Genomic DNA, 56,705 nt, shown 5'->3' on the forward strand with positions numbered 1-56,705 from the left:
ACGACATGGGGGTGCCGGCCGACCACGGCGGCGAGCGCGTCGGCGTCCGCGAGGCCCATCGCGTCCATGCCCGGTACGCCGACCGCGACCGGCGGATGGTGCAGGCACACGACGGCGGGCGCGTCGGTACGCCCGCCGAGCACCCCGTCGAGCCAGGCGAGCTGCTCGTCGCCGAGCCGGCCGCCGGTGCTGCCCGGGGTGAGCGAGTCGAGCACCACGAGCGTCGCGTCCGGCAGGTCGACGTGGTAGTGCGCCGAGAAGCCGCCGGCCAGGTAGGGGGTGCCGCCGAACGTGTCGAGCAGCGACTCGCGGTCGTCGTGGTTGCCGGTGGCCAGATGCACCGGCAGCGGGAACGCGCCGACGATCTCGCGCAGGGCGAGGTATTCGTCCGGCCGCCCGTTGGCGGTCAGGTCGCCGGTGATCACCACGCAGTCGGGCCGGGGACGCAGCGCGAGCACCGTGCCGAGCGCCCGGTGCAGCCCGGACGCCGGGTCGGCCGCGAGCGGGCCGGTGGTCACGTGCGGGTCGCTGAGCTGGGCGATGAGCATCGGCCGCCTCCTCGGGGTGCCCGGGCCCTCACGCTATCGCCACGCGCCCTTCCCGCGCAGGCCCGATCCCGCCCACAGGCTGCGTCCACAGCCTGTGGATAGCACATGTGTACGAAGGTCGGTGACGGTCGCGCTGAGTACGCTTGATCGCGACCTACCCCCTCCGAGCAGGAACGACGTGAATCACGAGCGAGTACTCCGCGACGTCACGGTGCGCCTCCCCACGGCGTCCACCGTCCCGGAGGCGTGCCAGTGGACGGTCGCCGCGCTCGCCCGGCACACCCCGGCGACCGCCGCCGTCCTGCTCCGGGTCCACGACCGTCTGCGCTGCGTCGCCGCCACCGGCGCGTGGCAGGTCTTCTCGCACGTCCCGGCGACCGCCGACGCGCCCGCCCGCCACCGACCCGAACCCTCGGTGGTGCGGCGGGTGTACGCCTCCGGGGTGACCGCCGTCGTGCCCGACGTGAGCGCCGACCCCGACTACCTGCCGGTCCGGCCGGACGTCACCGCCGAACTCTGCGTTCCGGTACGTGACCCGGACGGCCGGCCCATCGGCGTGCTCGACCTGCAGTGGTGCGAGCCCGTCCCGCTCGCGGCGTGGCGGGAGACCGCCGAACTGGTGGCCGACCGCCTCGGCGGGCGGATCGCCGCGCTCGGCGGGTCACCGGCCGAGAGCCGCAGCGAGAAGCTGCTCCGGCACGCCGCCGCGTTCACCGCCGCCCCGACCGACTGGGACCTGATGACCGCCGCGCTCGCCGCGGCCCGGGACGTGTCGGCGCTCTCCGCCGCCGTGCTGGTCCTCACCGGGCGGAGCGGCCCACGCCTCGGCGCGCCCACCGACACCCCCGGCGAGTTGGAGGCACGCATCCGCGCCGAGCTGGCCGAGGCCGGCCCGGCCGCGCTGGACCGCATGATCGACCGGGCCCACCGGTACGGCTCGGCGTACACGCTGGGCGAGGCGGGGCACCCGCCCACCGAGGAGTACCTGCCGCTGACCCGGGCGGGCGCGCGCACACTGGTGGCGGTGCCGGTCGGCACGCCGGCTGCCGGCGGCGTGCTGCTGGTCGCCGACGAGCAGCGCCTGCGCCCCGACCCGACCACTGTCAACCTGATCGAACTGCTCGCCGGGCAGGCGTGGACCTGCCTGGACCGGCTGCGTACGCTGGCCCGGCTGCGCGAGCAGGCCAGCTCCGACCCGCTCACCGGGCTACGGCACACCGGCCCGTTCGGGCAGCGGATCGCCACCGCCACGCCGGGGCGTACCGCCCTGCTGGCGATCGACGTGGACGGGTTCAAGGACGTCAACGACACGTACGGCCACCAGGCCGGCGACCGGCTGCTGGTGGGGCTGGCCCGGGCACTGGAGGGCGCGCTGCGCCAGGGCGACGAGCTGTACCGGACCGGCGGGGACGAGTTCGTGGCGGTGATCGAGGTGAGCCGCCCGGAGGAGGCGGTCCGGATCGCCGAGCGGCTCACCGAGGCGGCCCGCCGTACCGGCCGGACGATCAGCGTCGGCATCGCGCTGCCGCGGCCCGGCGAGTCCCCCGAGCGCACCCTGCACCGAGCAGACCAGGCCCTCTACGCGGTCAAGCGCCACGGCCGAGACGGAGTCCACCTCTCCGCCGCCTGACCCACCTTCTCCCCCGCGATCCCGCGATCTTGCACTTGCGGCCCGAAGCACGGGGCATTTGCCCCTTATACCAGGGCGCGAAGTGCAAGATCGACGGGGCTAGGCGGTGAGTTCCCTGGCGAGGAGTTCGGCGATCTGGGCCGTGTTCAGGGCGGCGCCCTTGCGGAGGTTGTCGCCGGTCACGAAGAGGTCGAGGGCTCTCGGGTCGTCCACCGCGCGGCGGATGCGGCCCACCCAGGACGGGTCGGTGCCGACCGCGTCGATCGGCATCGGGAACTCCCCGGACGCCGGGTCGTCGACCAGGATCACGCCCGGCGCGTTGCGCAGCACCTCGCGGGCTTCCTCGGCGTCCACCTCGGTGGCGAAGACCGCGTGCACGGCGACCGAGTGACCGGTCACCACCGGCACCCGTACGCAGGTGGCGGAGACCTTGAGATCGGGCAGCCCGAGGATCTTGCGGGACTCGTTGCGGAGCTTCAACTCCTCCGACGACCAGCCGTCGTCTGCGAGCGAGCCCGCCCACGGTACGACGTTGAGCGCCAGCGGCGCCGGGAACGGACCCAGCTCGTCGCCGACGGCCTGGCGCACGTCACCGGCGCGGGAGCCGAGCGCCCGGTCCCCGGCGATCTTGCCGAGCTGCAGGTGCAGCGCGTCCACGCCGGCCTGCCCGGCCCCGGACACCGCCTGGTACGACGCGAGCACCAGCTCGCGCAGACCGTACGCGCGGTGCAGCGGGGCGATCGCCACGATCATGGCCAGCGTGGTGCAGTTGGCGTTGGCGATGATGCCCCGGGGCCGGTTGCGCACCTGGTCGGGGTTGATCTCGGGGACGACGAGCGGCACGTCGCGGTCCATCCGGAACGCGCCGGAGTTGTCGACCACCACCGCGCCGCGCGCGACGGCGACCGGGGCCCACTGCGCCGACACGTCGTCCGGCACGTCGAACATGGCCACGTCGACGCCGTCGAGAGCGTCCGCGGTGAGGGCCTGGACGGTCAGCTCCTCGCCCCGGCACTGCACGCGCCGGCCGGCCGACCGCTCGGAGGCGAGCAGCCGGATCTCGCCCCACACGTTGCGCCGGGAGGAGAGGATCTGGCACATCACCGTACCGACGGCACCTGTCGCCCCGACCACGGCGAGGGTGGGCAGCGACGCCACGGCGCGTTACCGCCCGGTGCCGGCGTAGACGACGGCTTCGGTGTCACCACCCAGCTCGAAGGCGTCGTGGATGGCGCGGACCGCCTTGTCCAGGTCGGTGTCGCGGCAGACCACGGAGACCCGGATCTCCGAGGTGGAGATCATCTCGATGTTGACGCCGGCCGCGCCGAGGGCGGCGAAGAAGCCGGCGGCCACGCCCGGGTGCGAGCGCATGCCGGCGCCGATCAGGCTGACCTTGCCGACGTGGTCGTCGTAGAGCAGGCCCTTGAACTTGACCGTCTCCTGGATCTTGCTGAGCGCGGTCATCGCGGTCGGGCCGTCCGCCTTGGGCAGCGTGAACGAGATGTCGGTGCGGCCGGTGCCCTCGGTGGACACGTTCTGCACGATCATGTCGATGTTGATCTCCGCGCCGGCGACCGTGTCGAAGATGCGCGCGGCGGCGCCCGGCTCGTCGGGCACGCCGACGATCGTGATCTTCGCTTCGCTGCGGTCGTGGGCGACCCCGGTGATCAGTGCCTGTTCCACAGGAAGGTCCTCCATCGATCCGGTGACCATCGTGCCGGTGTTGGTCGAGTATGACGAACGGACGTGGATCGGCAAGCCCGCGCGCCGCGCGTACTCGACGCTGCGCAGATGCAGCACCTTCGCGCCGCAGGCGGCCAGCTCCAGCATCTCCTCGTAGGTGATCCGGGTGATGTGCCGGGCGTTCGGCACGATCCGCGGGTCGGCGGTGAAGATGCCGTCCACATCGGTGTAGATCTCGCAGACGTCCGCCTCCAGCGCGGCGGCGAGCGCCACGGCGGTGGTGTCCGAGCCGCCCCGCCCGAGCGTGGTGACGTCCTTGGTGTCCTGCGAGACGCCCTGGAAGCCGGCGACGATGACCACCGCGCCCTCGTCCAGCGCGCCCTTGAGCCGCCCCGGGGTCACGTCGATGATCCGGGCCCGGCCGTGCACCGAGGTGGTGATCACGCCCGCCTGGGAACCGGTGAACGAGCGGGCCTCGTACCCCAGGTTGTGGATGGCCATGGCGAGCAGCGCCATGGAGATCCGCTCCCCGGCGGTGAGCAGCATGTCCAGCTCGCGGCCGGGCGGCAGCGGGCTGACCTGGTTGGCGAGGTCGAGCAGCTCGTCGGTGGTGTCGCCCATGGCGGACACCACCACGACCACGTCGTCGCCGGCCTTGCGCGCGGCCACGATGCGCTCGGCCACCCGCTTGATCCGCTCGGCGTTGGCGACGGAGGACCCGCCGTACTTCTGCACCACGAGTGCCACGACGGTGCACTCCCTCCCAGCGACGACCCTGAGCGTGCCGACGCCGCCGGGTTTCTCGGTCCGGCGGCGCGTGTCAGACCGCCTCAGCCTATCGGGCGGCCCGCGACGCCGGGTCGGGTGATCCCACCATCCGGCCCCGGCGTGGGGCGGCTCACCAGCCCGGGAGTACGCGACACGCCAAGCGGTACAGCCGTACGGTGGGCTGTCCGCGGCCGCCCGGACGACGCAGAATGAGCCGGTGCACGCTCATCGACGCGCAGCCCGCCGGGCGACCGGCGCGCTCGCGCTCATCCTGCCGACGCTGCTGGCCGCCTGTGTGAACGACCGGCCCGAGACGGCGCCCACCGGCTCCGCCGACCCGGTGCCGGTGCAGGTGGACGCCGCCCGCGACGAGCTGGCCGGGCTGGCCGCCGCCGCGCAGGACCGGCACCACACCGCCGCGTACTCCTTCACCCCGGCCGAAGGCGCTCCCCGCACGGTGGCGGTGACCAGCGCCAACGACGGCAGCTGGCGGGTCGACGTGCCCGGCTGGGGGCGGGACGGGACGGTGGACGTCTCGCTCGCCGCCACCTCCGACGGGCTGTTCCAGTGCGCGCTGCCCTCGGCCGGCTGGACGCAGGCGGCCAGCTGTGTCCGGCTCGGCGACGCCGACGACGCGGTACCCCGCCGGCTCGACCCCCGCGTGCAGCACCCGTTCACCGACTGGCTGGAGGTGCTGACCGACAGGCGCGCGCCGCTCGCTGTCTCCCCCGCCGCGCCGCTGCCCGGCGTCACCGGCCGGTGCTACTCGGTCGACACGACCTCCGCCTCGCTGAACGCGCCGTTGGACGTGGGCATCTACTGCTTCCGGGAGGACGGCACACCGGCGGCGGTCCGGGCCGGCTTCGGCACGCTGACGCTGACCGGCGAGCCCGGCGCCGCGCCGGGCACCGTCGAGCTGGCCGGCGCGGTGACCGACGGCGAGCCGGTGAGCCGGGACGCCCCGAGCCCGGGAGCGCCGTGACGCGTTCCGCTCAGCCGCCACGCGCGGCGCGGAGCAACGCGGCACCGACCTCGGTGTTGCGGTAGAGCACGTGCCGCCCGGCGCGGGACCGGGTGACGAGACCGGCGGCGTGCAGCGCGGAGAGGTGCTGGGACACGTTCCCGGCGGACAGCCCGGTGAGCCGGGCGAGGTCCGTGGTGGTCGTCGCCGCGTCGAGCAGGTTCAGCAGGGCGGCCCGACCGCCGCCGACCACCCGGGCGAGCGCGTCGCCGGCCGGTTCAGGTCCGCGTTCCCACAGCGTCCCGACCGCCCGAACCGGGTACGCCGCGGCCGGCAACGAGTCCTCCAGCAGGTTCCACAGCACCCGCTGGCGGCTGAACACGCTCGGGTTCAACGCCAGCCCTCGCCCCCGCAGGTCGAAGTCCCGCTCGAACGGGTCGTCGCTGACCACCCGGTCGCCGAGCCACCGCAGGCCGGGGTGGAGCCGCTCGAACAGATTCCCCGTCCCGCCCTCGGCGAGCTGGGCCGCCCGGTACGCGACGTCGGCGTCGAGCACCGCTCGCATCCGCGGCCAGTCCGGGGCGATCGCCTCGTCGTACCAGACCCGCATCGCCTCGACGAGCGGCGGCAACAGCTCGGTCGGGTCGGCGAGCAACGCCCGCCCGAACGGGCGTAGTGGTCCGCTCGGCGTGGTCGCCAGCAGGTCCCGGACCACCACGTCGGGTGGCGTCGCGGCGATCTGGTCGAGCTGGCCGTCCATCTCCACCCCGGGGCGGGCCGCCGGGGTGAGGAAGTCGGGCAGCCAGCGGCGCGGCAGGGTGAGGTGCACCAGCGGAGCGACGCGCTCGGCCACCTCCGGGCGGCGCAGCGTCGCCCGGGCCCGGTCGATCCACTGCAGGTGCACCGGATAGCGGGCCGGATCGGCGAGCGCCCACAGGCTCATGACCGTCTCGTTGGCCGGCGACACACCGAACCGCACGCCCGCGACGTCGGCCAGCGTGAACCGCAACTCGGACATGCGCACCCCCCGATTCGACTCAGCCTAAAAGGCTCGACCGGCGCGTGGGGGGCACGATCTGCTCATCGGTCATGGGGGCCAGAGAGAGCATCCGCACCGCCGTCCGCGACGTCGTACCACCGGCCGGGCTGACCCGCGCCCTGGCCGTGCAGGCGATGGTCTACGCCGTCGGCACCGGACTGTTCCAGGCGGGCAGCGCCGTGTTCTTCACCCGGGCGCTCGGGCTGAGTCCGGCCCAGGTGGGTCTCGGCCTCTCCCTCGCCGCCGGCGCGTCCCTGCTCGGCACCGTGCCGCTGGGCGGGCTCACCGACCGGTACGGGCCGCAGCGGGTGTGGATCGTCTGCCTGTTGCTGGACGCGGCGCTGTTCGCGGCGTACCCGTTCGTCGGCGGCTTCGCCGGGTTCCTCGCGGTGGTGATCGCGCTGGCCGTGACGGGCGCGGCGACCGGCGTGGCCCGCCAGGTCTACTCGATCAACGTGCTGCGCCCGGAGGAACGGGTCACCGCCATGGCCTACCAGCGCTCCTCGCTGAACGTCGGCTTCGGGATCGGCGCGCTGATCAGCGGCCTGGTGCTGGCCGTCGACACGATCTGGGCGTACCGCGGGATGGTCTGGTTCATCGCCGTGGTCTTCCTGGTGACCGCCGGTTTCGTCCGCCGGCTGCCCCGGCTGCCGGAGGTGACCCGCACGGCCGAGCCGATGAGCCGGCTGGCGGTGCTGCGGGACCGGCCGTTCATGACCGTCGCGCTGCTCTCCGGGCTGCTCACCGCGCACCAGACGCTCTACCTGACGGTGATGCCGCTGTGGATCCTCACCCACACCGACGCGCCGAAGACGATCATCGCCGGGCTGGTGCTGCTCAACACCGTGCTGATCGTGCTGTTCCAGGTACGCGCCAGCCGGGGCGCGGACGACGCGCCGGGCGCGGCCCGGGCGTCCCGTCGGGGCGCGGTTTTGATCGCCCTGTTCTGCCTGGTCCTGCCGATTTCCGGCGCGACCCGGGGAGCGCTCACCGTGGTCGCGCTGGTGGCCGCCGCGACACTGCTCATCCTGGCGGAGCTGATCGAGTCGGCGGGCGCCTGGGGACTCACCGCCACGCTGCCACCCGCCGCCCAGCGCGGCGCGTACGTCGGCGCGTTCGGGCTCGGCTCCCAGTTGCAGTTCCTGATCGCTCCGGCCGGGCTGACCGCGCTCGGCGTGAGCACCGGCGGCTGGGGCTGGTACCCGGCCGCGGCGATCTTCATCCTCGTCGGACTGGCGATCGTGCCCGCGGTGACCCGGGCGGAACGGACACCTCGGCTACCGGACGTGGCGAAGCCCTCCGGCTCCGTGACTCTGGTCCCATAGTCCGGACCAGCCTTCCCACGGCACGTCCCACCACGTAGGGTGACCTTGTCATGTGGCGCGCGTACCTTCTCCTTGGCTGCCGCGACGAGGCCTGACCGGCCGGCACCTCGTCGCGGAGTCGCTACGCGCCGTCCAGCACATCCGATCTTCTTCTCGGCACCGCCGCGCACCGTCGCCCGGCATTCCGCCGACACCTTTCCGATCTGCTGACGCCACATGTTCCAGGGAGCACTCCGAGATGGCTCAACCTGTCACCGCCACCGATCCGTTCGCCAGCCAGCGCCCCAGCCGGATGCCGGTCCACCGCTACGTCCCGTACGACAGGGAGTTCGGCGTCGACCTGCCGGACCGCTCCTGGCCCACCCGCCGCGTCGAGGCCGCGCCCCGCTGGTGCGCAGTCGACCTCCGCGACGGCAACCAGGCGCTGATCGACCCGATGTCGCCCGAGCGCAAGCGCCGGATGTTCCAGCTCCTGGTGCAGATGGGCTACAAGGAGATCGAGGTCGGCTTCCCGTCGGCGAGCCAGACCGACTACGACTTCGTACGGCAGCTGATCGAACAGGACCTGATTCCCGAGGACGTCACCATCCAGGTGCTGACCCAGTGCCGGGAGCACCTGATCGAGCGGACCTTCGAGTCGCTGCGCGGCGCCCGCCGGGCCATCGTGCACTTCTACAACTCCACCTCGACGCTGCAGCGCCGGGTGGTCTTCGGCCTGGACCGCGACGGCATCACCGACATCGCCACGCAGGGCGCGCGGCTGTGCCAGAAGTACGCGGAGATCCACACCCCGGACACCGACATCCACTACGAGTACTCGCCGGAGTCGTACACGGGCACCGAGCTGGAGTACGCGCTGGAGGTCTGCTCGGCGGTGATCGACGTGATCGACCCGACGCAGGACCGGAAGCTGATCATCAACCTGCCGGCCACCGTCGAGATGGCGATGCCGAACGTCTACGCCGACTCGATCGAGTGGATGCACCGGCGCCTGCCCCGGCGGGACAGCCTGGTGCTGAGCCTGCACCCGCACAACGACCGGGGCACCGGCGTGGCCGCCGCCGAGCTGGGCCTGCTGGCCGGCGCCGACCGGATCGAGGGCTGCCTGTTCGGCAACGGCGAGCGCACCGGCAACGTCGACCTGGTGACGCTGGGCCTGAACATGTTCTCCCAGGGCATCGACCCGATGATCGACTTCTCGAACATCGACGAGATCAAGCGCGCCGTCGAGTACTGCAACCAGCTGCCGGTGCACGAGCGCCACCCGTACGCGGGCGACCTGGTCTACACCGCGTTCTCCGGCTCGCACCAGGACGCGATCAACAAGGGCTTCGCCGCGCTGAACGCCGACGCCACGGCGGCCGGGGTGCCGGTCGACGACTTCACCTGGGCGGTGCCCTACCTGCCGATCGACCCGAAGGACCTGGGCCGCACCTACGAGGCGGTCATCCGGGTCAACTCGCAGTCCGGCAAGGGCGGCGTCGCGTACATCATGAAGACCGAGCACCAGCTCGACCTGCCGCGCCGCCTCCAGATCGAGTTCTCCGGCGTGGTGCAGCAGGTCACCGACCACGACGGCGGCGAGGTCGAGCCGGGCGCCATGTGGGAGATCTTCGCCCGCAACTACCTGGTCGACCACCAGGTCGACCCGGCCGTCAAGCTGGCCGGGTACACCATCGGCACCGTCGACGGCAAGGTCGAGATCGACGCCCGCGTCGGCTTCGGCGGCGACACCCGCGCGCTCACCGCTGTCGGCAACGGCCCGATCGACGCGTACGTCAACGCGTTGCAGTCCCTGGGCGTGGCGGTACGGGTGCTCGACTACCACGAGCACGCGCTGTCCTCCGGCGGTGACGCGCAGGCCGCCGCGTACGTGGAGTGCGAGGTGGACGGCCGCACGGTGTGGGGCGTCGGGGTGGACGCCAACATCGTCACCGCCTCGATCAAGGCGGTCACGAGCGCGGTGAACCGCACCCGCGCCTGATCCCGGCGACGCGGGGGTCCGGCCTCAGGCCGGGCCCCCGCTCTGCTTCGGCGGGCGGTGGATCAGCACGGCGGCGAGCACCGCACCGGCGAGCAGCAGCCCGGCGCACCACGCCAACGCCCCCCGGTACGCGTCGGCCAGTGCGCCCTTCTGCTCGTACCCGGTGCCGGAGAGCCCGACCAGCAGCGGCAGCGCGGCCACCGCGAGCAGGCCGCCGGCCCGGGAGGCGGCGTTGTTGAAGCCGCTCGCCACCCCGGCGAAGCGGTCCGAGACCGCGCCGAGCACCGACGTGGTCAGCGGCGCCACCACGAGCGTGAGCCCGGCGCCGAACAGCGTCACGCCCGGCAGCACGTCCACCCAGTACGACGCGCCCGGCCCGACCCGGCGCAACAGCAGCAGACCCGCCGCGGCGATCACCGGGCCGACGGTGAGCGGCAGCCGGGGGCCGATGCGGGCCGACAGCGCGCCCGCGCGCGGCGAGCCGACCAGCAGCAGCACCGTCATCGGCACCGTGGCCAGGCCGGTGAGCAGCGCCGACCAGCCGACCACGTTCTGCAGGTAGACGGCGAGGAAGAAGGTGAACCCGCCGAGCGCCGCGTACACCACCACCGTGAAGACGTTCAGCACGGAGAACAGCCGGCTGGAGAACAGCCCGGTGGGCAGCATCGCGGTGTCGCCGCGCCGCCGCTCGACCAGCACGAACACCACCACGGCGGCCACTCCGAGCACCGCCGTGACCAGCACCGCCGGGGAGTCCAGGCCGCGCGCCGGCGCGTCGATCAGCGCGTACGTGATCCCGCCGAGCGCGAGCGCGCCGAGCAGCGCACCGGCCACGTCGAACCGACGCCCCTGCCCGGTACGCGACGCCTCCTCGTCCCGGCTCTCCGGCACCCAGCGCAGCGCGGCGAGGACCACGCCGACGGCCAGCGGCAGGTTGACGAAGAAGATCCACCGCCAGGAGAGCGTGTCGATGAGCCAGCCGCCGAGCAGCGGACCGAGCGCTGTGGACACCCCGGACAGCCCGGACCAGGTGCCGATGGCCCGGCCCCTGTCGTCCGGGTGGAAGCTGGCCTGGAGCACCGACAGCGAGCCGGGGGTGAGCAGCGCCCCGCCGGCGCCCTGGAGGAACCGGGCGGCGACGAGCCATCCGGTGTCCTGGGCCAGCCCGCAGAGCACCGACGCCACCGCGAACCAGACCACGCCGAGCAGGAAGACGCGCCGCCGCCCGAACCGGTCCCCGAGTGCGCCGCCGAGCAGCACGAACGCGGCGAGCATGAGCAGGTAGCCGTTCACCGTCCACTGCAGACCGGCGACGGTGGCGTCCAGTTCGGCGCCGAGGCGCGGCAGCGCGACGTTGACGACCGTGCTGTCCAGGAACACCATGCCGGAGGCGAGGATCGCGGCGAGCAGCGTGCCGCGTCCGGCGGCGGAGCCGGTACGCAGCGCGGGAGCGGGTGCGGTCACGTCTCACCACTCTGCCCGCCGCCCACCGTCGACGCCACGAATCGCGGAAACCGCCGCCGGGTACTGTGCGGACTCGCCCGGAGCACGCAAGCTGGAGAGGTGTCGTCTGTGCGTACGAGATCAGGAGCCCGTGCCGGGCTGGCGGCCGCGCTGAGCGCGGTGCTCGCCCTCGGCGTGGCCGGCTGCGACGTGTCGGTCACCGAGCCGGAGGCGCCGCCGAGCGCCGCCGGGAACGTCAACAAGCAGCTCGGTGAGCTCACAGTGGCCACCGCCGGGTCGATGAAGGGCTACAGCCGCTCCCGTTTCCCGCACTGGCGCGGCACCGGCAAGAACTGCGACGTACGCGACAGCGTGCTGCAACGCGACGGCGAGGGCATCAAGCTGTCCGGCTGCAACGTGGTCGGCGGCCGGTGGGAGAGCGTCTACGACGGCGTGGTGCTCAACGATCCCTCGGACGTGGACATCGACCACACGGTGCCGCTGGCCGCCGCGTGGCGGTCGGGCGCGGACGAGTGGGACGACTCGAAGCGCGGCGACTTCGCCAACGACCTGACCCGGCCGCAGCTCATCGCGGTTTCGGCGCGGTCCAACCGGGCAAAGGGTGACCAGGATCCGTCCCAGTGGAAGCCGCCGAACCGGTCGTCCTGGTGTCAGTACGCGGCGGACTGGGTGACGGTCAAGCACTACTGGCGGCTGACTGTGACAAGTGCCGAGAAGGCCGCTCTCACCGACATGCTGGAGGGCTGCACATGGGCGAGCAAACCGTGACCGGGCCGGGCGCCACACCGGCCCCGGAGGCAGGCGGCGCACCGGCCCCGGAGTCCGCACCGGCCGGTCCGGCCTCGGCCGGGATGACGGCGGACGGCCGGCAGCCGGCGTCCGCCGACGTCGCCGGGGCGGGCATGACCGCCGACGCGGTGCCGGGTGCACCGGCCGGCGGCGCGCCGGGTGGACCGGCGGACCGGACCGCTGACATCACCGCCGGGCCGGGCGGGGTCATGACGGACGAGGTGGGCGTGGTGACCGGCGAGTTGACGTTGCGCACCGAGCACGCCGACGGCCGGGTGACGCTGCGGGTGCAGTACAAGGACGCCGACGAGTGGTACGCGGTCACCGGCGGTTCCGCGCCGCTGGCCGACCCGGCCGCGCTGGACGCCGTGCACACGATCGCGGTGGGTCTGCTCAATCGCCCCGAGGGCTGACCGACGAACGAGCGCGTCCCCACCCCGGGCCGGGGTGGGGACGCGCTTCGTCGTGTCAGACGTACGATCCGGGCTCGCTGGGCGCGGAGACCACGCCCGGCTCCTCGCCCTCGCCCTCCGGCCGGGTGATCTTCGCGGTCACCTCGTGCGGGCGCAGCTCACCGGCGGCGATCTGCTCGGCCCAGTGGCAGGCGACCCGGCTGGCGCCGATCTGGCGCAGCTCCGGCCGCTCGTCGGCGCAACGGGTCGGCTGCGCCCACGGGCAGCGGGTGTGGAACCGGCAGCCCGACGGCGGGTTGGCGGGCGACGGCAGGTCGCCGGCGAGCAGGATGCGCTCGCGCCGGTCCTCGACGTCCGGGTCCGGCACCGGCACCGCCGACATCAGCGCCCGGGTGTACGGGTGCAGCGGCTCGGTGTAGAGCCGCTCGCTCGGCGCCTCCTCCACCAGCGCGCCCAGGTACATCACGCCGACGATGTCGGAGATGTGCCGCACCACGGCCAGGTCGTGCGCGATGACCAGGTAGGTCAGGCCGAGGCTGTCCTGGAGTTCGTCGAGCAGGTTCACCACCTGCGCCTGGATCGACACGTCCAGCGCGGAGACCGGCTCGTCGGCGACGATCAGCTCCGGGCCGAGGACCAGGGCGCGGGCGATGCCGATGCGCTGGCGCTGGCCGCCGGAGAACTCGTGCGGGTAGCGGGACAGCGCCCATTTCGGCAGGCCCACCGCGTCGAGCGTCTCGCCGATGATCCGCCGCCGGTCGTCCCGGTTCGCGCCGATGCCGTGGGTCTGGAGGCCCTCGGTCAGGATCGACTCGACGTTCTGCCGGGGGTCCAGGCTGGACATCGGGTCCTGGAAGATCATCTGCATCCGGCGGCGCATCGAGCGCAGCTTGCCTGCGGGCAGCGTGGTCAGCTCGACGCCGTCGAACGTCACCTCGCCGCCGGTCGGCGGGGTGAGCTGGAGCAGCGCCCGGCCGAGCGTGGACTTGCCGCAACCGGACTCGCCCACCAGCCCGTACGTCTTGCCGCGCGGGATGCTCAGGTCGACCCCGTCGACCGCCTTGACGTGCCCGACGGTCCGGTCGAAGATCACGCCCCGGCGGATCGGGAAGTGCACCTTCAGGTCGCGGACCTCGACGAGGATGTCGTCGTCGCTCATGGGGTCTCCTCCTCGCGCGGAGCCGGTCCGAAGCCGGGCACGGCGGGCGGGTCGGCCGGTTCGGCCTGGGCCGGCACGGCACCCGGTTCGGTGGTCGTCGGCGCGGTCGCCCGGGCGTCCGCCTCCGGGGTCAGGCCGGGGATCGGCACCGGATTGACGCAGCGGTAGCTGCGCGCGTCGTGGGTCAGCACCAGCTCCGGCGGTTCGCCCACGCACTCGTCGACGCGGCGGGCGCAGCGCGGGGCGAACGCGCAGCCGTCCGGCCAGGGCAGCACGTCGCGCACCGAGCCGGGGATGGGGTTCAGCCGTTCGCCACGGCCGGCGTCGAGGCGCGGCACCGAGGCGAGCAGACCCTCGGTGTACGGGTGCCGGGGCTGGCGGAACAGCGGACGGCGGGTGGCCGTCTCCACCACCCGGCCGGCGTAGAGCACGTTGACGGTGTCGCACATGCCGGCCACCACGCCGAGGTCGTGCGTGATCATGACCAGTGCGGTGCCGGAGTCCCGGACCAGGTCCTTCAGCAGTTCCAGGATCTGCGCCTGGATGGTGACGTCGAGCGCGGTGGTCGGCTCGTCGGCGATCAGCAGCCGGGGCTGGCAGGCGACAGCCATGGCGATCAGGGCCCGCTGCCGCATGCCGCCGGAGAGCTGGTGCGGGTACTCCTTGAGGCGCCGCCGAGGGTCCGGGATGCCCACCCGGTCGAGCAGGTCGGCGGCCTCCTTGGCGGCCGCCTCGCCCTTCATGCCCCGGTGCCGGGCCAGCACCTCGGTCACCTGGAGCCCGATCGGGATGACCGGGTTCAGCGAGGACAGCGGATCCTGGAAGATCATCGCGACGTCCCGGCCGCGGATGTCGCGGCGGGCCCGGTCGTCGAGCTGGAGCAGGTCGGTGCCGTCGAAGACCGCCTTGCCGCCGACCCGCAGGCCCGGCTGCTTGGGCAGCAGGCCCATGATGGCCAGCGACGTGACGCTCTTGCCGCAGCCGGACTCGCCGACCAGGCCGACCACCTCACCGGCGTCGACCGAGAAGGACACCCCGTCCACCGCGTGCACGGTGCGCTGCCCACGACGGGCGAACGTGACGGAGAGGTCGTCCACTTCGAGCAGTGCCATGACTGACTGACCTACTTCCGCAGCTTCGGATCGAGGGCCTCGCGCATCGCCTCACCGAGCAGGGTGAACCCGAGCGCGGTGATGATGATGCCGAGCGCCGGATAGATCGCCAGGCCCGGCCGGATGCCCAGGTACGGCTGCGCGTCGGCGAGCATGACGCCCCACTCCGGGATGGCCGAGTCGGGGTTGCCGAGGCCGAGGAAGGACAGCGCGGCCGCCTCGATGATCGCGGTCGCCAGCGTCAGCGTGGCCTGCACGATGACCGGGGCGATCGAGTTCGGCACCACGTGGGTGAGGGCGATCTTGGACCGCTTCACGCCGAGCGACGTCGCGGCCAGCACGTAGTCGCTGTTGGCCTGCGCGATCATCGAGCCGCGCAGCAGCCGGGCGAAGATCGGCACCGACACCACACCGACGGCGATCATCACGGTGGTGAGGCTGGCGCCGAGCAGCGCCGCGATGCTCACCGCGAGCAGCAGGCTCGGCATGGCCAGCAGCATGTCGATGAAGCGCATCAGGGTGGTGTCGATCCAGCGGCCCCAGCGCCCGCCGAGGCCGGCCGCGGCACCGGCGACGCCGCCGATCAGAGCGCCGACCGCGAGACCGATCAGGGTGGAGACGACGCCGACGAGCAGCGTCTGCCGGGCGCCGACGATGAGCCGGCTGAACTCGTCCCGGCCCTGGTGGTCGAAGCCGAGCCAGTGGTCGGCGGAGATGCCCGGGATGATGCCCTGGCCGGACTTGACCAGGCCCTCGCGGATGCCGATGGAGTCCGTCGGGCTGTACGGGACGAGGAACGGCCCGATGACCGCGACCAGGACGAAGATCGCCAGGATGACCACGCCGATGACGGCCGCCGGGTTGCGCCGCAGCCGGCGGAACGCCTCCTTCCAGAGGCTCACCCCCTGCTCGTCGTCGCGGGCGGCCAGCTCGGCGAGCCGGTCGATCTTCTCGCGCTTCTTGCCAGTGGTGATGGTCATCGCACCCTCACCCTCGGGTCGATCACGCTGTAGGAGAGGTCGACCAGGAGATTCACCAGCACGTACACCACCGCAATGATCATGATGAAGCCCATCAGCACCGGGTAGTCGCGCTGACTGATCGACTCGGCGACGAACGCGCCGATGCCGCTGAACGCGAACACGGTCTCGGTGAGCACCGCGCCGGAGAGCAGGAGACCGGTCTGGAGACCGATCGAGGTGGCCACCGGCAGCATGGCGTTGCGCAGCACGTGCCGGCGGCGGACGGTCCGCTCGGTCAGGCCCTTGGCCTCGGCGGTGCGGACGAAGTCCTCGTTGAGCACCTCCAGCACGCTGGCCCGGGTGATCCGGACGATGATCGCGAGCGGGATGCTGGCGAGCGCGATGCCCGGCAGCACGAGGTGCCAGAGCGCGTCGGCGGCGGCGTCCCACTCGCGGGTCATGAGCCCGTCGAGGACGAAGAAGTTGGTGACCCGGGTCGCCCCGATGGTCGGGTCCTGCCGGCCGCTGGAGGGGAACCAGCCCAGGTTCTCCGCGAAGATCGCCTTGAGCACGTACGCCAGGAAGAAGACCGGGATGCAGATGCCGATGAGCGATCCGCCGACCGAGGCGTGGTCGAGGAACCGGCCGCGGCGGCGGGCGGCCAGGTAGCCGAGCGGGATACCGATGCCGACCGCGAGGATCATGGCCATGACGGTCAGCTCGACGGTGCCGGGGAACCGCTCCACGAACTCCGTGGTGACGGCCCGCTTCGTACCGGTCGAGGTGCCCAGGTCGAGCCGGATCATCCGCCGCAGGAAGCGGGCGTACTGGACCAGGATCGGCTCGTCGAGGCCGAGGTTGCGCCGGATGGCGGCGCGCGTCTCGGGCGTGCCCCGTTCACCGAGGATCGCGGTCTCGGGCCCGCCGGGAAGTCGGTGGAGCCAGATGAACAGCAGGACGGAGAGCCCGAACAGCGTTGGTATCAGCTGTAGCAGGCGTCTGATGATGAACCGGAACACGGGCGCCTCGGAGGGTGTGCGGAGGGGTGCGGGCGGGCGCTGTGGTCACAGCGCCCGCCCGCGTACGGTGCCTTCAGATCACTTGAACTCTGCGGTCGCGTACCGCTCGTCGGTGAGCGGGCTCGCCTTGATCCCGGTCACGTCCTTGCCGAACACGATCGCCGGCGGGGAGTGCGAGATCGGCACACCCGGCAGGAAGTCCATGATCGACTTGTTCAGTGCCTTGTACTTCTCCGTCCGCGCCGCCGCGTCGGCGGTGGTGTCGGCGTCCTTGAACTGCGCGAAGAGCTGGGCGTTGTTGAAGCCCCACTCGTCCTTCGGGCGGTCGAAGAAGGTGCCGATGAAGTTGTACGCGTCGCCGTAGTCACCGGTCCAGCCGAGGAAGTGCAGGTCGTGCTTGGCGCCGGAGGTGGTGGCGTTGAGGTAGTCCGGGCTCCACTTGAGCGGGATGGCCTGGACGTTGATGCCGACCGCCTTGAGGTCCGCCGAGAGCAGCTCGAAGATGTCCTTCGGGTTCGGCATGTACGGCCGGGTGACCTCGGTCGGGTAGTGGAACTTCAGCGTCAGGTTCGACGCACCCGCCTCGGCCAGCAGGGCCTTCGCCTTGGCCGGGTCGTAGTCGTACTTGGTGACGTCGCCGTTCCAGCCCTCGACGGTGTCGGGCATGAAGTTCATCGCGACCTTGGCGCCCGGGGGCAGCTTCGAGTCGACCAGGGCCTGCCGGTTCAGCGCGTGCGCGATGGCCTGCCGGACCTTCAGGTCGGCCAGCTTCGGGTTCCCCTTCTGGTTGATCGCCAGGTAGAGAACGTTGAAGGCGGGTCGGGTGAGGACGTTGAAGCCCTCCTTCTTCAGCGGCTCCACGTCCGCCGGGCCGACCAGGTCGTAACCCTGGATGTCACCCGAGCGGAGCGCCTGCTTGCGGGCGTTCTCGTCCGAGATCGTCTTGAAGATGATGGTCTTCAGCTTGGCCTTGTCGCCGTAGTAGTCGTCGTTGCGCTCGATGGTGAGCGACTTGTTCGCGACGTCCCACGCCTTGAACTTGAACGGGCCGGTGCCGGTCGGGTGCTCCATCGCGTACGCCGGGTACTTGATGTCCTCGGCGGTGCCGGTCACGTTGCTGGCGTCGTACTGCTCCATCGCCTTGGGGCTCTGGATCGAGAACGACGGCAGCATGAGCGCGGCCGGGATCTTGCTGGAGACCCGGGTGAACGCGAGGTCCACAGTGGTGGCGTCCTTGGCGGTGCAGGACTTGAAGAGGCTCGGCGGCAGGTCCGGGTTCTCGTTCTTGGCGAACCCGCCCATGACGTCCTGCCAGTACGCGGTCACGTCCGGGCTCTGCATGAGGCCCTTGGCGTTGTACCAGCGGTCGAAGTTGACGCAGACGGCCTCGGCGTTGAAGTCGGTGCCGTCGTGGAACTTGACGCCCGAGCGGAGCTTGAACGTCCAGGTCGTGCCCGCCGCATCCGGCGTCCAGGACTCGGCGAGGCCCGGCGTCACCTTGGTGCCGCCCTCCTCCGGACGGACCAGGGTCTCGAAGACCTGGCGCGCCACGCGCAGCGACTCACCGTCGCTGGCGAAGCTGGGGTCGAGCACCTTCGGGTCTCCGGCGACGCCGAAGACGAGGGTGTCCTTCTTGCTATCTCCGGAGCCACTCTCACGGTCGCTCTCGGCGCAGCCTGCAACCGCGAGGGCCGCGACCGCGATGGCCGCGATTGCGACCTTCGGCCTGGATGCACGCATGGTGCTTCACCTCGTCCTTGGGGGTACGGACAACGTGGTGACAGGGTCACCGATGTGCGCAGACCTTAGCCCTCGGGTGGACGGCGCGGAAACGGGCGGGGGGCGGGTTGGTATCGAATCGTGTCTGTTCCGCAACGAGGCATACGAATCGAAGGAGAATCCCATCCATCGCCGAGGTTTCGTCGGCTAGAAGGCCGAATTTATTACGTCGATCCGGTCCCGGACGCACGTTCCTGTTAGATCGACGAGCATCCCGTTCCGGCCCGGAGACACGTCCGGCGGGCACCCCGCAGGGCACCCGCCGGAGGCGGCACGACTGGATTCAGACGGCCCGTCGGCCCTCGAAGGCCCGGCCCAGCGTGATCTCGTCGGCGTACTCCAGGTCGCCGCCGACCGGCAGTCCACTCGCGAGCCGGGTCACCGCGATCCCCATCGGCTTGACCATCAGCGCCAGATAGGTGGCGGTCGCCTCGCCCTCGGTGTTCGGGTCGGTGGCGAGGATCAGCTCGCGGACCTCGCCGCCGCCGAGGCGGGTCATCAGCTCACGGATCCGCAGGTTGTCCGGGCCGATGCCCTCCAGCGGATTGATCGCGCCGCCGAGCACGTGGTAGCGCCCGCGGAACTCGCCGGTCCGCTCGATCGCCACCACGTCCTTCGGCTCCTCGACCACACAGAGCACCTCGTCGGTGCGCCGTGGGTCGCGGCAGATCCGGCACTGCTCCGACTCGGCCACGTTGTAGCAGGTCGTGCAGAACCGGACCAGGTCCTTGACCTTGCGCAGCGCGCCGGCCAGCCGGTTGACGTCGGCCGGATCCGCCGACAGCACGTGGAACGCGATCCGCTGGGCACTCTTCGGGCCCACGCCCGGCAACCGGCCCAGCTCGTCGATCAGATCCTGGATGGCACCCTCGTACATCTGCCGGCTCAGAACCCGGGCAGGCCGAGGCCGCCCATGCCGCCCGCGAGCGGGCCCATCTTCTTCTCGGTCAGCTCGCGGGCCGCCTCGGCGGCGTTGTGCACGGCCGCGACGACCAGGTCCTCGAGCGTCTCGACGTCCTCCGGGTCGACCGCCTTCGGGTCGATCTTGATCGCCTTCAACTCACCGGTACCGGCGACGGTCGCGGTGACCAGGCCACCGCCGGCGGTGCCGGTCAGCTCCGCCTCGGCCAGCTCGGCCTGGGCCTTGGCGATCTGCTGCTGCATCTTCTGCGCCTGCTTCAGCATCTGCTGCATGTTCGGCTGTCCACCTGGGCGCACGGACCGCTCCTTCTTCCACTCGTCTGCTCGGCCGCGCCCAGCCTAGTCGGGCCACGGCACCGCTGAATCGCGGTCGGCGCGCGCTCAGCGCGCGTCCACCTCGTCGATCTTCTCCGCCCCGAACGTCTCGCGCAGCAGCTGCACCGCCTGCTCCTCGCTCGACTGCCGGGCGGTCCGCTCGTCGATCACGTCGTCCAGCGGCTCGTCGCCCGGATCGAACCCCTCGTAGGCGGGCGCCGCCGCCGGCGCGCCCCCGCCCCGCACCGGGCCGTCGAAGTCCGGGTCGTAGGGCGGCTCGCCCGCCCATTCGGCGTCGGCCGTCTTCCGCGCCGGCTGCGCCGCGCGCGACCCCTTGCCGGGACCGCCGCCGGCAGCAGCCGCCGCGGCTGCGGCACGCGCCGCCGCGATCGCGCTGTTCTTCGGCCCGCCGCCCCCCGGCCTCGCGCCACCGGCCGGCGCCGTCGCGGGTGCGGCAGGCTTGGGTACGGCGACAGGGGCGGTAGCGGTCGCCGTGCCCCCGCCCGGACGTGCCGCCGCCGGCCAGTCCTCCGCGTCGCCGGCGCTCGCGGCCGAGGCGGCAGCGGTCGCCGCGCCACCGGGCCGCACCGGCTCCGGCCAGTCGTCCTCGTCGGCCTGCCCGGCCGCGCCCTGACTGCCGAGGGTTCGGTTGCCCGTGGCACCGGTCGAGCCGGACACCGGCTGTCCCGGGGCGTCGCCGAGACCGGCGGATGCCGGACGACCGGCAGCACCGGAGTCAGGACGGCCCGGTCCGGCGTCCGTCGAGCCAGGACGGCTCGCGTCGGGTGTGGTCGAGTGGGAGAAGTCGCCCGAGCTGCCGGAATCGGAGCGCGCCTGAGCATTGGCCGCCACTCCGGGGGCCGGGCGACCGGGTGAGGTGTCGGACGCCGGAGCCGTCGGAGCGGACGCCGGGCGGCCCGGGACGCTGTCGGACGGTGCGCGGTCGGGCGTGCTGTCGGTCTGCGCTCGTGCCGCGCCGGACGGGCGGGACGGGCCGCCGAGCGATGCGGCGCCGCGCTCGCCCGCCACCTCGCAGCGGATCTGCCAGCGACCGCCGAACTCCTCGTAGAGCGCGTCGGTCAGCACGGCCGCGTGGTCGGCCATCATCTTCGCCAGCACCGTCGACTTCACGGTCAGCACTAGCGTGTCGCCGTCCAGGTCGCGCACCACCGCGTCCCGCATCAGCGCGGCGATCCGCTTGTTGCTCCGGTTCACCTTGCCTACTACCTCGGGCCAGACCCGGCGCACCGCCACCGCGTCGAGCGCCCCCGGATTCGCCGCGCCGGGGCGGGGCGGCTCGGGCGTGGCGGGGTCGGGCATCACCGCAGACGGCGGCACCGGGCGTCGGGCGGCGGCCTGACCGGAAGTCGTCGGGCCGGCAGTTGACCGCTCGGAGGCCGACGCGGAGAACCCGGCGTCCGTGCCGGGGTGAGTTCCGGCAGCCGCTGCCGCCTCGGTCGTCGACGAGCCGGAATCGGCAGCGGCCGGGCCGGCGTCGGCAGCCGCACCGGCCGGGGCGGGACGGGAGCCGGTAGCCCCGACGGCAGAGCCCGGGCGGGAACCGGGCGCGGCGCTGCGGGAACCGGCAGCGGCGGCTGCGGCGGCACGTGCGGCGGCGGCACCGGTCGGGGCACCGGGAGCCGCCGGCGTGCCGGCGGTGTCCGGGTGGACCGCGGCGGCAGCAGCGCCCGGGGCGGGAGCCGCCGGGCGTACCTCAGGGGTCTGGGTGGGATGCGCGGACGGCGACGGCTCGACGCCGCCCAGCGTCAGCCGGCGTTCCATCCGCTCCAGGCGCTGGAGCAGGCCGCCGGACGAGTCGTCCGCGCCGGGCAGCAGCATCCGGGCGCAGATCAGCTCCAGCAGCAGCCGGGGCGCTGTCGTGCCGCGCATCTCGACCAGGCCGTTGTGCACGATGTCCGCGCAGCGGGACAGCGTGGCCGGGCCGAGGCGCTGCGCCTGGGCGGCCATCCGCTCGATCTGGTCGGCCGGGCCGTCGATGAGGCCCTTGGCGGCGGCATCCGGCACCTGCTGGAGCACGATCAGGTCGCGGAGGCGTTCCAGCAGGTCGGAGGCGAAGCGGCGCGGGTCGTGGCCGGCCTCGGCGACCCGGTCGACAGTCGCGTACGCGGCGGCGCCGTCACCGGCGGCGAGCGCGTCGCACATCTCGTCGATCAGCGCCGAGTCGGTGACGCCGAGCAGCGCGGCGGCCCGGGCGTAGCCGACACCCTCCGGGCCGGCGCCGGCGATGAGCTGGTCGAGTACGGAGAGGCTGTCCCGGGCGCTGCCGCCACCGGCGCGGACCACCAGCGGGAATACAGCCGGATCGACAGTGACGCCCTCGGCCTCGCAGAGCTGCTCAAGGTAGGGACGGAGCACCTTCGGCGGGATCAGCCGGAACGGGTAGTGGTGGGTCCGCGACTTGATCGTGCCGAGGACCTTCTCCGGTTCGGTGGTGGCGAAGATGAACTTGACGTACTCCGGGGGCTCCTCGACCAGCTTCAGCAACGCGTTGAAGCCGGCCGACGAGACCATGTGCGCCTCGTCGATGACGTAGATCTTGAAGCGGCTGCGGGCCGGCGCGAAGAACGCCTTCTCCCGCAGCTCACGGGCGTCGTCGACACCACCGTGGCTGGCCGCGTCGATCTCGATCACGTCGATCGAGCCGGCGCCGTCGGTCGCGAGCGAACGGCAGGACTCGCACTGCCCGCACGGCTCGGGCGTGGGGCCCTGCTCACAGTTGAGCGAGCGGGCCAGGATCCGGGCGCTGGAGGTCTTGCCACAGCCCCGGGGGCCGGAGAAGAGGTACGCGTGGTTCAGCCGGCCGCTGCGCAGCGCCTGCGACAACGGCTCGGTGACGTGATCCTGGCCGATGATCTCGGCGAACGTCCGCGGCCGGTACTTGCGGTAAAGGGCCAGTGCCACCCGTCCCGCCTCCTCTCGACCGAGCCATTCTGCGCCGGTCGGCCCCGGGTGACCACCCACCACCCCGTGACCCGACCCGCAGCGACGTTACCCGGCCCGGGAGACAGAAAGGCCTCCCGTGCACCCGGCAGAGCTCGCTTATCCTTGCTGCCTTCCGGCCCTGGGGAGGTTCACGAGGTACCGCCGCACGGGAGGTGACGCCAAGCCTACCCGAAGGGTTGTGGATCTTCCGGGAGGGTGGGGTGGCCCGCCGTCGCGGGACCTGTATCCTGGCTCGCGGAGGATTCGCCTAGAGGCCTAGGGCGCACGCTTGGAAAGCGTGTTGGGTTTACACCCTCACGAGTTCGAATCTCGTATCCTCCGCTCGCTTGAGCAGGAAAAACGACAGGGCCGGCCCCCGCGGGACCGGCCCTGAGTCGTCTCTACGCTCGCCCTCGTCTCACTTGCCATGGTCCGGCCCGCCTGGTTGCTCGCGGCCGGCCGCTCGGCCAGATCGCTGGCGGCTGTCATGAATCGCAGAGATCAGCTCTCCCCGTCACTCGCGCGCAGACACAGGCTGGTCTTGTCGTACTCCTGACGCTACGTAGTGCCGGATCTGTGCATGTGCTAGCACTGTTATGCCAAGAGTCCGATTTTTATTCCCAGCACCACAATCGTTATAACGCAGGAGTATTACGTGGTCTACAGTGGGGAAGCGAGCGGATGGGAAGTCAGCCTCACTGAGGAGGTCGAGGAGTGGTTCCTTCGCCTCAGTAAGGATGACCCGGATTCCGCAGGCCAGGTGGCCGCCGCCATTGACCTGCTCGCCGAGGAAGGCCCGGCCCTCGGGCGGCCCCTCGTTGACCATGTGAAGGGCTCCGACTACAAGAACATGAAGGAGCTCCGGCCGGGCTCGGCGGGGGATACGGAGATCAGGATCCTGTTCGCCTTCGACCCCCAGCGGGAGGCCATCCTCCTGGTCGCGGGTGACAAGGCCGGCAACTGGAAAGGCTGGTACGAGACCAGCATCCTCGAAGCGGACCAGAAGTTCACCGAGCACCTGCGAGAGCTGAAGGGACAACGCTGATGGCACGTAGCTGGCGGGACGTTCGCTCCCGCGCCGACCTGAACGAGACCACCGTCGAGCAGCACAAGGAGCGGATGCGCGGCGAGGTCCGCGCCGCGCGCCTGCGCGAGATGCGCGAGCGCAGGGGCCTGACCCAGCAGCAGGTCGCTGACCGCATGAAGGTGTCGCAGCCTCGCGTCGCGGCGATCGAGAACGGCGAGTTGCCGAAGGCCGAGGTCGGCACTGTTGTGCGTTACATCAAGGCCCTCGGCGGCAACGTGGAGATCGTCGCTGACTTCGAGGGCGAGCGGGTCACCCTCAGCTGAGTGGGCAAGAGACAGACACGAAGGGGCACCGCTTGCGGCGCCCCTTCGGCGTTCCATGGCACTCCTCACCCGGTGCCCAACTGGTCCCGCCGCCGCTTCAAGTACGCCGTCTCCGCGCTGTTCCCCGCCAACTCGATCGCGCGGTCGTACGCCTCCCGCGCCTCCCCACCCCGCCCCATCCGCCGCAGCAGCTCGGCGCGCGTGGCGTGGTATGCGTGATATCCCTCCAGCGGCAACCCGTCCACCTCGGCGAGCGCCACCTGCGGCCCATCCAGTTCGGCGACCGCCACCGCCCGGTTGAGTCGCACGATCGGCGACGGGTCGACGCGTACCAAATGGTCGTAGAGCGCGGCGACCTGCGACCAGTCGGTGTTCCGCGCGTCGCGGGCGTCGGTGTGTACGGCGTTTATCGCGGCGAGGATCTGGTAGCGGCCCGGCGGCCGTCCGGCGGCGATGCACGCGCGGACCAGGGCGTGGCCCTCGGCGATGAGGTCGCGGTCCCAGGCGCTGCGGTCCTGCTCGGCGAGGACGACGAGTTCGCCGGTCGCGGAGACCCGGGCGGGCCGGCGGGCCTCGGTCAGCAGCATCAGAGCCAAGAGGCCGGTGACCTCGTGGTCGTCGGGCAGCAGCGTACGGACCAGCCGGGTGAGCCGGATCGCCTCGCCGGTCAGGTCGGCGCGCACCGCCTCCTTGTCGGGGTCGGAGGCGAGGTAGCCCTCGTTGAAGACCAGGTAGAGAACGGCGAGCACGCCGGTGACGCGGGCCGGCAGGTCCTCGCGGGACGGCACCCGGTACGGGATCCCGGCCGCCTTGATCTTCGTCTTGGCCCTGGTGATCCGCCGGCTCATGGCGGCTTCCTGAACCAGGTACGCCCGGGCGATCTCCGGCACTGTGAGTCCGCCGACCAGGCGCAGCGTCAGCGCCACCCGCGCTTCCATGGCCAGCGCCGGATGGCAGCAGGTGAAGATCAGGCGGAGCCGGTCGTCGTCGATGACACCGAGCGGTTCCGGCACGTCGGTCAGCATCAGCGCCTCCCGGTGCTTGTCCTCCCGCCGGCTCTCGCGCCGGATCCGGTCGACGGCCCTGCGGTACGCGACTGTGGTGAGCCACGCGCCGGGGTTCGGCGGTACGCCGTCGGCCGACCAGCGTTCGACGGCGGCGGCGAACGCCTCGGCGGTCATCTCCTCGGCCACGTCGAGATCGCCGATGCGCCGGGCGAGCGTGGCGACCACCCGGGCCCACTCCTCGCGGTGGACCCGGGTGAGCGCCTCGCCGATGTCTGTCACGCGGTCAGGAACGGCCGCAGCTCGACCCGCCTGTTGCACCGTTGCGACGCCAGCGCGGCGAGCGGGAGCGCCACGTCGAAGTCGGGCGCCTCGATGATCCAGAACCCGCCGACGTACTCCTTCGTCTCCACGTAGGGACCGTCGGTGAACACCGGGTTCCCGTCCCGCGCGTCCACGACTGTGGCGGTCTCCGGTGCCGCGAGGCCACCGGCGAAGACCCAGTGGCCGTCGGCGCGCAACCGCTCGTTGAACTCACCGATCGCGGCCATCTCCGCCTCGGTGGCCGAGCCGGTCGTGTCGTCGAGTACGGAGATCAGGTACTGCGCCATCGGTTCCTCTTTTACTATCGTCGGCCGCCGTCACCCCGGCTACGAACGCCTCCACCCCGATCCGACCACCTCCGCCGAGATCGACCAGGCGATTCTCGTACGCGAACGCCGAGGCCGCTGCCGACGGCGTGAGGACGGCCGACAATCGTCGGTATGGCCGACGAGCGTCCCCTGTACGAGCGAGATCCGGCAGCCTGGCAGGCCCACCTCGCCGAGGGCAACGCACGGCAGCCCCGGAAGCGGGTGGGAGCCGACGTACTGCTGCGCAACGGTGACGGCGACGTCCTGCTGGTAGATCCGCGCTACAAGCCGGACTGGGACCTGCCGGGCGGCATGGCGGAGGCGAACGAGCCGCCGCACCTGGCCGCCGAGCGGGAGGTGCGCGAGGAGTTGGGTCTCGAACTGCGCATCGGACCGTTGCTGGTGGTGGACTGGGTCGCACCGCACGGCCCGTGGGACGACAGCCTGATGTTCATCTTCGACGGCGGTGCACTGCCTCCCGCCGAGCCGTTGAAACCGGCTGACGGCGAACTGGCCGACGCACGATTCGTTGCGCTCGATGATGCGCAGGGGCTGCTTCGCCCGTACGTTTGGCATCGGCTGCGTCACGCGGTGGCCGCGCTGAGCGACGGACGCCCGAGGTATCTGACCAACGGAGCCACCTGAGATCGTCGTACACATGTTCCATCCACAGCCTGTGGACGCCGAGAGGACCGGATGAGTTACCAGCTCAGCGCCGTGGTCGCCGACGTCGAGCTGCTTCGCGAGCAGACCGCCGACCTGGACCACGCGGTGCTCGCCGCCCTCCGTCAGGACTTCGCGCTGCTGCCGGTGACCCCGCAACTGGTGCAGGAGCTGACCGGCGGGCTGCCGGACTTCGCCACCGAAGAGCCGCGCGCCGAGCGCCCGTTCCGGCTGGTGCTCTCGCCGCCGCTGGCGGAGGTGCTGGCCTGCTGGTCGACCAGCGGCCCGGTCGCGTACCTGGAGGCGGAGTTCGCGGGCGGGCTGGGCCACCAGTCGGCGGTGGTGTGGCTGGGCGGCGAGGTGAGCTGGGGGCCGCGGTACGACGCCGCGCTGGACCGGCCGCGTACCGAGTGGCCGATCAACACGGCGCTGGCCAGGCTGGGCGCGGAGCCGGGCGCGTGGATCGACCCGTTCGCGGAATTGGGCCTGCATCTGGAGCGCGACACCGACGGCTGGCTGACGCACGGCCGGCGCGGGCTGTCCGCCGACTACTGGGACGAGCTGGCCGAAGAGTGGGAACTTCGCCAATCCGGCCAGCACCAGCAACCTCATCGCCCCGGTCCCGTTGGTGACTGGGGGATTGCATGAAATTACGACAATTCGGCTTTATTGCCGTCCTGCTTGCTGCCGCATCAGTGGCGGGCAGCGGCGTTCATCCACAGTGGCCGGCCCGGCCCGTCGGCGCCGCCCAGGTGGTCAGCCTGGAGGGCCTGCGCGACGCGGAGTTCGGCGCCACCGAGGCGGACCTGACCCGCCGCGGCGTGCTGCGCGCCGACGAGGAGGCCTGCGGGCCCGCACTCGTCGGACACGGGGCGGTCAGCCCGATCTTCGTCGACGACCGGCTCGTCCTGCTCTGGCTGGACGACCCGATGAGCACACCGGAGGCCATCAGCGCCGGCACGCCGATCGGCGAGGTCCGCGCCGCGTACCCCGGCGCCACCGACCTGCCGGCGCCGCCCGGCAGTCACCGCTTCGCCGGGCTGCTCGCCCGCGACGGCGACCGCGCGTACCTGTTCCTGCACGACGGCGTCACCGTCCGGGAGATCATCGCCGGGTACGCGGACTGGGCCCGCCGCCTCTTCGACGAGGGCTACGGCCCCTGCTGACATTCGGCTCGACCACCTGGCTGTAACCGGTGGCCCCCTGGCGGTGTGTATATGTGTGACGGCCAGGGAGAGGGACGATGCGGATGGGCACGAGCGACGACTTCGACGCCTTCTACGCGGCGACCTCGGCCCGGGTCCTGCACCAGGTCTACGCGGTCTGCGGCGATCTCGGCGAGGCACAGGACGTCGTGCAGGAGGCATACGCCCGCGCCTGGGCGCGCTGGTCGTCGCTGTCCGGCTACGACTCGCCAGAAGCCTGGGTACGAACGGTCGCGTGGCGGCTGGCCGCCAACCGGTGGCGCAGCGTCCGACGCTGGCTCGCGGCACGGGCGAGACTCGGCCCGTCCACAGAAGCGCCCGAGCCGTCACCGGACCGGGTCGCGGTCCTGGCGGCGCTCCGGCAGCTACCGGAGTCGCAGCGGCGGGTGGTGGTCCTGCACTACCTCTCCGACCTGCCGATCAGCGAGATCGCCGAGACCACCGGGATGCCCGCCGGCACCGTCAAGGTCTACCTGTCCCGTGCGCGGACGGCGCTCGCCCCGCTGCTCGATGCCGACGACGAGCGGAAGGACTCCGATGTCAGCACGCATCCGTGAGGCCATCGCGGCGCTGGAGGACGACACCGCCGCCCTGAACCTGGCGCCGCCCGAGCGGGTCCGCGCGCGCGGCGAGCGCCTACGTCGACGACGGACGGCAGGCGGCGTGGCGCTCGTCGCGGTCCTGACAGTCGCGACAGTGTCAGCCGGCGTGGCCGCAACGAACAACGGAGGTACGGACGCCTCGCCCCCTGTTGGCACGGGAGCCACAGTGAACTGCGGCGATCACGTGCTCGGGCTCATGGACCGCATACCGGAAGCCGCGATCACCTGCTTCCTCGACGCGGTCGAGGCGCATCGCCCCGCCCGCCTCGCCGTCACCTCGCCGACGACGGAAGGCGACCCGATCCCGACCCTCTACGTCGTCGGCGAGGACGGCACGGTGGAGGTGACCACCGACTTCCGCCAGGACAGATTCGGCGGCGGGCAGGGTCTCGTGCTGGAGAGGTGCACCGGTCCCGAGGTCACAAGCGGGAGGATCATGTTCCGGCAGTGCTCGTCGCCGGTACCGCGCTGACCAGGCCCCGGCAGCGGGAACGCCCGGCCGAGCTGACAGCGGTCAGTACTTCCGTGTCGGCTCGGCCGGGCCGGCGCCCGGCACGCTCGCGGGCAGTGCCGGGCGCAGGGCCTCCAGCGCCCGGCTGACGCCCAGGCCGGCGAGGATCGCCAGCGCGAAGACGACAGTCGGCAGCCACCGGGGGCCGTCCGCGACGAGGATGATCATCTGCACCAGGCACAGCAGGGTGACCCCCAGCACGGTGCCCGCGAAGCCGCCCCGCCCGCCGGCCACGCTCACGCCGCCGAGCAGGACGGCGCCGGCCACCAACGTCAGCTGGCCGATGTCGGCCGATGCGGTTGCTGCGCCGATCCGGCCGGCCAGCAGGACTCCGGCCGCGCCCGCGATCAGGCTGGAACCGCCCAGGCCGATGACCGCGCCCAGCAGCCGTGCACCGAACGGCGACGGCGGCTCCCCGGCGACGACCCGGTTGCCGCTCAGCGCCCGCCGCACCGCCGGGATCGACCACACCACCGCGCCGCCGATCGACAGCAGGAGAAACAGCACCAGCCACCCGGCCCCGGCACCGTCGGACCGGATCCAACCTTCGCTCGCGAGCCGCCGCGGACCGCCGCTGCCGGTGGTGGCGAGCAGAATGCCCTGCGTCAGGGCAAGCCCGCCCAGCGACACCGCCCACCCGGGCGCCTGCAGCAGCCCGGCGATCAGGCCCATCCCGAGACCGAAGAACGCCGCGGCGGCGATCGCGGCGACCGCCGCGACGAGGACCGGGGCGCCGGCGTCGAGCACCTCCGCGTACGTCAGGCCGGCGAGTGCCCCGACTGCGACGACCGCGAGGTTGGGCGTGGCGGTGCGCAGCGACAGCGCGAAGGCGGTCGCCAACAGGCCGGCGGAGGCGATGTTGAACACCAGCGGCGACAGCCGCGACCCGTCCTGGGAGTACCACACCACCGCGGCGACGACGGTCAGCGCCAGCAGCACCGCCTCCCAGATCAGGTGGGGCCGGAAGGAGCCACCGGAACGGGACATGACCGGTCCGGCGGGTGCCAACGGTTGTTCAGGCGTGAAAACCACAGCGATTCCTCCCTTGAGCGGACGCTGACACTAACCCGCAGGACACCGCAGATACACGAGCCCGGATACCTAGAGCTGTCCGGGCGCTCGCCGCAGCAGCCAGGCGCTCACCAACCTGCCGGGCCCATGTTCGCCGGGTACGCGGACTGGGCCCACCGCCACTTCGACGAGGGCTACGGCCCCTGCTGACCCGACCCGCCGGAACTCCGGTGTGACCGATACGGCGACTCGACCGGTCCCTAAGAGAGGACGCCGTCGGACACCAGGAGCGAGTTGTGGACCAGAAACTGCATGTGCTCTTCGAGCGGGCACTCGAGGTGGAACCCGTACCCCCGACCGGGGAACTGGCCCGGGAGGCCATGGCCGGGGGCGCCGCGCTGCGACGCAGGCGCCGGCTGGTCACGGGAGGCACGGCGGCCTGTCTCGTCACGATCGCCGCCGTCCTGGTCGCCCTGAACCTGACGCCGACATCGAGGGAACCGGTGCCGCCGGTGGTGGCGGCCGGCGCGCTGATGCCCTCCGCCGACGCCACCTGTGAGCGACAGTGGGGTGACGAGCCGGTCGACGTCCGCGTCTTCCTGCGGCATGACATCACTGATCAGCAGCGGCTCGACCTACACGACGCGCTCCGGTCGGATCCGCTCGTGCGGAGCGTAACGTTCCAGAGCCGGGACGAGGCGTATGCCAGATTCAAGGAGATGTACCGGAACAGCCCGGATCTGGTCCACGCGGTCAAACCGGAGCAGATGCCTGAGTCGTTCCAGGTCGCACTGGCGAGGGCGAAGGACTACTCAGAAGTCGTGGCGAACTTTCACGACCGGGACGGCGTCGATCAGGTCCTGGGCGGTCCGTGCCCGACGCCCTCGGAGTCCGGGGAGGGTGAGTGACCAGCGGGCAGATCGACGTACGCGCTACGCCGACCGCCGAACGCCCGGCCGGACCGCTGGCCCGCTGGAGCGCCGCCCGTCGCCGTGAGCGCAGCAACCGGGACGAGGACTTCAGCGCGTTCGTCGCGGCGACCGCGCCCCGGTTGAGACGCACCGCCTACCTCATGTGCCGGGACTGGCACCTCGCCCAGGACCTGACCCAGATCACGTTCACCCGGATGTACGCCTCATGGGCCCGCATCCGGCATGCCGCGAACCTCGACGCGTACAGCCGCCGGGTGCTCATGAACGCCGTCTTCGACCAGCGGAGCCGGCGCAGCGGCACCGAGGTGGTCTGCGCCGATCTCCCCGAGCGGCCGGAACCGGCGGCGACGACGGACCTGCACGTCGCGTTGATGACCGCCCTGGCGACGCTGCCGATCCGGGATCAGGCGATCGTGGTGCTGCGGCACTGGGAGGACCAGAGCGTCGCCACCGTCGCCCAGATCCTGCGCATCTCCGTATCGGCCGTGAAGATGCGGGACGCCCGGGCGTTGAGCCGGATCCGCGCGCTGCTCGGCGAGGACTTCACCGGGAGTTGACCCGGCACGCGGAACGCCCGGTCGATCCGTGAGGATCGACCGGGCGTTCTCGCTGTTCACGAGCGGTGGCGGCGGGATTTGAACCCGCGGAGAGCGTAAACCCTCACACGTTTCGAGGTCTGCGATCATGCGTCCGGACCGGCTCGACAGCGCCCATGACCAGCAGTTCGGCCGCCCGCCGGACTGTCGTGAACGCCCGTGTACGGCAGGGAATTGAGACCGCAGCTGAGACCGCCCATCCCCGCGGCTGCTGAGCCACGATTAGTGATCGGACGCTTGGAGGTTGCACGTCATCACCTCACCTGGCACTTCACTTACGAGCCTCCCGAGCGGGTGGCAGGTAGGAGAATCAGGTGCCCGAGACGGTGAACGGCTCCACGGATCTCGTCAACAGGGAGACGGCGGGCGAGCCGGCCGAGTCGCAGCGCGAGGGGCGCGACGATACCGGCAAGCTCCTGGTGGTGATGAACGCGGCGCTGGTCGGAGTGCCGTCCGCCTACGCGGTGTCGAACTCGCTGGCCGTCACCTCGGTTGCCGCCGTGCTGGCGGTCGTCATGGTCATGGCGCTGGTGGTGCGCCGGATCCGGTGACCTCCGGAGCAGCTGCAGGTTTTTCTGGCCGAGCCGTTGCACGCTGAGCCGTCGCGCGGCACTCAACTGCCGAAGACCAGATAGTTGGACATTGGCCGTCGTCGCGCACGACGACCGATGAGCGCCTATCTGGGCGCCGAGACCGGATGGCCCGGTCTCCCTATAGATCGAAGGTGGGCTATATGAGGACAGCGGAACCACGAACTCTCTGGATTGCCCGGAGAGAACAGAGGAGCGAGACATGCCGTCACAGACCGAGATCCAGCTCGCCCAGGAGCAGTTGGCCGACTTCCCCGCCTACTACGAGGGCGACTACAAGCCCTTGGTCGGGCTGCTGATTCGCTGGGGCGCGTCGAAGCACGAGGCCGAGGACGTCGCTCAGGAGGCGATGCTCGCTGCGTTCATGAGCTGGGCGACCATCCAGTCACCCAAGGCGTTCGTTCGCAAGGCCGCTTACCGCATCCTGCTCCGTAGCCGGCAGGTTGCCGAGCGGGAGACTTGCGCGGCGAGCCGGGTCGCGCAGGACGCCATGGTGGACGCGTTCGATGCCAACGAGGACCTGCCGAAGTACTGGCGCATGATGCGCGCGTTGCCGGAAGCCCAGCGGGTGGTGTTCGCGCTGCACCACGACGGCTACGGCTCCTCCGAGATTTCCGAGATCACCGGGCAGCCGCGCGGCACGGTGCGCTCGAATGTGCGGCATGCCCGTCAGAAGCTCGTCCGCATGATGGACCCCGAGTCGACCCGGAGGGAGGTGAGCCATGGACCATGACAAGGAGCACGAGCTCGACCAGCTTCTGGAACGCGCGTCCGCTTCCATACTGAAGTCCCTGGACGCCACGGTCGACGTCAAACAGCGCCTGCGGGAGCTGTTGCGCCAAGCCGGCGTCGACCCGGAGTTCGTGCCGGCAACCAAGCGCAGTCGGTAACTGCACCACAGCTTGTAGGGCCCCGCTTGCGCGGGGCCCTACAGACAATTGGCGGGCCTGCCTCCGTCGCACCATCCCGCTAGATTGCTCTCTGAGCGACAGGGAGGGGTGGCAAGGGTGGCGGTCTCTGACGGTCGGTCGAAGGCGTGGCTGATGCTAGCCGTGGGTGCGGATCGACACCATGGTGGCAACGACGGATACGACGACGACCCCCGAACGAGACGGCGGTTGAGACGGAACCCTGGCCCGCTCGCTGCCCCGTTTCCTGCTGGCCCGGCTGGCCGCCATAGGCGTAGTCCCTTCTTGACTCCCACGGGTAACGTATCGAAGACCCAAGGTAGATGCCCTCGCGGCTTCGATGCTGCTCGCCTTGATCGGAGTTGGTTGTGCCCCGCTACGGCTACAGGCTCTTCACTGTCAAGCTGCGTGCTGGCAGCCGCCACGCCGATCTTGACTTCGGCAACCTGAGAGAATCTCACTTTCTTGACGTGCTGAAGCCGGACCTTACTTCGCGCCTCAGCGAGAACGTCAAGTTGGCAGATCCGCCCAGAATCACTGAGGACGGCAGTCAGGCTCCGCCGAGCGGCAACGTGATCCGTTATACCCAGGTCGACAGGGTGTCCAACAATTTGAAATTTAAGTTCCTGTACGGAACTTACGGCGAGGATGGCACCCTAATTGACCCTGACGGGGTTAACGGTGATCAAGACATCACCAATCTTGCAGTCACTAACCCTTATCGCAGCGTGCTAGTTACGCCAGCTTCTGGTTTCGTCGCTTTGCTTGCAGTCGAGGTGCGGGGGCGCACCTGCCCGTACAGGCGGGTTATCAAAGGCTTCGAGGTGATCGGAGAAGGGCACTACCGACTCAAGGTTGAAGAGGGCATCGCCGATCAAGCCGCCGTGGCGGATTTTATCCGTAACGGAATCGTCAAGGAACTCGAAGTTGTCCGTTACTCGCGGGCAAGCGATGACGACCCCGTAGTGGACGACATCACACTAAAAGTCGGAATCTCTGGGGGCTCGTCGCTGCAGACAAGATTGCAGCAGAGGGCCTTGGACTGGTGGCAGCGCCGTCGAAACCAGGACAGCGAGGCATCTGACCTCGGTCAGCTCGCCAACGAGCTGGCGGCTATCGCTATCGGGAGAAGGATACCGGTAGAATTTGAAGACAGCGTTCTGCGGGTCGAGGGTGCTAATCAGAGGAGCAAAAGCCTTCGACCAGCGCAGGACATAACGGAGTGGATTTACGACCTAGGTGCATCGCCGGTATCGGATGACAACTTCTATCGGCAAGTGCTTGACACGGCCGAATTGCTGCTCCCGAACCTAACATTGGGCGCAAATGTCGTACCCCAGGAGTAGGCTCTAGAAGGCCACTGGGAGGTACGCATGCGAGAGAGTATCCTGGACCGATTCGACCTTCGCCCGCTAATTCGCGATCATTTCCGATCGATGCAGCTACCAAACTCTTCCCCGGACTGGGCCGCGCGGTCGATCGTAGTACTCGTGCCCATAGGCGTGGGTATTCTCTCGTACCTCAAGGACTGGCGTCTCACGGACCCGAGCGCCATTTCAGGGGCAAGTGCCTTGATCGCGGGAATTTTGTTCGGCGCATTTACGCAACTTGCCGCCTTTCGTGACCGTATCGAAGGTCGACGGCCGTTCGATGCGACGACGAGGAGGCATTTCCGTGAAACGGCAGCTCACCTGATGGCGGGGGCTCTAGCGTCAGCACTAGAGGCTGCCGTGCTGGTAGTCGCCTCGGGCATTAGGCCCAATCCAGATGCCAAGTTGGACCGCATCGCGACCTGTGTCGTTTTAGCGCTTGGCAGCTACGTCCTAGTCTTGTTCATCATGGCAATTCGCCGGATGTACTCGGCGTACCTGAGGGTTTTTGAGAACGGTCAGTACCTTCGTTCGGATAAGGCTAGGGCGAGGCAAATGCGGGAGCAGCTTCAGGACCGAGCGCAGGATCAGGGAGAATCTGCGGGCGTCGACGCATCAGCCTCTCCCCTGCGGCCGGCAACCTCAGATTTCGATTAGCGAGATGCAGCATCTAGTGTCGTGAACACTTCCACTGCTTTATTGGCAGCCTTTCTACCAACCTTCGGTGTTCAGCTCACCTCGGCTCGGCCGTGGCTTCCGGCAGAAACAATTCGCACCAGCCCGAGCCCGGCCAGGGTGACACCCACGCCCTTGCGAACCCTCTCACAATCCCCGTCACCAGCACCTCTGATGGCGTCACCTTCAGCGGTCAACCCTGCCGAAAACTAGATCAGACGGCTTACCCGCCGCACCCGCATCTTATGAACGAAACTGCTCGATGAGTGCCGCTGCCAGGCTCCCCATCCTGGTAATCACTGCATCTGCCCCAACTGTCTCGAACACCGCGACCTTCGATGGGCGATTAGCGCAACCAATCACCCGTACACCTGCGGCTCGTGCCTTCGATGTCTGACAGCGAGTCACCGATGAGAATGCAGCGGCCGGGCGACTCGCCCAGGCGTTGCACCGCCTGGAGAATCGGCTCCGGGTTGGGCTTCACGCGGGCGGGCTCAGCATAGGCTCGACCGATTACTGGCGAAAGGTGTTGGGCGAGCCGGTGCGCAGCCAGGTAAGCGACTACAGCAGAAGCTGAGTTGTTGCTAACGACCGCGGCGGGTAGCCCCGCTTGCCGAGCGGCCACGATCACCTCTCGGCCGTGCGGCGGTTTGTGCTGCTCGGAGTTCCGCCGCGCAAAGCGCATCTTCGACCGCCCGCGTCACGCCCTGGTCACCGCGCACCCCGGCGCGGCGCAACACCTCAAGTGGGTCCGTTCGCTTGCCAAGTCCGGCGGCACGTCGACGCGGCGCTGCCGCAGTACCTCGGCCAGCTCGGCTGCAACGTGTGGCGCCGGGTAGCCAGCGAAAACGCTGCACACCGGGCCGTCGAAGTCGAGCAACACCGCGCCGACCTCACCGAGCAACCGCCCGAGGTCGGCGCTCATCCGTCGTACCGGTAGGCGATGGTTGACCACACGGAGTCGAACCATTTTCGGGACGCTTCCACGAATTGCGTGCCGCGGGAGGTGTCGTCGTCCGTCAAGGCGTAGTGGAACAGCGGCACGTCCTTGCCCGTCAGGTCGTAGATCGCCATGGGCTCACCCTTGACCGAGACGGTGCGCTCAACAACCGGGTAGAAGCCATAGAAGACCTCTTCGCCGTTCAGGATGTAGAGCTTGAAGAGCGGGGACGCTCGGTGCATTCGCACCTCAGCAGTGGCCGTCCGAATGAGGCCGAGGTCGCCCAGCTCGGCGACCTGATCGATGATGCCGTCTGCCGCCCGCCGGGTGATGCGTTCCGCACGCTCGCGTACCGCCGGGTCATCGGCCTGCGTCTCAGCCCGCGACGGTAGCGCCATCGTCATGTCGGAGATCAGGCCCCGCACCGCGATCGTCTCCGGCGCGAGCCGGCAGCGGCCGCGGTGGGAGCACGGGTGCCGCTCACCGTGCGGCCGAAAGCACGGCGGGCACTACCCTGACCGCCGTCAGGTGCGGGCCGATACCGCCGACACCAAGTCTCGGGCCGGTCGGCGCAACATCGGCCTCCCTGACGAGCTGGTGGCGCTGCTCCGTAAGCACCGCGACGAGCAGGACCAGGAGCGCGCACCGCCGCCCAACTGTGGGAGGAAGGTGACTGGCTTTTCGCCACACCGACCGGCGGACCGGTCAACCCACGCACCGACTACGACGAATGGAAGCGACTGCCCAAGCTCGCCGGACTGCGGGACGACCGGCTGCACGACGCCCGGCACACCGCCCGCCACGGTGCTGCTGATCCTCGGCGTGGCCGAGCGGGCGGTGATGGGCATCATGGGCTGGTCCAACTCGGCGATGACGGCCGGTACCAACACCTCGCCGCTCAGGTGCGTCGCGACATCACCCAGCGCGTCGGAGGGCTGCTGTGGGACACCCCGACAGAGGACCCGAAATCGACCTCTTGAGCAGCAACTGAGACCAGAAGCGGAACGCCCGACCGATCCCTACAGATCGACCGGGCGTTCTCGCTGTTCACGAGCGGTGGCGGCGGGATTTGAACCCGCGGAGGGCGTAAACCCTCACACGCTTTCGAGGCGTGCTCCTTAGGCCACTCGGACACGCCACCGCCGACGAGGGTACAGGACCGCCGGCTTGGACGCCGAACCGGTATCCCTCGGCCCGGCCTGGCAGGATCTTTGCCATGAGTACGCACATCGGCGCTGAGCCGGGAGAGATCGCCGAGCGGGTCCTGATGCCGGGTGACCCGCTGCGGGCCAAGTGGATCGCGGAGACCTACCTGGAGGGGGCCCGCTGCTACACGACGGTGCGCGGCATGCTGGGCTTCACCGGCAAGTGGAACGGCGTTGACGTGTCCGTCCAGGGCTCCGGCATGGGCATGCCGTCCGCTTCGATCTACGCCCACGAACTGGTAAACGAGTACGGCGTGAAGTCGCTGATCCGGGTCGGCTCCTGCGGCGCGCTGACCGAGGATCTGCAGCTGCGGGACGTGGTGGCGGCGATCGGCTCGTCCACCGACTCGAACATGAACCGGATGCGCTTCGACGGGCTGATCGACTACGCCCCGGTGGCCGACTTCGGGTTGCTGCGTACCTCGGTCGAGGTGGCCGAGCGGCGCGGCATCAGCATGCGGGTGGGGCCGATCCTGGCGGCGGACGCCTTCTACACGGACCGGCCGGACCTGTACGACACGCTCGCCGACTACGGCGTGCTGGCGGTGGAGATGGAGTCGGCGGCGCTCTACACGATCGCGGCGCGCTTCAAGGCCCGCGCGCTGACGATCCTGACCGTCAGCGACCACATCAAGACCGGCGAGAAGACCACGTCGCAGGAGCGTGAGCAGACGTTCGGCCAGATGGTCGAGATCGCGCTGGACACCATCATCGCCTGACCTGATCGACCCTGGGCCGCCCCGTCACCGCAAGGTGGCGGGGCGGTCGCGCGTTACCGGGGTCACAAAAATAAATACGACCGGTCGTGCTTGTTTCCCGATACGCTGCCCGCATGACCTCCGACGGCCGCGTCGCCCGTGGCGACCGCACCCGCACCGCGGTGCTGGACACCGCCGTGGCGCTGGCCACCGAGGTCGGCCTGCACGGCCTCTCCCTGGCCCAGCTCGCCGACCGGCTGGAGGTGAGCAAGTCCGGCCTCTTCGCGCACTGGCGCTCCAAGGAGGCGCTGCAACTCGCCACCGTCGACCGGGCCGTGGCGCAGTGGCAGGAGATGATCGTCGCGCCCGCCCTGGAGGCGCCCCGGGGCGTACGCCGGCTGCGCGCGCTGCACGAGGCCCGGATCGACTTCTACGCCGCCCGGGTGCTGCCCGGCGGCTGCTTCTTCGCGAACACCGAGTTCGAGTACAACGCCCGCCCCGGCCCGGTCCGGGACCGGCTCGCCGAGGCGTTCGCCCGCTGGACCGCGCTGCTGGAACGCCTCGTCCAGGAGGCGGTGGACCTCGGCGAACTCCCCGCCGACCTGGACGTGCCACTGCTCGCGTACGAGATCGACGCGCTGGGGATCAGCGCGGTGATGCGGTCCCGGCTGCTCGACCCGGACGCCACCTACCGGCACGCCCGCCAGGGCCTGCTGACCCGGCTGCGGGCGCTCTGCCCGGATCCGACCCTGCTACCGGAAGGCCAGTCATGAGCCACACCACAGTCGAGCGGCAGGCCGCCGAGTTCGGGCACGTCGCGCACGTGCCGGTGCACTTCGACGACCTCGACGCCATGGGCCTGCTGCACAACGCCCGCTACGCGGTGCTGCTGGAACGCGCGCTCACGCCGTACTGGGCCGAGCGCGGTGTCGCCTTCCGCGGCGACGTGCACGCCGCGCCGGACGTGTTCCACGCGGTCCGCGAGTTCACCATCAGCTACCGCGCGCCGGTCACCGGCGTCGGCACTGTGGCTGTGCACTTCTGGCTGGAGCACTTCGGCACCAGCAGCGCCCGGTACGCCTTCGAGTTCCGCTCGACCGACGGCGCCACCGTGCACGCCACCGGCACCCGGTCGATCGTCCGGCTCGACCCGGCGACGTTGCGCCCGACCGCGTGGACCGAGGTCGGCCGCGCAATCGCCGCGACGCTGCTGCGCCCCGCGCCGGCCGGAGCCTGAGACAAGACCAGAACTCCTCAGCGGAAGAACGCGCGCAGCAGCGCCGCGCTCTCGCGTTCCAGCACGCCGCCGTACACCTCGGGGCGGTGCGTGACGCGGCGGTCGCGCAGCACGTCCCAGAGCGACCCGACCGCGCCGGTCTTGGGTTCCCACGCGCCGAACACCACTGTCGAGACGCGGGCCAGCGCGATCGCCCCGGCGCACATGGTGCACGGTTCCAGCGTCACGACGAGCGTGCAGTCGTCCAGCCGCCAGCGGCCCAGCCGCTGCGCGGCCCGGCGCAGCGCCAGCACCTCGGCGTGCGCGGTCGGGTCGCCGGTCAGCTCCCGCTCGTTGCGCCCGATCGCCAGTTCGGCGCCGTCGGGGCCGTAGAGCACCGCGCCGACCGGCACGTCGTCGGCGTCGGGGGTCGCCTCGTCCGGGCCGGTCACCGCGACCTCCAGGGCCCGGCGCATCCACAGCTCGTGCCGCTGCCGGCGGCCGACCGCGCCCGGTTCGGCGAGCGCCTCGTCCGCGCCGGGACCGACGCGCGCGGTCCGGCCGGGGGTGGGCTGCCCCGGGCGTACGGTCTCCAGCGCCGGATCGGTCGCGTCGGCGGGTTCGGCGGCGCCGGGCGTCCGGGACTCCCCGGGCTCAGACCTCACGCAGCTCCTCGACCTCGTCCACGCAGCCGAGCACCTGGCTGATCTCGGCGGTGACGTCGGCCGGCATGGAACCCTCGTGTGCGCAGAGCGCGAGTAGCTTCTGCGCCGGGATGCCCAGGTCGGCCAGCAGGTCGGCGTCACCGACCGGGTCGGCTTCCGGGTCCACAGCGGGCTGCTCGTTGTCGTCGTCGCCGCTGGAGGCGCGCGGCTCGTCGACCTCCTCCAGCCCGGTGACCGACGTCTTCAGGTCGCCGACCAGCAGCGCGCCCAGGCGGGACTCCTCCGCGTACGCCGAGTCGGAGCCGAAGACCCGCAGGTCCTCCCCCTCGTCCAGGCGCAGGACGACCAGGTACGTGTCGTCGGCCTCGACGAACAGCAGCGACAGGTCGGCGTCCGGCTCGACGTCGCGCAGCCGGTCCGCCACCTCCTCGATGTCGGTGACGCCCCGCAGGCTCACCTCGCCCGCGGTCCAGCCGCCGTCGACGCGCGCCACGGCAGCAGCGAAGTACGACACGGTCCCCCCAAATTGGCCTCGGCAGCACGCCGACAGGTCACGCGATGCACGTTAACCGGTCGGGTCGGCGGGCGACCGGTCAACGCCCCGTAAGGGCCGGCCGTTCTGAAGAGAAAGCCGGTCAGCCGACGACGCGCCGACGGGTGGCGATGAGTTGGCGCAGCCGCTCGGTACGCGCGCGCTGTGGTCGCTGGCGCTGCTGCACCGCGCGGGCACCGGCCAACTCGGCAAGGAGTTGCAGGCGACGGCGGCTCCGCTCGGGGTCGAGCCGCGGCGGTGTGGTCCAGGCCATACCGCCGAGGGTGGACCGTCACCGCGCGAACGTCAAGGTGGCCTTCGCTACGCAGCGAAACCGGCACCCATGGTCACCAGAGCGGCCAGTCGCCGGTCTGCGCCCACCGCATCGCGACCAGCGCGGCGGCGATGCTCCAACCACCGGCGGTGACGATCGCGACTCCGGTGGCGACCCCCCGGTCACCGTGGCGGACCAGCACCGCTGCCGCCGCCCAGGCCAGGGCGCCGGCCAGCAGAGTCCACCAGGCGTAACCCGCGATGTTGCGGCCGAGCAGCCCGAACAGCAGCAACCAGGCGAACGCGACGAGCGCGCCGACCGCGACCCCGGAGCCGGTGATCGGGTACGGCTCGCGGTAGCTGGGCCGGATCGGCGCGTTGGACGGGAAGAGTCCCGAGGGGGTACGCGGCGGAGGCGGGAACGCCCCCGGACCGGTCCCCTCGGGTCCGCCCTGCCACCCGTACGTCACCGCCGCCCCCTTCCCCGAACGATCCACGTCGGCGTCACGCACCGTGACCGGCGGGTGTGACGCGGTCGCGGCGTTCGTCCCTACGGTAGTGGTCTGTCAGGATGACCGGATGCGCTCGCCATCGATCGGACGCCGGACGCGGCCGGCGTACCCGGTCCTGCTGCTCGTCGCGGCGCTCGCCGCCGGGGGGTGTGGCGCCTCCACCGGGCGCGCCGACAGGTGGCAGGAACCGAGCCCGATCGCGACGGGCGCGCAGCCTGCCGACCCGGCGAGCCCGGCACCGCCGACCGCCTCCCCGCCGTCGCCGGCCCGCACGGACGTGAAGCGGGTCTTCCCCGTCCGCGCCGGCAACGTCGACTACCACCCGACGCACGGCGGCTACCCGGGCACCGACGTGTTCGCCGACTGCGGCGAGCCGGTGGTGGCGGTCACCGACGGCGTGGTGCTGGAGGTGAGCCGGGTCGACCGGTTCGACAAGCGCGGGCCGCAGGGGCCGAACAACGGCGGGCTCTCCGTCTCGCTGCTCGGTGACGACGGGGTGCGCTACTACGGCTCGCACCTGAGCGCGGTCGCGGCCGGCATCGACCCGGGCGTACGGGTCCGGGCCGGGCAGCAGCTCGGCAAGGTGGGCCGTACCGGCAACGCCAACAACGTCTGTCACCTGCACTTCGGACTCTCCCCGAAATGCACGGGAAAGGACGACTGGTGGATCCGCCGGGGCGTGGTCTGGCCGGCGCCCTACCTGAACTCGTGGCGCAAGGACGGCAACCGCTCGCCGGTCGCCGAGGTCACCGCCTGGCAGCGCAAGCACGGCTGCCCGGCGTCGCCGGGCCGGTCCACCACGGGCGGCTGACGGTGCGGGGTCGCGCGGCGGGCGGCGGATGCGCGTAGGTTCCAGGGCATGAGTGCCCGGGATCCCATCGCCGACCTGCGCCGGATCGCGTTCCTGCTGGAACGGGCCAACGAGGCCACCTACCGGGTCCGGGCGTTCCGGTCGGCCGCGAAGACGCTCGGCGCGCTGCCCGCCGCCGAGGTGGCCGAGCGGGCCCGCACCGGCAAGCTGACCGAGCTGTCCGGCGTCGGTGACGTCACCGCCCGCTGCGTGGCCGAGTCGCTGGCCGGGGAGGAGCCGGTCTACCTGCGCCGGCTGCTGGCGACCGAGGGCACCGACCTGGACGAGGCGGCGGCGAAGCTGCGGGACGCGCTGCGCGGCGACTGCCACACCCACTCGGACTGGTCCGACGGCGGCTCGCCGATCGAGGAGATGGCGCTCGCCGCGGTCGAGCTGGGCCACGAGTACCTGGTGCTCACCGACCACTCGCCCCGGCTGAAGGTGGCCCGGGGCCTGACCGCGGAGCGGCTGCGCAAGCAGCTCGACCACGTCGCCGCCGTGAACGAGGCGCTGCCGAAGGGCTTCCGCCTGCTCACCGGCATCGAGGTGGACATCCTCGCCGACGGCTCGCTGGACCAGGACGCGGACCTGCTGGCCCGCCTGGACGTGGTGGTCGGCTCGGTGCACAGCGGGCTGAACGACGACCGGGCGAAGATGACCCGCCGGATGCTGACCGCGATCGCCAACCCGCACCTGGACATCCTCGGGCACTGCACCGGCCGGATGGTCTCCTCCCGGCCCGCCGGCGTGACCGGGCCGGGCGACAAGGGGCACCGAGCGCGTACCCGCAAGGAGAGCGAGTTCGACGCGGACGCCGTCTTCGCGGCGTGCGCCGAGCACGACGTGGCCGTCGAGATCAACTCCCGGCCGGAACGGCAGGACCCGCCGAAGCGGCTGATCCGGCTCGCGCTGGAGGCCGGGTGCCGGTTCGCCATCGACACCGACGCGCACGCCCCCGGCCAGCTCGACTGGCAGCGGTTCGGCTGCGAGCGGGCCGCGCTGTGCGGGGTGCCGGCGAACCGGGTGGTGAACACCTGGACGGCCGACCGCCTGGTGAAGTGGACAGCCGGCCGTAGCTGAGGGTCAGCCCTGGGCGGCCGGTTCGACAGTGCGGGCCGGCACCACCACGTCCGGGCGCGTGCGGCGCCGGCCGAACAGGCCCTGCGCGACCGCCACGCCGGCCAGCACCACGAGCGCGCCCACCGGCTGGTGCCAGGTCATCCGCTCACTCAGCACGACCGCGCCGACGAGCACCGCGAACACCGGAACCAGGTACGTCACTGTGGACGCCGTGCTCGCCCCGGCCAGCCGGATGTTGCGCATGTTGATGACAAAGGCGAGCCCGGTGCCGAGCGCGCCGAGCGCCAGCACGCTCGCGATCACGCGCGGCGAGAGCCCGGCCGGGGACGGCGGCGTCCCGACGAACGGCGCGACCAGCGCGAGCTGCGCGGTCGCCACCAGCAGCTGGGCCGCCGACAGCGACAGCCCGGAGTACGCGCTGCCCGCGACGAACTTCTTCTGGTACGGAATGGCGAGCCCGTAGCAGGCAGCCGCACCGAAGCACATGAGCTGGCCGACGAAGTGGGCGCCACCGACGCCCTCCCAGACGCCGAGCACCACGAGCACCCCGACGAAGCCCAGCCCCAGCCCGACCGCCCGCCGCACGGTCAGCCGCTCGGTGCGGAACACCAGCACCGCCAGCGGCAGCACGATCAGCGGCGTGGTGGCGTTCCAGATGCCGGCGAGCATCGACTCGACCCGCTGCTCGCCGTAGCCGAACAGCGTGAACGGCACCGCGACGCCGAACGCGGCCACCACGAGCATGTGCCCCCATACGCGAAGGTCGCGGGGCAGCCGGTCGCGCAGCACGGCGAGCACCACCAGCAGCGTGACCGCGCCGGTGGCCACCCGGTAGAGAGTGAGGTGCACGGGGTGCAGCTCGGCCACGCCGACCTTGATGAACAGAAAACTCGAACCCCAGATGGCGGCAAGCGCGACGAACCCCGGCAGCCAGCTCCGCAGCGGCGCGCGGTCAGGAGTGAAATCGACTGTCACCCCTGACACTCTGCCCCACGGGTACGACGATGTCGTGCGGAATTCGGCTGCGGGGTCACGTAGGGTCCCCTCGTGGGACGAATCGATGACCTCGCCAACCGGTACGTGGCCGAGTGGGCTCCGCTGAGCCCGACCGGGGCCACCTACGTCGGCATCGCCGGCTACGACGACCAGCTCGACGACCTGTCGCCCGACGGCTACGCGGCCCGCGCCGACCTGGCCCGGCGCACGCTCGGCGAACTCGACGTGACCGAGCCGGAGACCGAGGCCGAGCGGACCGCCAAGGAGGCCATGCAGGAGCGCCTCGGCCTGGAGCTGGCCCGGTACGAGGCCGGCGAGACCGGCAGCGAGGTCAACGTCATCTCCAGCGGGCTGCACGAGATCCGGATGGTCTTCGACCTCATGCCGACCGACGGCGAGGAGGCTAAGGCCAACGTGGCGGCCCGGCTCAACCGCTTCGCGTCGGCGCTCGACGGCTACAAGCGCACGCTGCGCGAGGCCGCCGCCGCGGGACGGGTCAGCTCGCAGGTGCAGCTCGTCGAGGTGGCCAAGCAGTGCGACGTCTGGGTCGACCCGGAGGGCGACAACTTCTTCCACGGCATGGTCGAGCGGCTCGACGCCGACGGCGCGCTCGGCGCGGAGCTGCGCAAGGGCGCTGCCGCCGCCACCGCCGCCACCGCCGAGTTCGGGCAGTTCCTGCGCAACGAGCTGGCGCCGGCCGGGCGGGAGAAGCAGGCCGCCGGGCGGGAGCGCTACGAACTGGCCTCGCAGTACTTCCTCGGCGCGAAGGTCGACCTGGACGAGACGTACGCCTGGGGTTTCGCGGAGCTGGCCCGGCTGGAGGCCGACATGCGGACGGTGTCCGCGCGCATCGCCGGGCCCGGCGCCTCGATCGACGACGCGGTACGCGCGCTCGACGCCGACCCGGCGCGGACGGTACGCGGCAAGGAGGCGTTCCGGGACTGGATGCAGGCGCTCGCCGACCAGGCGGTCAGCGACCTGAACGGCACCCACTTCGACATCCCCGAGCAGGTACGCCGGATCGAGTGCTGCCTCGCGCCGACGAGCGACGGCGCCATCTACTACACCGGCCCGAGCGAGGACTTCTCCCGGCCGGGACGGATGTGGTGGGCGGTGCCGCAGGGCATCACCGACTTCTCCACCTGGCGGGAGGTGACCACCGTCTACCACGAGGGCGTGCCGGGTCACCACCTGCAGGTCGCGCAGACCGCCGTCCGGGCCGACCTGCTCAACCGCTGGCAGCGGCTGTTGTGCTGGGTCTCCGGGCACGGCGAGGGCTGGGCGCTCTACTCCGAGCGGCTGATGGACGAGCTGGGCTACCTCGGCGACCCCGGTGACCGGCTCGGCATGCTCGACGGGCAGGCGCTGCGCGCGGCCCGGGTCATCGTCGACATCGGCATGCACCTGGAGCTGGAGATCCCGAAGGACAACCCGTTCGGCTTCCACCCGGGCGAGCGGTGGACGCCGGAGCTGGGCTGGGAGTTCATGCGGGCGCACTGCCGGGTGCCGGACGAGAACCTGCGTTTCGAGCTGAACCGCTACCTGGGCTGGCCCGGGCAGGCCCCGTCGTACAAGGTGGGCGAGCGGATCTGGTTGCAGGCCCGGGAGGACGCGAAGGCCCGCAAGGGCGCCGACTTCGACCTCAAGGAGTTCCACCGCCAGGCGCTCGACCTGGGCTCGCTGGGGCTGGACCCGCTGCGCAAGGCGCTGGCCCGGCTCTGAGCCGGCTTCCGGGTGCCGGCGGCGCGTTCCGCCGGCACCCGTCCGGTCAGGCGCCGAGCGTCACCTTCAGCGTCGGCCGGCCGGTGAGCGTGTTGCTGGTGACGTACGCCAGGTCGATGACCGGGTCGGTGAACGTCACCGGGATGGGCAGCGTGACCGGCAGGCCGTCCGGGAACGGCAGGTCCGGCGTCAGCGTCAGCTTGATGCCGGCGAGCTTGCCGACGAACCGGGTGCAGTAGAACGCGACGTCGTCGCGGACGGTGAGACGGTCGGTCGCGTACCGCTGGGTGCGACCGCTGGGGCCGTCGGCGACCAGCAGGAAGTCGTCGGTCACGGCTTCCTTCATGCTGAACTTCAGCACCTTGAGCGCGCCCTGCTCGGTCCGCAGGTCGGTGATCCCCTCGAACCGCAGCCCGGTCATGGTCACCTTGGAGCCGGTGAGCTTCGACGGCTGCTTGGCCACCTTCGGCAGGCCCGGGTCGGCGGCGATACGCGGCAGCGGCTTGCCGGGCTCCACCTTGCCGGGCTTCGCCGGTTCCTCCTTGCCCGGCTTGCCCGGTGTCGGGCAGTCGGTCGAGCCGGGACGGGTGGTCGGCTTGCTCGTCGGGGCCGCCGATCCGCTCGCGGTCGGTGTGGGCGAGGGTGTCTCGCTCTTCTTGCTGCCGCCCTTGAACAGGTCACCGATCCCCTCGAAGAAGTCGGTGATGATGTTGCCCTCCCGCGTCGGGCTCGCGCTCGGCGTCGGGGTGGGCGTCGCGGAGGGTGCCTTCGACGGCGTGGCGGGCTTCGTCGGGCAGGCGCTGGCGGCGGGCCTGCTCGGTGCGGCCTGTACCGCGCGCGGCTGGACGGCCAGGCCGGCGGTGGCCAGGCCGAGCACCAGCAGGACGATGCCGAAGGCACGCGGGTCCGCTGAACGGCCCGCCCACTCGGGCGGGCCGCCGTCGGATCCGGCCGCCTGCCCGTTCACCGACTGCCGAGGGACCGGCCGCTCCCCGCCCGGCCGCTCGGCAGTCGGCTGCTCGACGGCCGGCCGTACGCCGGCCGGCACCTCGACGGTCGGCAGTTCCCCGGCCGGCTGCTCGTCAGCGGGTTCCGGGGCGGCCGGCCGGCCGGTGACCGACTGGTCGGCGCCGACCTGCTCGACGCCGACCGGGCCGTCGACGTCGAGCAGGTCGGCGTGCCGCTGGTCCACCCTGGTGTCGCGCTCGTCGTCCGCCTCGGTGTCGCGCTCGTCAGCCGCCAGCTCCGCCGGCCGGGCCGGCACCCAGGCGAAGGCGAGCGCGCTGCCCACGATGCCCAGCAGCAGGCCGAGGAAGAAGCCGCCGAGGTTGAGCCCGATCAGCGAGTAGACGGTCGTGACCGCCGCGACGATCGAGTAGAACAGCCGCTGCGCCGGACTGAGCCAGAGCAGCACGCCGCAGGTCCCGAGGATGGCCGGGATCAGCAACGAGAGCAGGCCGGTGGCGCCGCTGCTGAAGCTCAGGCCGTTGAGGGTCAGCCGGGTGGAGGCGAGCATCTCCACCCCGGCCAGGATGATGAACAGGCCGCCCCAGAACGGCCGGCTCCGCTGCCAGCGGCGGAAGGTCCGCCACGTCCGGGCCGCGGTGCCGAGCCGGGCGTGGGACGGTTCGACGGTTGTCACGTACTCCTCCTGGCGGAGCGGGGGCGGGGACGGTGGGGCGGGCCCGCGGTGGTCGGCCACCGCGGGCCGTGCTCAGCTCAGAAGCACTCCTTGCCCTTGGCGTCGTCACCCACGTTGACCTTGAGCCGCAGCCCGACCAGGTTGAACGTCGAGGACGTGGTGTAGCGGGACACCTGCTTCAGGTCGCGGATGGTGACCCGGTCGGAGTTCTGGCCGAACGAGCCGCGCTGGGCCGTCGGGTTCAGGTCGCTGGCGTCGCGGCCGATCTGGATGTTGGTGAAGGTCGCGTTGCCTTCGAGCGAGTCCATCGCGATCACCAGGTCCTTGGCGCGGGCCGGGTCCTTGCCCTCGCCGGCGTTGATGGTGAGCACCACCGGCAGGCCGGGCAGGTCGGCGCGGACGGACTGGCAGAGGTTGTACAGGTCGGCGCTGCTGATCTCGGCCATCGCGACCGGGCGCGTCGCGCCGGCCTTGCCGTCCTCACCCTTCTCGCGGACGATGCCGCCGTACTGCTTGAAGCCCTCGCCCTCCAGGCGGTCCGCGCCGATCTTGAAGGTCTGCCCGGACACGGTGATGTCGGAGGCGATGGCGCCGGTCGACATGCCGAACAGGATGGCACCGGCGGCGGCCGTGGTGGGCACGATCATGGCGGCGAACCGCTTCCACCGGGTACGACCCTGGTTGTCGAGCCGATTCTGCACGGGTTCCTCCTCGAGCGAATGTGCGCGGCGGCCGGTTGTCGTACCGGTGGCCCGCGCCGGACCCCGCCCTCTGTTACCGACGGGTAACGATCGAGCCTGATCGTGCACCCGATGCGGCGCAGCTCACAACCCCCTCGCGTACCCGGCGGTAACACGAGCGCGCCACGAAGCTTGCTCGCCATCACCACGCGTTGACGCTCCGGGGCAGGAAAAGGGCATCAAAGGACGCAAAAGCGCCGTCATCGAGCGCCTGATCAACCCACAGTGACGACACATTGAGGGATTACAATCAAGTAACAAATGTACAGTGCGTCGAGCGCGATGGGCCGTTCGGGGCAGTGTCGTCGGCCGAACATCCGAGCCGGCAGATGACCGGGTCGATCCAGCCGCACCCCCGGATGTCCTAGGGTTTCGGCGTGAATCTCGACGACGTACGGCGCGACTGGACCAAGCTGGGCGCCGAAGATCCGCTGTGGGCCGTCCTCGTCCAGCCCGGTAAGCGCGGCGGGCAGTGGGACGTCGAGGAGTTCCTGGCCACCGGCCGCGCCGACGTCGAGGAGACGACCGGATGGCTGGGCCGGCTCGGCCTGCCCACGCGATGGGACCGCGCGCTGGACTTCGGATGCGGGGCCGGTCGGCTGTCGCAGGCGCTCGCGCCGCACGCCGGCGAGGTCGTCGCCGTCGACATCGCCCCGTCGATGCTGGAGACCGCCCGGCGCCTGGACCGCAGCGCCGGGAACATCCGCTTCGTCCTCAACGACGCGCCGGACCTGAGCCAGTTCCCCGACGGGCACTTCGACCTGGTCTACAGCGCGCTCGTGTTGCAGCACCTGCCGCGCCCGGCGATCGACAGCTACCTCGCCGAGTTCCTGCGCGTCCTGCGCCCCGGCGGGGTCGCCGTCGTGGGCCTGCCGACCGAGCCGGCCCGTACGGCCAAGGGCGTCATCTGGAAGCTCGCGCCGTTCCGCCTGATCAGCTGGGCGCAGCGCCGGCTGCTCAACTACCCCGCGCCGATGAAGATGACAGCGGTGCCGGACGCCGACATGACCCGGCTGGTGGCCGCCAACGGCGGGGAGATCGTCGGGCAGCGGCCCGACCTGCCGTACACCGAGGACTGGATCTGCACCCGGTACGCGGTGCGACGCCTCTGACCTGCCACCTGCCGCGCACACGAGCAGGCCGGCCGACCCTGGTGGGTCGGCCGGCCTGCTCGTGTGGTGGTGCGAGGGTTGGCGCTCAGGACTCCGCGCGGTCCGCGGCGTGGCGTCCGCCGGCGGGCACGGTCGGGTCGTCGTCGACCGGCTCCGCCGAACGCTGCGACGGCACGTCGTCCACCGGTCCGTCGCCGGCGTCCACCGGCGTCGCGTCGGGCCGGCGGCGAGCCGCGCGGAGGATGATGAACAGGCCGAGCAGGAGCAGGAGCAGACCCACGACGCCGAGGACGATCGGCAGCACGGTGGTCAGCAGGTTGATCTGCCCACGCGCGTCCTTGGCCGCCTTGGCCTGCTGCTTCTGGGTGTCCTCGGTGAAGACGAGCGTGGCGTCGATGATCTTGATCTTGTCCGCGCCAGTCTCGTCACGCAGGGTCTGGAGCTGCTTCTCCTGCCCCTTGACGATGACGCCGCTGTCCGGCTCCACCCAGAGGGTGCGGGTGTTGGCGTAGAAGCGACCGGCCGTCACCGTGGGCTGGGCCGATCCGACCAGGTTGCCCGGCACGTCGATCTCGCTGATCTTGATCGGTTCGGCCGTCATCTCGAACTTGTAGACGGTCAGCCCCTGCAGCTTCTCGGTGCCCACGTACTCGGCGGGGTACGCCTTCCGAGCGGTGTTGTCGAAGTACTGGTACGTCTTCTTCTCCGTACCGAACGGGAAGGTGTAGGTGAGCCCCTCGTGCTTGAAGGGCGCGCCGTTGACCGCCTCGGCACAGCAGGCGACCGACTCCGCCGTACGCCGGTCGAGGGCGACCCGGTCCGTGCTGACCGTGATCTCCTTGCCGGCGTCGTCGATCACCCGGACACCGACGTTGAAGACCGTCCGGTCGGCGTTGCCGGCCTCGACGTCGCCGCGCACCGCGCGGTGGGCGGTCAGGTTGACGCCGCTGCGCTCGGCCAGCGTGCTGAAATCAAGAACGGTCGCGTTCTTCGCCTCTGAAACCGTTACCGAACTCTGGTCAAGGGGCACCTTGACCAGAGCGGGCGCGACGGCCAGCGGCGTCGCCACGGCCCCGACGATCAGGAACGCGCCTGCCGCCACCAAGATGGCACCCGACGTGGGTCGCATGAAACTCCTCCCCTTGTAAAGACTCGACTAGTCGGCTGACAGTACATGACGAGGCCGATTTCGGATATGGTCCGATGCGACCTCTCGCGACGTACTGACTCCGGGGGTGCAGCAGCCACCGGGCTGCGAGATCAAATGGATGTCGAGGGAACTGTGAGCCGACCCGTCAGACCGGACTCGAGCAACGGACAGGCGATCCTGTCCGCAACTAATACCGGCCGTTCGGACGGTTGGTTGCCCGCATTGGAAGGGCTGCGGGCGGTGGCGGTGATCGGCGTGGTCGTCCACCATGTCTCCTTTCTCAGCGGACTGACCAACTCCTTCGCCCACCTCGCAGCTGCGCTGGCCAGGCTGGATGTCGGGGTGGCGATCTTCTTTGCGTTGTCCGGTTTCCTCCTCTATCGGCCATTCGCGCTCGCTGCCATTAACGGACAGTCAGGACCATCCGTTCGGCGATACCTCTGGCACCGCGCGCTGCGCATTCTGCCCGGGTACTGGGCAATGGCGATCGTCGCACTGACTTGGCTCAACATCGACTATCTGAAGTCCGTCTGGGACTGGGCGATCCCCTTTCTTCTGGCACAGATTTACGAGCCATTGCGACTCCCGGTCGGCATGGAGCAGACCTGGAGCCTGGCTACGGAGGCGACTTTCTACCTTGCGCTGCCACTGATAGCGGTGCTCGGCCGCCGAATGGGCGGTCGTACCCCGCTCGGGCGAGCCCGGCGCCAACTGGCGTTCGGTGCCGTACTCGTCCTTGCCGGCCTCATCTGGAATGCGTACGCGCACGGTCCCGACTCGCCTCTACCGGGACTCGCGGTGCTCTGGCTGCCCGCCTTTCTCGACTGGTTCGGCATCGGCATCATGCTGGCCGTGCTCGCCTCGTGGCCCGTCGGCACGACCTCGACCCCGTTCCTCACCGGCCTGACCGGTGACGGGTCTGGGCGGGGCGACGAGGACCTGTGGTCCGCCACGCCGCGCGGCCTGCGCGTGTTCACCTTCGCCCCGGGAACGTCCTGGCTCATCGCCGGCGCGCTGCTCTGGATCGCGAGCACGCCCATCGCCGGCCCGCGCGGGGTCGAACCCGCCAAGCCGGTCGAGTCGGTCACCGAGCACCTGCTGTTCCTGCTCGTCGCCTGGTGCCTGATCGCCCCCCTCGTCGGGCCGGGGTCCGGCGGGGTGCCCCGCGCTCTCCTCAGCCACCGGGCGGTCATGTTCCTCGGCCGGATCTCCTACGGCATCTTCCTCTGGCACCTCCTCGCGCTCGAGGTCTGCTTCCGCCTGCTCGGATTCACCCGGATGAACAGCTCGTTCTGGGTTCTCCTCGCCGTCACCCTGGCCCTCACCGTCCCGGTCGCGACGGCCAGCTACTACCTCATCGAGCGGCCCGCGCGACGGCTGCGGCGGCTCGGTGGCCGCCGCCGGCCCGTGGCCGTCGAGCCCGACCTCCCGCTCCGGGCCGCGACGCCGGCGCCAGCGCTTCAGGGCGCCGGCCCGGCCGGCCTCGGAACTCGCCTCGTACCGGCCGCGGACCCGACGGAACCGCAACACGAGAGCGGCGACCGCCACGAGGAGCAGCCCGGTCGGCAACAGGACCAGTAGCTCCGCCACCCGTTCCGCGCCGACCCGGGGCAGCCACAGACGCTCGGTCCCGTAGACGGTGAGCCCCAGCGCGGCCGGCACCCAGATCCATGCCGGGCCGGGCGTGCGGCGCCGGTGCAGCGCCACCACCGCGGCGGCGCAGCCGAGCCCGACCAGGCCCCCGAGCAGCGCCGGCACCGCCACCGCGAGCAGCGGCGCGGTCGGCATCATCGTCGGCACCACCGGGTACGCGGGTCGATGGCGGCGCGCGGGAATCAGCGCCCCGACCACCAGCAGCACCAACAGGCCCCCGGCGACGAACAGGACGATCCGGTAGTGCTCGCCGGGCGTGAAGACCAGCTCGACGCGGCCGGCGGGACCGGCCGGCACGAACCATCCCTGCTTCCACCCGTCCAGGCGGGCCGCGATCAGCTCCTGCCCGTCGAGCGTCGCCCGCCAGCCGGCGTTGGCGTTCTCCGGAACCATCAGGTAGCTGCCGCCACCCGCACCGATCTCGATCGACCGGCGCTGGTCGTCCCAGTCGACCACGCTCAACGCCCGGCGCGGCGACGCGGCGACGACGGGCCGTTCGGCCGGCGTACCGCTGAAGATCACGCTGTCCACGACGAACCGGTCCGCCGGGGCGGAGACCTCGTTGCCGCCCGCCCGCAGCGTGACCTGCTCCGCGCCCGCCTTCGCGGCCCGGCCCGACGACGTGGCGGGAGCGCAGGCGCGGTAGCGCAGGGGCCGCAGGTCGCGCAGGTCGCGCAGCGTCCCGGTGGCCGTCGTGGGCACCTTCACCCCGTTGACCACGATGGTGGGCCCCGCGCCGCACGGGAGCGTCACCTCACGGTCGAGGCCGCGCGGCTGGTTCAGTTCGGGCACGCCCTGCACGTCCACGCCGCTGAGACCGACCGGCAGCGACTGCGGCTCGAACAGCGCCGTCGACCGGCTGACCCTCGGCACGGTAGAGGTCACTGCAACGGTGAGCCCACGGGTACGCAGAGCCGGGAAGCGGGCGACACCGTCCAGGTCGACAGTCACCTCCCGGATGCCGTCGTCACCGGTGATCCGGACCGTCCTGGGCGGCGCCGCGACGAGGCTCTCCGCGAACCGCAGCCGCACCCAGCTCACCTTGCGCGCGGTGGCCCAGCGCATCTTCACTGTCGGTTGGGGATCGCTCGGATCCGCCCACCAGGCCGTGCCGTCGTCCCCGTCCCCCAGCGACCTCGACGAGGCGACCGGGTCGGCGAACCACGAACTCGACGTCGTGAACGTCTCGCCGCCCGTCATCTCGTCGTACGTCGCGAGCGCGGTGGCGGGCGTGGCCCGGGCCAGGCCGGTGAGCTGGGTGGGGATCGCGTCCGGCAGGTCGAAGCGCCGGGGCACCAGCCCGGTCTCCTCGCCCTGCCGGATCAGGTCGGGAGCGCACAGGTAGTGGTCACCGGCGACCGCGCAGGCGGATCGATCGGTGGCCTTGCGGGCCAGCGCGACCACCTCGGGCGCGACGGCGTCGGCGGGCACCTCCGGCAGTCGCAGGTAGCGCTCGGGCGTCACCCCGGCGACACTCAGCTCCCGGATACCCGCCCGGCGGCCCGGAACGTCGGCGTCCGCGACACTCTCGACTGTCACCCGCAGCCAACTGCTCCGGCCGGCGGGCAGCGGCAGCCGCGCCGTCGACCGGCCCGCGCCGGTCACCGGGTGCACCTGGGAACCGCCCTCGGTGCTGACCCGTACCGAGGTGACCGGCGCGCCGATCACCTCGTCGCCCATCACCTGCACCTCCACCGAGTCGGCCTCGATCGGGTCGGCGAAGCGCAGCTCGACCCACTGGCCCACCGGTTTGCGCGCGCCGTCGGACAACCACGCGGTGCCGATGTCGCCGTCGACCGCGGCGAAGGGTGTGGCCGACGGGTCGCGCAGCCCGGCCGGACCGGTGACGTCCGCCGCGCTGGACGACGCCCGGACGTCGTCCACCCCGGCGTACGCCGAGGAGGTGATCGACGACCGCCACGCCGGGTCGAGGATGTCGTGCTCCAGGCGCTCCAACTGGGTCGGGTCCTGCTCGGTCAGGGTCCGCGAGGTGTTGCCCCGGACCAGACCGAAGTCGACCTCCCGGTCCCGGAGGCTGTCGGCGAGCACGGTGCCGCCGTCGCTGACCAGCGGGGGATCGCCGTCGAGGATCACCGGCCGGTTGCCCAGCACACCGGCGTCGCTGAGGTCCAGCAACGTCTCCGGCGCGCCGACCAGGTTGAGCGGCAGCGCGGCGTCGGTCAGCGTGGCCCGGGGCGTCGGCCGGTCCACCTCGTAGATCTCCACCGCCGGGTACGGCTCGTGCAGGCCGTAGTCCCACGCCCCGTTCAGGTCGGGCTTCACCCCGGACGCCGGGCCGAACGCGGCGACCCGGAACAGGCCCGGTGCGCTGTCCAGCGTGCGGTGTACCAGGACCGGCCAGGCGATGCCGCCGACCGGCTGGCGGAGGTCGTTGCGGACGAGCAGGTAGCGCACGCCGAGCCGGCTGAGCACGTCGGCCAGTCCGGGCGAGGCGGTGCCCGAGGCGAGCCGCTCGTCGATGGCGGAGAGCAGCCGCGAGTTACCAGCCGATCCGCCCGGCACCAGCGCCCGCACCGCCCACGGCGAGTCCAGCAGCGGCTGCACCGGCTCGTCCAGCGGACGTCCCCAGTTGTACTCGGCGAAGTTGGAGCCGGGAACCAGCAGGGTGGTGCCCGGCCCGGCGTGCCGGTCGAGCCACCCGGTCGCCTGCCGCCAGTGCTCGGGCAGCGCGTGGAAGCCGCCGCCCGGAGCGAGTCCCGCCATCCCGGCGCCGCTGGTCACCGCCACGAGCGCGGCGGCGGTCGCGCCCAGCGCCACCCGCCGGGGCGCCATGTTCGTGGGGCGCGTGAAGCGGCGGATGAGCGCGATCCGGCCGACCGTGTCCAGCATGTGCGCGGCGGCCAGCGCCAGCGGCAGGCGGATCACGACGTCGAACTTGTGCAGGTTGCGGAGGGCGGCGAGCGGACCGTCGAGCAGTTCACGCATCGGCGACGCGAACGCGGCGCCCCCGGTCGACAGGTTCCCCGCGGTCAGGGCCAGCAGGCCGACCAGGGCGCCGACGAGCAGGAACCGCCGCTCCGGCAGGTCCCGACGGGCGAGCCCGGCCAGGCCGACGCAGGCGATCAGGGCGGTGAGCACGATCATCCACGGGGTGGTGACCAGCGCCCATCCCGCGCGCCACCACGGCACGCCGTCGACGGCCAGGTAACCCACCCAGTGGGTGCTGCCGCGTACCGCCGACGGGAGCGACGTCACGCTGGTCGTGACCGCCGCGCTCTCGGTGTACGGGAGGAACGGGAACCCGTAGCGCTGCAGCAACAGCAGCGGCACCAGCCACCAGAAGGTGGCCGCCACTATCGCCACCGTCCACCACGCCAGCAGGCGGATCCGCCGCCGGCCGGGCGCACGGGTCACCACGTACAGGAACGCCGGCAGCACGGCGCACGCGACGGCCGCGCCGTTCGCGCCGCCCATGCAGACCACAGCGAGCCCGCTGAGCGCCGCGGCCCGCCGCAACGAACCGCCCGCGGCCCCCTTGACCAGTGGCAGCAGGACCCAGGGGGCGACGCAGTACGGCAGCAGTTCCAGCGAGACCGTGCCGACCAGGGACAGCGCCCGGGGGGACAGCGCGAAGATCGCGCCGGCCACCAGACGCGATCCCGGACCGCCGAGGTCGAGGGCGCGCGCCAGGCGCACCACGCCGGTGAGGGCGACGCAGAGCAGGGTCGCCATCCAGAGCCGCTGGACCAGCCAGGCCGGCAGGCCCACCGCCTCACCGAGCAGGAAGAACGGGCCCATCGGGAAGAAGTAGCCGACGGCCTGGTTCTGGAGCGTGCCGAACTGCCAGTCCCCGGTCCACAGGTGAGCCGCGCGGGCGAGGAAACCGCCCGGGTCCAGGGCCATGTCCAGCTTCGTCTCGGGCACGATGAGCCCGGGCTCCTGGGTGACGCAGAGACCGATCAGCGCGAGACAGACCAGTAGCTCGCGCAGGCGCCACACCGCCAGGGACACCGTGGCGCTCGGAATTCCGGGGGTACGGCGAGCGGTCGACCAGGCGGTCAGCACTGCCGTACCGGAACGCCGGTGAGCAGTTCGTCCGCTCCGGCGTTCCGCTCGTCGATGTCGTCGGCTGCGACCCCGGCCCGCAGCAGCGCCTGCCGGACGGCGGCCGGCTCGGCGGCCGGCACCAGGAGCAGCAGGTTCTGCCCGTCGATCGCGACGTGCCGGGTACGCGGCAGGAGCGGCGCCACCCGGGCCAGAAGGCGTTCCGGCTGGTCGGTCCGGACCACCACCGACGTGTTCCCGGCGGCCCAGGGCAGCGGGCGCGGCGTCAGCAGATCCCCGAGGACCGCACGCACCCGCCGGCCGGTGTCGGTCCAGCGGAACGAGTCGCTCCACCGCCGGCACTCCGCGGCCATCCGTTCCGGCTCTCCGGGCGTCGCCAGGGAGTCCAGCGCGCGGTCGAGGCCGGCGGCCAGGTTCTGCGCCGGATCCTCACCCTCGTCGACCAACCATCCGGTACGGCCCGGCCGGACCGCGTCGCGCAGCCCGTCCACGTCGAAGGCGACAGTGGGCAGCCCGGCGGCGGCCGCCTCCACCACCACGAGACCCCAGCCCTCACCCCACGAGGCGGAGACGTGCAACCAGGCGGCGGCCAGCAGGGCGTCCCGCTCGGCGGCGGGCAGGTGGCCGTGCACGGTGACCATGTCGTTCAACCCGCGCTCGTCGACCAGCCGGCGGACGCTCGCCGCGTCCGGCCCACCGCCGACGATGTCCAGACGCAGGTCGGGCCGTTGCGCCCGGAGCCGGGCCACGGCGTCGACCACCAGGTCCACCCGCTTGTGCCGGGTCACCCGGCCGACGCAGACGACACGTGGCCGGTCGGCGCGGGTCAC

Annotated in this window: 52 protein-coding genes, 2 tRNA genes, 1 other RNA gene and 4 pseudogenes (2 of these 59 running past the window's edge); 29 read left to right on the top strand and 30 right to left on the bottom strand. The window is 71.4% G+C overall.

The features are described 5' to 3' along the window. Nucleotides 1–548, bottom strand: partial view of a phosphodiesterase gene (locus tag A4R25_RS12615; RefSeq protein WP_043327850.1) — the 5' portion only. 232 nt of this gene lie to the left of the window's left edge; only the first 548 of its 780 coding nucleotides appear in the window; its start codon is at nt 546–548; its stop codon lies off the left edge, out of view. A gap of 178 nt (nt 549–726) precedes the next feature. Between A4R25_RS12615 and A4R25_RS12620 the strand changes: the two genes are divergently transcribed. Then, a complete protein-coding gene (locus A4R25_RS12620) occupies nt 727–2,178 on the top strand; it encodes a diguanylate cyclase domain-containing protein (RefSeq protein ID WP_064446809.1) in 1,452 nt (483 codons plus the stop codon). 99 nt (nt 2,179–2,277) lie between these two features. Here the strand turns inward: A4R25_RS12620 and A4R25_RS12625 are convergent, their stop codons facing one another. Beyond that, entirely contained in the window at nt 2,278–3,336 is a 1,059-nt protein-coding gene (locus A4R25_RS12625) for an aspartate-semialdehyde dehydrogenase (protein ID WP_043327848.1), read from the bottom strand. 6 nt (nt 3,337–3,342) lie between these two features. Next, the gene (locus A4R25_RS12630; RefSeq protein ID WP_030502103.1) at nt 3,343–4,608 is read right to left on the bottom strand and encodes an aspartate kinase; all 1,266 of its coding nucleotides are present in this window, start codon (nt 4,606–4,608) and stop codon (nt 3,343–3,345) included. A gap of 238 nt (nt 4,609–4,846) precedes the next feature. On the opposite strand from A4R25_RS12630, the gene A4R25_RS12635 reads away from it, so the two are divergent. After that, nucleotides 4,847–5,611: a hypothetical protein gene (locus tag A4R25_RS12635; protein ID WP_051611336.1), complete on the top strand. Its 765-nt coding sequence runs from the start codon at nt 4,847–4,849 to the stop codon at nt 5,609–5,611. Between the two features lie 10 nt (nt 5,612–5,621). Here A4R25_RS12635 and A4R25_RS12640 read toward each other — a convergent pair whose 3' ends face one another. Then, nucleotides 5,622–6,608, bottom strand: coding sequence for a DUF5937 family protein (locus tag A4R25_RS12640; RefSeq protein WP_064446810.1), 987 nt, complete (start codon nt 6,606–6,608; stop codon nt 5,622–5,624). A gap of 71 nt (nt 6,609–6,679) precedes the next feature. On the opposite strand from A4R25_RS12640, the gene A4R25_RS12645 reads away from it, so the two are divergent. Together A4R25_RS12645 and leuA are read left to right on the top strand one after the other, a co-directional pair. Then, nucleotides 6,680–7,954, top strand: a complete 1,275-nt coding sequence (locus A4R25_RS12645) for an MFS transporter (RefSeq protein ID WP_064446811.1) — start codon at nt 6,680–6,682, stop codon at nt 7,952–7,954. A gap of 238 nt (nt 7,955–8,192) precedes the next feature. Next, nucleotides 8,193–9,938 (top strand): 2-isopropylmalate synthase, encoded by a 1,746-nt coding sequence (gene leuA, locus A4R25_RS12650; protein WP_064446812.1) that lies wholly within the window; start codon nt 8,193–8,195, stop codon nt 9,936–9,938. Between the two features lie 24 nt (nt 9,939–9,962). On the opposite strand, the gene A4R25_RS12655 is transcribed toward leuA, so the two are convergent. After that, nucleotides 9,963–11,402: an MFS transporter gene (locus A4R25_RS12655; RefSeq protein WP_064446813.1), complete on the bottom strand. Its 1,440-nt coding sequence runs from the start codon at nt 11,400–11,402 to the stop codon at nt 9,963–9,965. Between the two features lie 108 nt (nt 11,403–11,510). Here A4R25_RS12655 and A4R25_RS12660 point away from each other — a divergent pair, with 108 nt between their 5' ends. Both A4R25_RS12660 and A4R25_RS12665 read left to right on the top strand, forming a co-directional pair. Then, a complete protein-coding gene (locus tag A4R25_RS12660) occupies nt 11,511–12,170 on the top strand; it encodes an HNH endonuclease family protein (protein WP_013474959.1) in 660 nt (219 codons plus the stop codon). Beyond that, nucleotides 12,152–12,604 (top strand): hypothetical protein, encoded by a 453-nt coding sequence (locus A4R25_RS12665; RefSeq protein WP_013474958.1) that lies wholly within the window; start codon nt 12,152–12,154, stop codon nt 12,602–12,604. The genes A4R25_RS12660 and A4R25_RS12665 overlap by 19 nt, the downstream gene beginning before the upstream one ends. A 55-nt stretch (nt 12,605–12,659) precedes the next feature. Here A4R25_RS12665 and A4R25_RS12670 read toward each other — a convergent pair whose 3' ends face one another. From A4R25_RS12670 to ffs, 9 genes are all read right to left on the bottom strand, one after another. Continuing rightward, nucleotides 12,660–13,763, bottom strand: coding sequence for an ABC transporter ATP-binding protein (locus A4R25_RS12670; protein WP_013474957.1), 1,104 nt, complete (start codon nt 13,761–13,763; stop codon nt 12,660–12,662). Next, a complete protein-coding gene (locus A4R25_RS12675) occupies nt 13,760–14,875 on the bottom strand; it encodes an ABC transporter ATP-binding protein (RefSeq protein WP_064446814.1) in 1,116 nt (371 codons plus the stop codon). Before A4R25_RS12675 ends, A4R25_RS12670 begins: the two co-directional genes overlap by 4 nt. An 11-nt stretch (nt 14,876–14,886) precedes the next feature. Further along, entirely contained in the window at nt 14,887–15,855 is a 969-nt protein-coding gene (locus A4R25_RS12680; RefSeq protein ID WP_064446815.1) for an ABC transporter permease, read from the bottom strand. Next, nucleotides 15,852–16,856 carry an ABC transporter permease gene (locus A4R25_RS12685; RefSeq protein WP_013289048.1) on the bottom strand — a complete coding sequence of 335 codons (1,005 nt, stop codon included), beginning with the start codon at nt 16,854–16,856 and terminating at the stop codon, nt 15,852–15,854. The genes A4R25_RS12680 and A4R25_RS12685 overlap by 4 nt, the downstream gene beginning before the upstream one ends. A 78-nt stretch (nt 16,857–16,934) precedes the next feature. Next, nucleotides 16,935–18,596 carry an ABC transporter substrate-binding protein gene (locus A4R25_RS12690; protein ID WP_064446816.1) on the bottom strand — a complete coding sequence of 554 codons (1,662 nt, stop codon included), beginning with the start codon at nt 18,594–18,596 and terminating at the stop codon, nt 16,935–16,937. 322 nt (nt 18,597–18,918) lie between these two features. Beyond that, complete coding sequence (gene recR / locus A4R25_RS12695; RefSeq protein ID WP_013289050.1) at nt 18,919–19,512, bottom strand: recombination mediator RecR; 594 nt, start codon at nt 19,510–19,512, stop codon at nt 18,919–18,921. Nucleotides 19,513–19,520: 8 nt separating this feature from the next. Continuing rightward, entirely contained in the window at nt 19,521–19,829 is a 309-nt protein-coding gene (locus A4R25_RS12700) for a YbaB/EbfC family nucleoid-associated protein (RefSeq protein ID WP_064446817.1), read from the bottom strand. Between the two features lie 108 nt (nt 19,830–19,937). Then, complete coding sequence (locus A4R25_RS12705; protein WP_064446818.1) at nt 19,938–22,793, bottom strand: DNA polymerase III subunit gamma and tau; 2,856 nt, start codon at nt 22,791–22,793, stop codon at nt 19,938–19,940. 107 nt (nt 22,794–22,900) lie between these two features. After that, nucleotides 22,901–22,990: signal recognition particle sRNA small type (gene ffs / locus A4R25_RS12710), an RNA gene on the bottom strand. An 81-nt stretch (nt 22,991–23,071) separates the two neighbouring features. Between ffs and A4R25_RS12715 the strand changes: the two genes are divergently transcribed. From A4R25_RS12715 to A4R25_RS12725, 3 genes are all read left to right on the top strand, one after another. Beyond that, nucleotides 23,072–23,156 (top strand) — tRNA-Ser (locus tag A4R25_RS12715). Between the two features lie 313 nt (nt 23,157–23,469). Further along, a complete protein-coding gene (locus A4R25_RS12720; protein ID WP_030502119.1) occupies nt 23,470–23,859 on the top strand; it encodes a type II toxin-antitoxin system RelE/ParE family toxin in 390 nt (129 codons plus the stop codon). Beyond that, a complete protein-coding gene (locus A4R25_RS12725) occupies nt 23,859–24,164 on the top strand; it encodes a helix-turn-helix domain-containing protein (RefSeq protein WP_064446819.1) in 306 nt (101 codons plus the stop codon). Before A4R25_RS12720 ends, A4R25_RS12725 begins: the two co-directional genes overlap by 1 nt. Nucleotides 24,165–24,229: 65 nt before the next feature. Here the strand turns inward: A4R25_RS12725 and A4R25_RS12730 are convergent, their stop codons facing one another. Together A4R25_RS12730 and A4R25_RS12735 are read right to left on the bottom strand one after the other, a co-directional pair. Further along, nucleotides 24,230–25,450 (bottom strand): RNA polymerase sigma factor, encoded by a 1,221-nt coding sequence (locus A4R25_RS12730; RefSeq protein ID WP_064446820.1) that lies wholly within the window; start codon nt 25,448–25,450, stop codon nt 24,230–24,232. Then, complete coding sequence (locus tag A4R25_RS12735) at nt 25,447–25,779, bottom strand: YciI family protein (RefSeq protein WP_064446821.1); 333 nt, start codon at nt 25,777–25,779, stop codon at nt 25,447–25,449. Before A4R25_RS12735 ends, A4R25_RS12730 begins: the two co-directional genes overlap by 4 nt. A gap of 153 nt (nt 25,780–25,932) precedes the next feature. On the opposite strand from A4R25_RS12735, the gene A4R25_RS12740 reads away from it, so the two are divergent. The 5 genes from A4R25_RS12740 (at nt 25,933) to A4R25_RS31090 (ending at nt 28,742) form a co-directional block, all read left to right on the top strand. Then, nucleotides 25,933–26,445 (top strand): NUDIX hydrolase, encoded by a 513-nt coding sequence (locus A4R25_RS12740; protein ID WP_064446822.1) that lies wholly within the window; start codon nt 25,933–25,935, stop codon nt 26,443–26,445. Nucleotides 26,446–26,496: 51 nt separating this feature from the next. After that, nucleotides 26,497–27,111, top strand: coding sequence for a hypothetical protein (locus A4R25_RS12745; protein ID WP_064446823.1), 615 nt, complete (start codon nt 26,497–26,499; stop codon nt 27,109–27,111). Next, on the top strand, nt 27,108–27,629 hold the full coding sequence (locus A4R25_RS12750) for a hypothetical protein (RefSeq protein ID WP_064446824.1): 522 nt from the start codon (nt 27,108–27,110) through the stop codon (nt 27,627–27,629). Before A4R25_RS12745 ends, A4R25_RS12750 begins: the two co-directional genes overlap by 4 nt. Before the next feature lie 77 nt (nt 27,630–27,706). Then, a complete protein-coding gene (locus A4R25_RS12755; protein ID WP_370446803.1) occupies nt 27,707–28,225 on the top strand; it encodes an RNA polymerase sigma factor in 519 nt (172 codons plus the stop codon). After that, nucleotides 28,206–28,742 carry a DUF4362 domain-containing protein gene (locus A4R25_RS31090; RefSeq protein WP_157539041.1) on the top strand — a complete coding sequence of 179 codons (537 nt, stop codon included), beginning with the start codon at nt 28,206–28,208 and terminating at the stop codon, nt 28,740–28,742. Before A4R25_RS12755 ends, A4R25_RS31090 begins: the two co-directional genes overlap by 20 nt. Nucleotides 28,743–28,784: 42 nt before the next feature. Here the strand turns inward: A4R25_RS31090 and A4R25_RS12765 are convergent, their stop codons facing one another. Then, a complete protein-coding gene (locus A4R25_RS12765) occupies nt 28,785–29,768 on the bottom strand; it encodes a hypothetical protein (RefSeq protein WP_064446826.1) in 984 nt (327 codons plus the stop codon). Nucleotides 29,769–30,088: 320 nt separating this feature from the next. Between A4R25_RS12765 and A4R25_RS12770 the strand changes: the two genes are divergently transcribed. The 6 genes from A4R25_RS12770 to A4R25_RS31100 all read left to right on the top strand — a co-directional run bounded on the left by A4R25_RS12770 (nt 30,089) and on the right by A4R25_RS31100 (nt 34,164). Continuing rightward, nucleotides 30,089–30,700 (top strand): permease-like cell division protein FtsX, encoded by a 612-nt coding sequence (locus A4R25_RS12770; RefSeq protein ID WP_064446827.1) that lies wholly within the window; start codon nt 30,089–30,091, stop codon nt 30,698–30,700. Beyond that, a complete protein-coding gene (locus A4R25_RS12775) occupies nt 30,697–31,281 on the top strand; it encodes a SigE family RNA polymerase sigma factor (protein WP_231915505.1) in 585 nt (194 codons plus the stop codon). Before A4R25_RS12770 ends, A4R25_RS12775 begins: the two co-directional genes overlap by 4 nt. A 353-nt stretch (nt 31,282–31,634) precedes the next feature. Beyond that, on the top strand, nt 31,635–31,871 hold the full coding sequence (locus tag A4R25_RS12780; protein ID WP_064446828.1) for a hypothetical protein: 237 nt from the start codon (nt 31,635–31,637) through the stop codon (nt 31,869–31,871). A gap of 241 nt (nt 31,872–32,112) precedes the next feature. Beyond that, nucleotides 32,113–32,643, top strand: a complete 531-nt coding sequence (locus A4R25_RS12785; protein WP_064446829.1) for an RNA polymerase sigma factor — start codon at nt 32,113–32,115, stop codon at nt 32,641–32,643. Continuing rightward, nucleotides 32,633–32,800, top strand: coding sequence for a hypothetical protein (locus A4R25_RS31095; RefSeq protein ID WP_157539043.1), 168 nt, complete (start codon nt 32,633–32,635; stop codon nt 32,798–32,800). Before A4R25_RS12785 ends, A4R25_RS31095 begins: the two co-directional genes overlap by 11 nt. Before the next feature lie 386 nt (nt 32,801–33,186). Further along, on the top strand, nt 33,187–34,164 hold the full coding sequence (locus A4R25_RS31100) for a hypothetical protein (RefSeq protein ID WP_157539045.1): 978 nt from the start codon (nt 33,187–33,189) through the stop codon (nt 34,162–34,164). Nucleotides 34,165–35,106: 942 nt separating this feature from the next. Here the strand turns inward: A4R25_RS31100 and A4R25_RS12790 are convergent. Together A4R25_RS12790 and A4R25_RS12795 are read right to left on the bottom strand one after the other, a co-directional pair. Continuing rightward, nucleotides 35,107–35,788: pseudogene (locus A4R25_RS12790) on the bottom strand (HAD family hydrolase). Beyond that, a pseudogene (locus A4R25_RS12795) lies at nt 35,785–36,252 on the bottom strand (GntR family transcriptional regulator); the annotation flags it as partial. The pseudogenes A4R25_RS12795 and A4R25_RS12790, both read right to left, overlap by 4 nt. Between A4R25_RS12795 and A4R25_RS31790 the strand changes: the two are divergent. After that, a pseudogene (locus A4R25_RS31790) lies at nt 36,248–36,783 on the top strand (tyrosine-type recombinase/integrase); the annotation flags it as partial. The pseudogenes A4R25_RS12795 and A4R25_RS31790 overlap by 5 nt on opposite strands. 74 nt (nt 36,784–36,857) lie before the next feature. On the opposite strand, the gene A4R25_RS12805 reads toward A4R25_RS31790, so the two are convergent. After that, nucleotides 36,858–36,944, bottom strand: a tRNA-Ser gene (locus A4R25_RS12805). 75 nt (nt 36,945–37,019) lie between these two features. Between A4R25_RS12805 and deoD the strand changes: the two genes are divergently transcribed. From deoD to A4R25_RS12820, 3 genes are all read left to right on the top strand, one after another. Further along, nucleotides 37,020–37,727, top strand: coding sequence for a purine-nucleoside phosphorylase (deoD, locus tag A4R25_RS12810; protein ID WP_043327826.1), 708 nt, complete (start codon nt 37,020–37,022; stop codon nt 37,725–37,727). 113 nt (nt 37,728–37,840) lie between these two features. After that, a complete protein-coding gene (locus tag A4R25_RS12815; RefSeq protein ID WP_030502134.1) occupies nt 37,841–38,479 on the top strand; it encodes a TetR/AcrR family transcriptional regulator in 639 nt (212 codons plus the stop codon). Beyond that, on the top strand, nt 38,476–38,943 hold the full coding sequence (locus A4R25_RS12820) for a thioesterase family protein (protein WP_064446831.1): 468 nt from the start codon (nt 38,476–38,478) through the stop codon (nt 38,941–38,943). Before A4R25_RS12815 ends, A4R25_RS12820 begins: the two co-directional genes overlap by 4 nt. A 17-nt stretch (nt 38,944–38,960) precedes the next feature. On the opposite strand, the gene A4R25_RS12825 is transcribed toward A4R25_RS12820, so the two are convergent. The 4 genes from A4R25_RS12825 to A4R25_RS12835 form a co-directional block, all read right to left on the bottom strand. Next, complete coding sequence (locus A4R25_RS12825) at nt 38,961–39,398, bottom strand: nucleoside deaminase (RefSeq protein ID WP_197494900.1); 438 nt, start codon at nt 39,396–39,398, stop codon at nt 38,961–38,963. Between the two features lie 178 nt (nt 39,399–39,576). Continuing rightward, nucleotides 39,577–40,101 (bottom strand): tRNA adenosine deaminase-associated protein, encoded by a 525-nt coding sequence (locus A4R25_RS12830; protein WP_064446833.1) that lies wholly within the window; start codon nt 40,099–40,101, stop codon nt 39,577–39,579. Between the two features lie 121 nt (nt 40,102–40,222). Further along, entirely contained in the window at nt 40,223–40,393 is a 171-nt protein-coding gene (locus tag A4R25_RS31465) for a hypothetical protein (protein WP_166457820.1), read from the bottom strand. Nucleotides 40,394–40,466: 73 nt separating this feature from the next. Further along, nucleotides 40,467–40,862 (bottom strand): hypothetical protein, encoded by a 396-nt coding sequence (locus A4R25_RS12835; RefSeq protein ID WP_176722829.1) that lies wholly within the window; start codon nt 40,860–40,862, stop codon nt 40,467–40,469. 109 nt (nt 40,863–40,971) lie between these two features. On the opposite strand from A4R25_RS12835, the gene A4R25_RS12840 reads away from it, so the two are divergent. Next, entirely contained in the window at nt 40,972–41,715 is a 744-nt protein-coding gene (locus A4R25_RS12840) for a M23 family metallopeptidase (RefSeq protein ID WP_043327822.1), read from the top strand. Nucleotides 41,716–41,763: 48 nt separating this feature from the next. Continuing rightward, complete coding sequence (locus A4R25_RS12845) at nt 41,764–42,834, top strand: PHP domain-containing protein (RefSeq protein WP_043327821.1); 1,071 nt, start codon at nt 41,764–41,766, stop codon at nt 42,832–42,834. Nucleotides 42,835–42,837: 3 nt separating this feature from the next. Here the strand turns inward: A4R25_RS12845 and A4R25_RS12850 are convergent, their stop codons facing one another. Further along, nucleotides 42,838–43,809 carry a DMT family transporter gene (locus A4R25_RS12850; RefSeq protein ID WP_197494897.1) on the bottom strand — a complete coding sequence of 324 codons (972 nt, stop codon included), beginning with the start codon at nt 43,807–43,809 and terminating at the stop codon, nt 42,838–42,840. Nucleotides 43,810–43,881: 72 nt separating this feature from the next. On the opposite strand from A4R25_RS12850, the gene A4R25_RS12855 reads away from it, so the two are divergent. Beyond that, nucleotides 43,882–45,552 (top strand): DUF885 domain-containing protein, encoded by a 1,671-nt coding sequence (locus A4R25_RS12855; RefSeq protein ID WP_043327819.1) that lies wholly within the window; start codon nt 43,882–43,884, stop codon nt 45,550–45,552. 46 nt (nt 45,553–45,598) lie between these two features. Here A4R25_RS12855 and A4R25_RS12860 read toward each other — a convergent pair whose 3' ends face one another. Further along, complete coding sequence (locus tag A4R25_RS12860; RefSeq protein ID WP_064446866.1) at nt 45,599–47,194, bottom strand: DUF6114 domain-containing protein; 1,596 nt, start codon at nt 47,192–47,194, stop codon at nt 45,599–45,601. 77 nt (nt 47,195–47,271) lie between these two features. Next, a complete protein-coding gene (locus A4R25_RS12865; protein ID WP_043327818.1) occupies nt 47,272–47,895 on the bottom strand; it encodes a DUF6230 family protein in 624 nt (207 codons plus the stop codon). A gap of 416 nt (nt 47,896–48,311) precedes the next feature. On the opposite strand from A4R25_RS12865, the gene A4R25_RS12870 reads away from it, so the two are divergent. Next, entirely contained in the window at nt 48,312–49,046 is a 735-nt protein-coding gene (locus tag A4R25_RS12870; RefSeq protein WP_051611329.1) for a class I SAM-dependent methyltransferase, read from the top strand. A gap of 85 nt (nt 49,047–49,131) precedes the next feature. On the opposite strand, the gene A4R25_RS12875 is transcribed toward A4R25_RS12870, so the two are convergent. Then, nucleotides 49,132–50,175 carry a DUF3068 domain-containing protein gene (locus tag A4R25_RS12875; protein ID WP_082930993.1) on the bottom strand — a complete coding sequence of 348 codons (1,044 nt, stop codon included), beginning with the start codon at nt 50,173–50,175 and terminating at the stop codon, nt 49,132–49,134. 135 nt (nt 50,176–50,310) lie between these two features. On the opposite strand from A4R25_RS12875, the gene A4R25_RS32225 reads away from it, so the two are divergent. Further along, nucleotides 50,311–51,777 carry an acyltransferase family protein gene (locus A4R25_RS32225; RefSeq protein ID WP_373888005.1) on the top strand — a complete coding sequence of 489 codons (1,467 nt, stop codon included), beginning with the start codon at nt 50,311–50,313 and terminating at the stop codon, nt 51,775–51,777. 2,037 nt (nt 51,778–53,814) lie between these two features. On the opposite strand, the pseudogene A4R25_RS32230 reads toward A4R25_RS32225, so the two are convergent. Beyond that, nucleotides 53,815–55,875 (bottom strand): annotated as a pseudogene (locus A4R25_RS32230) (DUF3367 domain-containing protein); the annotation flags it as partial. Beyond that, nucleotides 55,869–56,705, bottom strand: the 3' portion of a protein-coding gene (locus A4R25_RS12885) for a glycosyltransferase family 4 protein (RefSeq protein WP_197494899.1). 612 nt of this gene lie beyond the right edge of the window; the window shows 837 of its 1,449 coding nt (coding positions 613–1,449); its start codon lies beyond the right edge, outside the window; the stop codon is at nt 55,869–55,871. The gene A4R25_RS12885 and the pseudogene A4R25_RS32230, both read right to left, overlap by 7 nt.

It is taken from the genome of Micromonospora sp. NBRC 110037 (genome assembly GCF_001652995.1).
Classification (GTDB): domain Bacteria; phylum Actinomycetota; class Actinomycetes; order Mycobacteriales; family Micromonosporaceae; genus Micromonospora; species Micromonospora chalcea.

Bases quoted from the DNA above. Each gene is read 5' to 3' on its own strand.
- A4R25_RS32225 (WP_373888005.1), top strand. From the start codon at position 50,311: ATGGATGTCGAGGGAACTGTGAGCCGACCCGTCAGACCGGACTCGAGC.
- A4R25_RS12640 (WP_064446810.1), bottom strand. From the start codon at position 6,608: ATGTCCGAGTTGCGGTTCACGCTGGCCGACGTCGCGGGCGTGCGGTTC.
- A4R25_RS12815 (WP_030502134.1), top strand. From the start codon at position 37,841: ATGACCTCCGACGGCCGCGTCGCCCGTGGCGACCGCACCCGCACCGCG.
- A4R25_RS12840 (WP_043327822.1), top strand. From the start codon at position 40,972: ATGCGCTCGCCATCGATCGGACGCCGGACGCGGCCGGCGTACCCGGTC.
- A4R25_RS12755 (WP_370446803.1), top strand. From the start codon at position 27,707: ATGCGGATGGGCACGAGCGACGACTTCGACGCCTTCTACGCGGCGACC.
- leuA (WP_064446812.1), top strand. From the start codon at position 8,193: ATGGCTCAACCTGTCACCGCCACCGATCCGTTCGCCAGCCAGCGCCCC.
- A4R25_RS12785 (WP_064446829.1), top strand. From the start codon at position 32,113: ATGCCGTCACAGACCGAGATCCAGCTCGCCCAGGAGCAGTTGGCCGAC.
- A4R25_RS12725 (WP_064446819.1), top strand. From the start codon at position 23,859: ATGGCACGTAGCTGGCGGGACGTTCGCTCCCGCGCCGACCTGAACGAG.
- recR (WP_013289050.1), bottom strand. From the start codon at position 19,512: ATGTACGAGGGTGCCATCCAGGATCTGATCGACGAGCTGGGCCGGTTG.
- A4R25_RS12740 (WP_064446822.1), top strand. From the start codon at position 25,933: ATGGCCGACGAGCGTCCCCTGTACGAGCGAGATCCGGCAGCCTGGCAG.
- A4R25_RS12825 (WP_197494900.1), bottom strand. From the start codon at position 39,398: ATGCGCCGGGCCCTGGAGGTCGCGGTGACCGGCCCGGACGAGGCGACC.
- A4R25_RS12690 (WP_064446816.1), bottom strand. From the start codon at position 18,596: ATGCGTGCATCCAGGCCGAAGGTCGCAATCGCGGCCATCGCGGTCGCG.
- A4R25_RS31465 (WP_166457820.1), bottom strand. From the start codon at position 40,393: ATGGCCTGGACCACACCGCCGCGGCTCGACCCCGAGCGGAGCCGCCGT.
- A4R25_RS12745 (WP_064446823.1), top strand. From the start codon at position 26,497: ATGAGTTACCAGCTCAGCGCCGTGGTCGCCGACGTCGAGCTGCTTCGC.
- A4R25_RS12665 (WP_013474958.1), top strand. From the start codon at position 12,152: ATGGGCGAGCAAACCGTGACCGGGCCGGGCGCCACACCGGCCCCGGAG.
- deoD (WP_043327826.1), top strand. From the start codon at position 37,020: ATGAGTACGCACATCGGCGCTGAGCCGGGAGAGATCGCCGAGCGGGTC.
- A4R25_RS12670 (WP_013474957.1), bottom strand. From the start codon at position 13,763: ATGAGCGACGACGACATCCTCGTCGAGGTCCGCGACCTGAAGGTGCAC.
- A4R25_RS12820 (WP_064446831.1), top strand. From the start codon at position 38,476: ATGAGCCACACCACAGTCGAGCGGCAGGCCGCCGAGTTCGGGCACGTC.
- A4R25_RS12750 (WP_064446824.1), top strand. From the start codon at position 27,108: ATGAAATTACGACAATTCGGCTTTATTGCCGTCCTGCTTGCTGCCGCA.
- A4R25_RS31090 (WP_157539041.1), top strand. From the start codon at position 28,206: ATGTCAGCACGCATCCGTGAGGCCATCGCGGCGCTGGAGGACGACACC.
- A4R25_RS12680 (WP_064446815.1), bottom strand. From the start codon at position 15,855: ATGACCATCACCACTGGCAAGAAGCGCGAGAAGATCGACCGGCTCGCC.
- A4R25_RS12875 (WP_082930993.1), bottom strand. From the start codon at position 50,175: ATGCGACCCACGTCGGGTGCCATCTTGGTGGCGGCAGGCGCGTTCCTG.
- A4R25_RS12675 (WP_064446814.1), bottom strand. From the start codon at position 14,875: ATGGCACTGCTCGAAGTGGACGACCTCTCCGTCACGTTCGCCCGTCGT.
- A4R25_RS31095 (WP_157539043.1), top strand. From the start codon at position 32,633: ATGGACCATGACAAGGAGCACGAGCTCGACCAGCTTCTGGAACGCGCG.
- A4R25_RS12845 (WP_043327821.1), top strand. From the start codon at position 41,764: ATGAGTGCCCGGGATCCCATCGCCGACCTGCGCCGGATCGCGTTCCTG.
- A4R25_RS12700 (WP_064446817.1), bottom strand. From the start codon at position 19,829: ATGCAGCAGATGCTGAAGCAGGCGCAGAAGATGCAGCAGCAGATCGCC.
- A4R25_RS12765 (WP_064446826.1), bottom strand. From the start codon at position 29,768: ATGTCCCGTTCCGGTGGCTCCTTCCGGCCCCACCTGATCTGGGAGGCG.
- A4R25_RS12735 (WP_064446821.1), bottom strand. From the start codon at position 25,779: ATGGCGCAGTACCTGATCTCCGTACTCGACGACACGACCGGCTCGGCC.
- A4R25_RS12645 (WP_064446811.1), top strand. From the start codon at position 6,680: ATGGGGGCCAGAGAGAGCATCCGCACCGCCGTCCGCGACGTCGTACCA.